This is a genomic window from Streptomyces sp. SAJ15 (genome assembly GCF_007595705.1).
In the GTDB taxonomy this organism is placed as follows: Bacteria; Actinomycetota; Actinomycetes; order Streptomycetales; family Streptomycetaceae; genus Streptomyces.
The window spans coordinates 57,672-114,960 of the sequence record NZ_NISY01000011.1; the positions used below are offsets into that span (position 1 = coordinate 57,672).

46 protein-coding genes and 1 pseudogene (2 of these 47 only partly in view) are annotated in these 57,289 nt (G+C 72.9%); 23 read left to right on the top strand and 24 right to left on the bottom strand.

The features are described from left to right. The 5 genes and pseudogenes from CD790_RS24510 to CD790_RS24530 form a co-directional block, all read right to left on the bottom strand. Nucleotides 1–842 carry the 5' portion of a LacI family DNA-binding transcriptional regulator gene (locus CD790_RS24510; protein WP_260867849.1) on the bottom strand. The gene continues 193 nt to the left of window position 1, outside the view, so only the first 842 of its 1,035 coding nucleotides appear in the window; its start codon is at nt 840–842; its stop codon lies off the left edge, out of view. Then, a pseudogene (locus CD790_RS24515) lies at nt 830–2,429 on the bottom strand (glycoside hydrolase family 13 protein). The gene CD790_RS24510 and the pseudogene CD790_RS24515 overlap by 13 nt, the downstream one beginning before the upstream one ends. A 147-nt stretch (nt 2,430–2,576) precedes the next feature. Continuing rightward, nucleotides 2,577–3,431, bottom strand: a complete 855-nt coding sequence (locus CD790_RS24520) for a sugar ABC transporter permease (RefSeq protein ID WP_144385503.1) — start codon at nt 3,429–3,431, stop codon at nt 2,577–2,579. Between the two features lie 2 nt (nt 3,432–3,433). Next, nucleotides 3,434–4,468, bottom strand: a complete 1,035-nt coding sequence (locus CD790_RS24525; RefSeq protein WP_144385504.1) for a carbohydrate ABC transporter permease — start codon at nt 4,466–4,468, stop codon at nt 3,434–3,436. 16 nt (nt 4,469–4,484) lie between these two features. Next, complete coding sequence (locus tag CD790_RS24530) at nt 4,485–5,762, bottom strand: extracellular solute-binding protein (RefSeq protein ID WP_144385505.1); 1,278 nt, start codon at nt 5,760–5,762, stop codon at nt 4,485–4,487. Between the two features lie 282 nt (nt 5,763–6,044). Here CD790_RS24530 and CD790_RS24535 point away from each other — a divergent pair, with 282 nt between their 5' ends. From CD790_RS24535 to CD790_RS24545, 3 genes are read left to right on the top strand one after another with little or no spacing between them, the layout of a single operon-like run. Continuing rightward, nucleotides 6,045–7,787 carry a glycoside hydrolase family 13 protein gene (locus tag CD790_RS24535; protein WP_144385506.1) on the top strand — a complete coding sequence of 581 codons (1,743 nt, stop codon included), beginning with the start codon at nt 6,045–6,047 and terminating at the stop codon, nt 7,785–7,787. 25 nt (nt 7,788–7,812) lie between these two features. Next, nucleotides 7,813–8,943: a LacI family DNA-binding transcriptional regulator gene (locus CD790_RS24540; protein ID WP_260867850.1), complete on the top strand. Its 1,131-nt coding sequence runs from the start codon at nt 7,813–7,815 to the stop codon at nt 8,941–8,943. A gap of 34 nt (nt 8,944–8,977) precedes the next feature. Beyond that, nucleotides 8,978–10,018: a phosphatase PAP2 family protein gene (locus CD790_RS24545; protein ID WP_144385508.1), complete on the top strand. Its 1,041-nt coding sequence runs from the start codon at nt 8,978–8,980 to the stop codon at nt 10,016–10,018. A gap of 49 nt (nt 10,019–10,067) precedes the next feature. On the opposite strand, the gene CD790_RS24550 is transcribed toward CD790_RS24545, so the two are convergent. Continuing rightward, on the bottom strand, nt 10,068–13,358 hold the full coding sequence (locus CD790_RS24550; protein WP_144385509.1) for a bifunctional [glutamine synthetase] adenylyltransferase/[glutamine synthetase]-adenylyl-L-tyrosine phosphorylase: 3,291 nt from the start codon (nt 13,356–13,358) through the stop codon (nt 10,068–10,070). A gap of 177 nt (nt 13,359–13,535) precedes the next feature. After that, on the bottom strand, nt 13,536–14,900 hold the full coding sequence (gene glnA / locus CD790_RS24555) for a type I glutamate--ammonia ligase (protein WP_144385510.1): 1,365 nt from the start codon (nt 14,898–14,900) through the stop codon (nt 13,536–13,538). A 236-nt stretch (nt 14,901–15,136) separates the two neighbouring features. Between glnA and CD790_RS24560 the strand changes: the two genes are divergently transcribed. The 3 genes from CD790_RS24560 to CD790_RS24570 all read left to right on the top strand — a co-directional run bounded on the left by CD790_RS24560 (nt 15,137) and on the right by CD790_RS24570 (nt 19,536). Beyond that, nucleotides 15,137–15,757 carry a hypothetical protein gene (locus CD790_RS24560; RefSeq protein ID WP_144385511.1) on the top strand — a complete coding sequence of 207 codons (621 nt, stop codon included), beginning with the start codon at nt 15,137–15,139 and terminating at the stop codon, nt 15,755–15,757. Nucleotides 15,758–15,809: 52 nt separating this feature from the next. Next, entirely contained in the window at nt 15,810–17,420 is a 1,611-nt protein-coding gene (locus CD790_RS24565) for a multicopper oxidase family protein (RefSeq protein ID WP_144385512.1), read from the top strand. Between the two features lie 364 nt (nt 17,421–17,784). Continuing rightward, nucleotides 17,785–19,536 carry an NAD+ synthase gene (locus CD790_RS24570; RefSeq protein ID WP_144385513.1) on the top strand — a complete coding sequence of 584 codons (1,752 nt, stop codon included), beginning with the start codon at nt 17,785–17,787 and terminating at the stop codon, nt 19,534–19,536. A gap of 107 nt (nt 19,537–19,643) precedes the next feature. Here the strand turns inward: CD790_RS24570 and CD790_RS24575 are convergent, their stop codons facing one another. From CD790_RS24575 to CD790_RS24590, 4 genes are all read right to left on the bottom strand, one after another. Continuing rightward, on the bottom strand, nt 19,644–20,915 hold the full coding sequence (locus CD790_RS24575) for an MFS transporter (protein ID WP_144385514.1): 1,272 nt from the start codon (nt 20,913–20,915) through the stop codon (nt 19,644–19,646). A gap of 302 nt (nt 20,916–21,217) precedes the next feature. After that, on the bottom strand, nt 21,218–22,252 hold the full coding sequence (locus CD790_RS24580) for an endonuclease/exonuclease/phosphatase family protein (protein WP_144385515.1): 1,035 nt from the start codon (nt 22,250–22,252) through the stop codon (nt 21,218–21,220). Between the two features lie 306 nt (nt 22,253–22,558). Further along, nucleotides 22,559–23,203 carry a TetR/AcrR family transcriptional regulator C-terminal ligand-binding domain-containing protein gene (locus CD790_RS24585; protein WP_260867852.1) on the bottom strand — a complete coding sequence of 215 codons (645 nt, stop codon included), beginning with the start codon at nt 23,201–23,203 and terminating at the stop codon, nt 22,559–22,561. After that, complete coding sequence (locus CD790_RS24590) at nt 23,200–25,032, bottom strand: MFS transporter (RefSeq protein WP_144385516.1); 1,833 nt, start codon at nt 25,030–25,032, stop codon at nt 23,200–23,202. Before CD790_RS24590 ends, CD790_RS24585 begins: the two co-directional genes overlap by 4 nt. A gap of 217 nt (nt 25,033–25,249) precedes the next feature. Between CD790_RS24590 and panB the strand changes: the two genes are divergently transcribed. The 3 genes from panB (at nt 25,250) to CD790_RS24605 (ending at nt 28,328) form a co-directional block, all read left to right on the top strand. Continuing rightward, nucleotides 25,250–26,131, top strand: coding sequence for a 3-methyl-2-oxobutanoate hydroxymethyltransferase (gene panB / locus CD790_RS24595; protein WP_144385517.1), 882 nt, complete (start codon nt 25,250–25,252; stop codon nt 26,129–26,131). A 284-nt stretch (nt 26,132–26,415) separates the two neighbouring features. Continuing rightward, nucleotides 26,416–27,432, top strand: coding sequence for an ATP-binding cassette domain-containing protein (locus CD790_RS24600; protein WP_186319212.1), 1,017 nt, complete (start codon nt 26,416–26,418; stop codon nt 27,430–27,432). Beyond that, nucleotides 27,429–28,328: an ABC transporter permease gene (locus tag CD790_RS24605; protein WP_144385518.1), complete on the top strand. Its 900-nt coding sequence runs from the start codon at nt 27,429–27,431 to the stop codon at nt 28,326–28,328. Before CD790_RS24600 ends, CD790_RS24605 begins: the two co-directional genes overlap by 4 nt. A 25-nt stretch (nt 28,329–28,353) precedes the next feature. Here CD790_RS24605 and CD790_RS36160 read toward each other — a convergent pair whose 3' ends face one another. Together CD790_RS36160 and CD790_RS24615 are read right to left on the bottom strand one after the other, a co-directional pair. After that, the gene (locus CD790_RS36160) at nt 28,354–32,223 is read right to left on the bottom strand and encodes a BTAD domain-containing putative transcriptional regulator (protein ID WP_260867853.1); all 3,870 of its coding nucleotides are present in this window, start codon (nt 32,221–32,223) and stop codon (nt 28,354–28,356) included. Nucleotides 32,224–32,266: 43 nt separating this feature from the next. After that, nucleotides 32,267–32,812, bottom strand: coding sequence for a Uma2 family endonuclease (locus CD790_RS24615; protein WP_144385519.1), 546 nt, complete (start codon nt 32,810–32,812; stop codon nt 32,267–32,269). 78 nt (nt 32,813–32,890) lie between these two features. Here CD790_RS24615 and CD790_RS24620 point away from each other — a divergent pair, with 78 nt between their 5' ends. Continuing rightward, the gene (locus CD790_RS24620) at nt 32,891–33,691 is read left to right on the top strand and encodes a site-2 protease family protein (protein WP_144385520.1); all 801 of its coding nucleotides are present in this window, start codon (nt 32,891–32,893) and stop codon (nt 33,689–33,691) included. A gap of 127 nt (nt 33,692–33,818) precedes the next feature. On the opposite strand, the gene CD790_RS24625 is transcribed toward CD790_RS24620, so the two are convergent. The 6 genes from CD790_RS24625 to CD790_RS24650 form a co-directional block, all read right to left on the bottom strand. Then, nucleotides 33,819–34,019, bottom strand: coding sequence for a hypothetical protein (locus CD790_RS24625; protein WP_144385521.1), 201 nt, complete (start codon nt 34,017–34,019; stop codon nt 33,819–33,821). A gap of 119 nt (nt 34,020–34,138) precedes the next feature. Beyond that, complete coding sequence (gene npdG, locus CD790_RS24630) at nt 34,139–34,855, bottom strand: NADPH-dependent F420 reductase (protein WP_144385522.1); 717 nt, start codon at nt 34,853–34,855, stop codon at nt 34,139–34,141. A 24-nt stretch (nt 34,856–34,879) separates the two neighbouring features. Then, a complete protein-coding gene (locus CD790_RS24635; RefSeq protein ID WP_144385523.1) occupies nt 34,880–35,812 on the bottom strand; it encodes a carbohydrate ABC transporter permease in 933 nt (310 codons plus the stop codon). Beyond that, nucleotides 35,809–36,789 carry a carbohydrate ABC transporter permease gene (locus CD790_RS24640; RefSeq protein ID WP_144385619.1) on the bottom strand — a complete coding sequence of 327 codons (981 nt, stop codon included), beginning with the start codon at nt 36,787–36,789 and terminating at the stop codon, nt 35,809–35,811. Before CD790_RS24640 ends, CD790_RS24635 begins: the two co-directional genes overlap by 4 nt. Before the next feature lie 62 nt (nt 36,790–36,851). Beyond that, on the bottom strand, nt 36,852–38,213 hold the full coding sequence (locus CD790_RS24645; protein ID WP_144385524.1) for an ABC transporter substrate-binding protein: 1,362 nt from the start codon (nt 38,211–38,213) through the stop codon (nt 36,852–36,854). Then, nucleotides 38,210–39,319 (bottom strand): exo-alpha-sialidase, encoded by a 1,110-nt coding sequence (locus CD790_RS24650; protein ID WP_144385525.1) that lies wholly within the window; start codon nt 39,317–39,319, stop codon nt 38,210–38,212. The genes CD790_RS24645 and CD790_RS24650 overlap by 4 nt, the downstream gene beginning before the upstream one ends. Before the next feature lie 356 nt (nt 39,320–39,675). Between CD790_RS24650 and CD790_RS24655 the strand changes: the two genes are divergently transcribed. The 3 genes from CD790_RS24655 (at nt 39,676) to CD790_RS24665 (ending at nt 42,072) form a co-directional block, all read left to right on the top strand. Then, nucleotides 39,676–39,876: a DUF5708 family protein gene (locus CD790_RS24655; RefSeq protein WP_144385526.1), complete on the top strand. Its 201-nt coding sequence runs from the start codon at nt 39,676–39,678 to the stop codon at nt 39,874–39,876. Nucleotides 39,877–39,954: 78 nt separating this feature from the next. After that, complete coding sequence (locus CD790_RS24660) at nt 39,955–40,575, top strand: hypothetical protein (protein WP_144385527.1); 621 nt, start codon at nt 39,955–39,957, stop codon at nt 40,573–40,575. Nucleotides 40,576–40,752: 177 nt separating this feature from the next. Then, on the top strand, nt 40,753–42,072 hold the full coding sequence (locus tag CD790_RS24665; protein ID WP_144385528.1) for an MFS transporter: 1,320 nt from the start codon (nt 40,753–40,755) through the stop codon (nt 42,070–42,072). A 76-nt stretch (nt 42,073–42,148) separates the two neighbouring features. On the opposite strand, the gene CD790_RS24670 is transcribed toward CD790_RS24665, so the two are convergent. Next, nucleotides 42,149–42,379, bottom strand: a complete 231-nt coding sequence (locus CD790_RS24670) for a hypothetical protein (protein WP_144385529.1) — start codon at nt 42,377–42,379, stop codon at nt 42,149–42,151. Between the two features lie 72 nt (nt 42,380–42,451). Here CD790_RS24670 and map point away from each other — a divergent pair, with 72 nt between their 5' ends. Together map and CD790_RS24680 are read left to right on the top strand one after the other, a co-directional pair. Beyond that, complete coding sequence (gene map / locus CD790_RS24675; RefSeq protein ID WP_144385530.1) at nt 42,452–43,309, top strand: type I methionyl aminopeptidase; 858 nt, start codon at nt 42,452–42,454, stop codon at nt 43,307–43,309. A 96-nt stretch (nt 43,310–43,405) separates the two neighbouring features. Further along, complete coding sequence (locus tag CD790_RS24680) at nt 43,406–44,071, top strand: heme oxygenase (biliverdin-producing) (protein ID WP_144385531.1); 666 nt, start codon at nt 43,406–43,408, stop codon at nt 44,069–44,071. Nucleotides 44,072–44,258: 187 nt separating this feature from the next. Here CD790_RS24680 and CD790_RS24685 read toward each other — a convergent pair whose 3' ends face one another. Further along, nucleotides 44,259–45,920, bottom strand: coding sequence for an HtaA domain-containing protein (locus CD790_RS24685; protein WP_144385532.1), 1,662 nt, complete (start codon nt 45,918–45,920; stop codon nt 44,259–44,261). Between the two features lie 92 nt (nt 45,921–46,012). After that, complete coding sequence (locus CD790_RS24690; protein ID WP_144385533.1) at nt 46,013–47,473, bottom strand: HtaA domain-containing protein; 1,461 nt, start codon at nt 47,471–47,473, stop codon at nt 46,013–46,015. Nucleotides 47,474–47,524: 51 nt separating this feature from the next. Between CD790_RS24690 and CD790_RS24695 the strand changes: the two genes are divergently transcribed. The 7 genes from CD790_RS24695 to CD790_RS24725 all read left to right on the top strand — a co-directional run bounded on the left by CD790_RS24695 (nt 47,525) and on the right by CD790_RS24725 (nt 55,134). Continuing rightward, the gene (locus CD790_RS24695) at nt 47,525–48,625 is read left to right on the top strand and encodes a hemin ABC transporter substrate-binding protein (RefSeq protein WP_144385534.1); all 1,101 of its coding nucleotides are present in this window, start codon (nt 47,525–47,527) and stop codon (nt 48,623–48,625) included. Further along, the gene (locus CD790_RS24700; RefSeq protein ID WP_399218168.1) at nt 48,622–49,722 is read left to right on the top strand and encodes a FecCD family ABC transporter permease; all 1,101 of its coding nucleotides are present in this window, start codon (nt 48,622–48,624) and stop codon (nt 49,720–49,722) included. Before CD790_RS24695 ends, CD790_RS24700 begins: the two co-directional genes overlap by 4 nt. After that, complete coding sequence (locus CD790_RS24705) at nt 49,719–50,615, top strand: heme ABC transporter ATP-binding protein (RefSeq protein WP_144385535.1); 897 nt, start codon at nt 49,719–49,721, stop codon at nt 50,613–50,615. Before CD790_RS24700 ends, CD790_RS24705 begins: the two co-directional genes overlap by 4 nt. A gap of 120 nt (nt 50,616–50,735) precedes the next feature. Next, a complete protein-coding gene (efeO, locus tag CD790_RS24710) occupies nt 50,736–51,878 on the top strand; it encodes an iron uptake system protein EfeO (protein WP_144385536.1) in 1,143 nt (380 codons plus the stop codon). Between the two features lie 91 nt (nt 51,879–51,969). Continuing rightward, on the top strand, nt 51,970–53,259 hold the full coding sequence (efeB, locus tag CD790_RS24715) for an iron uptake transporter deferrochelatase/peroxidase subunit (RefSeq protein ID WP_144385537.1): 1,290 nt from the start codon (nt 51,970–51,972) through the stop codon (nt 53,257–53,259). A 20-nt stretch (nt 53,260–53,279) separates the two neighbouring features. Continuing rightward, a complete protein-coding gene (gene efeU, locus CD790_RS24720) occupies nt 53,280–54,263 on the top strand; it encodes an iron uptake transporter permease EfeU (protein ID WP_144385538.1) in 984 nt (327 codons plus the stop codon). Next, complete coding sequence (locus tag CD790_RS24725) at nt 54,214–55,134, top strand: hypothetical protein (protein WP_186319220.1); 921 nt, start codon at nt 54,214–54,216, stop codon at nt 55,132–55,134. Before efeU ends, CD790_RS24725 begins: the two co-directional genes overlap by 50 nt. Nucleotides 55,135–55,337: 203 nt before the next feature. Here the strand turns inward: CD790_RS24725 and CD790_RS24730 are convergent, their stop codons facing one another. After that, complete coding sequence (locus CD790_RS24730; protein WP_144385539.1) at nt 55,338–56,078, bottom strand: bifunctional DNA primase/polymerase; 741 nt, start codon at nt 56,076–56,078, stop codon at nt 55,338–55,340. Nucleotides 56,079–56,257: 179 nt separating this feature from the next. Between CD790_RS24730 and CD790_RS24735 the strand changes: the two genes are divergently transcribed. Beyond that, nucleotides 56,258–57,175, top strand: coding sequence for a glycerophosphodiester phosphodiesterase (locus tag CD790_RS24735; RefSeq protein ID WP_144385540.1), 918 nt, complete (start codon nt 56,258–56,260; stop codon nt 57,173–57,175). Here CD790_RS24735 and CD790_RS24740 read toward each other — a convergent pair. Then, nucleotides 57,162–57,289 carry the 3' portion of a TetR/AcrR family transcriptional regulator gene (locus CD790_RS24740; protein ID WP_144385541.1) on the bottom strand. Its footprint extends 484 nt past the window's final position, so only the last 128 of its 612 coding nucleotides appear in the window; the start codon falls outside the window, past its right edge; it ends in the stop codon at nt 57,162–57,164. The genes CD790_RS24735 and CD790_RS24740 overlap by 14 nt on opposite strands.

Below are 57,289 nucleotides of genomic sequence, written 5' to 3' on the forward strand. Positions count from 1 at the left end.
TCGAAGCCCACGACCGAGACGTCCCAGGGGACCTGGAGCCCCCGGCGGCGCGCCTCGCGGATCGCGCCCAGCGCCATCAGGTCGCTGCCGCAGACGATGCCGGTGCACCCGCGGTCGAGCAGCGCGCCCGCCGCCACCTGCCCGCCCTCGACGGTGAACAGGGTGTGCCGCACCAGATCGCCGGCCTCCTCGGCGGAGCGGCCCAACTCGGCGCCGAGCGCGGCGACGAAGCCCTCCGCCTTGCGCCGGGCCGGGACGTAGCGCGCCGGGCCGACCGCGAGCCCGATCCGCTCATGGCCGAGCGCGACCAGGTGGCGCACCGCCATCCGGGCCGCGGCCCGGTCGTCGGGGGAGACGAAGGGCGCCCGGATGTGCTCGCTGTAGCCGTTGATGAGCACGAACGGGACGCCCCGGGCGGACAGTTCGGCGTAGCGGGTGGGGTCGGCGGTGGTGTCGGCGTGCTGCCCGGACAGGAAGACGATGCCGGTGACGCCGCGCTCCTCCAGCTGCTCCACCAGCTCGTCCTCGGTGGCCCCGCCCGGCATCTCGGTGCACAGCACCGGGGTGTACCCGTGGCCCGCCAGCGTCTGCTCGATGACCTGCGCGAACGCCGGGAAGATGGGGTTGGTGAGCTCCGGGATCACCAACCCCACCAGTCCGGCGCTGCGCCGCCGCAGCCGCACCGGGCGCTCGTAGCCCAGCACGTCGAGGGCGGCCAGCACCCGCTGCCGGGTGCTGCCCGCCACGCCCGCCTTGCCGTTGAGCACCCGGCTGACGGTGGCCTCGCTGACCGAGGCCTGGGCCGCGATGTCCGCGAGCCGCGGAGTGGTCACGCCGCCCACCAGACCGCGGTGTCCGCGGGCAGCTCGTAGGTGTCGCCGTCGGCCTCCGGCGCCGGCCCGCTGGTCAGCAGCGTCCGGCCGGGCGCCGGGATCCGCACCGGCCGGCCGGTGGTGTTGACGGTGCAGACGAAGTCCTCGCGACGGAAGGCGAGCACGCCCTCGGGGGCCTCCAGCCACTCCACCGACTCCCCCGCGCCCAGGGCCGGGTGCTCGCGCCGCAGCGCGATGGCGGAGCGGTAGAGCTCCAGGGTGGAGCTCGGGTCGCCGGTCTGGGCCTCGACGCTGAGCGCGGCCCAGCCGTCTCGTGCCCGACCACGGGATCGGCACCCGGCAGCCGTCGCGCAGCCCCTCCTGCCCGGACTCCCGGAAGAAGGACGGGTCCTGGCGGACCTCGTCGGGCAGGTCGACGACCTCGGGAAGGCCGAGCTCCTCGCCCTGGTAGATGTAGGTGGAGCCGGGCAGCGCCAGCATCAGCAGCGCCGCCGCCCGGGCCCGCCGCAGCCCCTGCTCCGGGCTCTCCTCCGCGTAGCGCGTGGTGTGCCGCACCACATCGTGGTTGGACAGCACCCACGTCGTCGGCGCCCCGACCGGAAGCATCGCCTCCAGGGACTCGTCGATGACCTCGCGCATCTTCTTCGCCTCCCAGGGGGTGCCCAGGAAGTGGAAGTTGAACGCCTGGTGCAGCTCGTCCGAGCGCAGGTAGAGCGCGGTGCGGTCGGCGCTGGGGGTCCATGCCTCGGCGACGCCGATCCGGTCCCCGGCGTACTCGTCGAGGACGGTGCGCCAGGAACGGTAGATCTCGTGCACCCCGTCCTGGTCGAAGAACGGCATGGGCTGGTTGCCCAGCAGCTTCAGCTGCTCGTTGTGCCCGAGGTCCGGCAGCCCGGCGGCCTTGACCAGGCCGTGCGCGACGTCGATCCGGAACCCGTCCACGCCCAGGTCCAGCCAGAACCGCAGGATCGAGCGGAACTCGTCGTGTACGGCGGGGTGCTCCCAGTTGAAGTCCGGCTGCTCCGGGGCGAACAGGTGCAGGTACCAGTCGCCGGGGGTGCCGTCCGGGTTGACGGTGCGGGTCCAGGCCGGGCCGCCGAAGAGCGACTCCCAGTCGTTCGGCGGCAGCTCCCCGTCCGCGCCCTTGCCGGGGCGGAAGTGGAAGCGCTCGCGCAGCGCGGAGCCGGGGCCCTCGCGCAGCGCCTGGACGAACCACGCGTGCTGGTCGGAGCAGTGGTTGGGCACCAGGTCCACGATGATCCGCATGCCCAGCCGGTGCGCCTCGCGGATCACGGCGTCGGCGTCGAGCAGGGTGCCGAACATCGGGTCGATGGCCCGGTAGTCGGCGACGTCATAGCCCGCGTCGGCCTGCGGGGAGGCGTAGAAGGGGCTGAGCCAGACGGCGTCGACGCCGAGGTCCTTCAGATAGGGCAGCCGGCTGCGCACGCCTTCGAGGTCGCCCATGCCGTCGCCGTTGCCGTCGGCGAAGCTGCGCGGATAGACCTGGTAGATCACCGCGTCGCGCCACCAGCCCGGTCTGCCGGCCGTGGCGACGGTGGCCGTGCCGGTGGTGGGGTCAGCGAGGTGCTGCGTCATGGCTTCCTTGGTGTCGTTGAGTGAGTTGCGGTCGGCTCGGGGGCGTCCGGCCGTCGGTCGAACGCCCGGGGCGCCGGACGGGCTGGGTGTGCCGGACGACGCCGGCGCGCCGGAGGTGACGTCGGCGCGTCGGCGTCGAGCCGGGTGTCAGGACTTGGTCGCGCCCGCCGTCAGTCCGGCCACCAGATGGCGCTGCGCCCAGGAGAAGACCAGTGCCGCGGGGATGGCGATCATGACGGCGGCGGCCGTCATCGCGCCCCAGTCGGAGCTGTACTGGTTGACGAAGGTCTGCAGGCCGGCGGCGAGGGTGAGGTTCTCCTCGCCGGTCATGAACGCGGAGGCGTAGGCGACCTCGGCCCAGGCGGTGATGAAGGTGTAGAAGGCGGTCACCGCCAGGCCCGGCCGGGCCAGCGGGACGATCAGCCGCCAGAAGGTGCCGAAGGGGTTGAGGCCGTCCACCCGGCCGGACTCGTCGATCTCCACCGGGATGGTGTCGAAGAAGCCCTTCATCATCCAGGCGCAGAACGGCACGGCGACCGTGAGGTAGGTGACGATCAGCGAGATCGGCTGGTTGAGCCAGCCGAGCGTCGACATGATGTTGTACAGCGGCACGATGAGGATGGCCACCGGGAACATCTGGGTGAGCAGCAGCAGCCACATCAGCGGGCGCATGCCGGGGAAGCGGAAGCGGCTGACGGCGTAGCCGGTGGTGGCGGCGACGAAGACGCCGAGGACCGTGGTGATGGCCACGACGAAGAGCGAGTTGCCGAACCAGGTCAGGAACTCGGTGTCGTTCAGGACGTGGTCGTAGTTCTCCAGGGTCGGGTTCTTGACCACGTCGGTGCTGAACGACTCGCTCTTGGGCTTGAGCGAGGTGACCAGCAGCCACAGCGGCGGGAAGACCGCGACGGCGGAGGCGATCAGCAGCGTGAGGTGGAGCCCGACGGAGGCGAGCGGGGAGCGCTGGTCGCGCTGGCGGGGGCGGGTCGTGCGTGCGGCCATGGCTACCACACCTCTCCCTGCTTGCGGAGCGAACGGCGGTAGACCACCGCGAAGAGCAGAAGGATGAGCAGGATGAGGACGCCCCAGGCGGAGGCGCCGGCGAAGTCGCGGGGGCTGTTGACGAAGGACAGCCGGTACGCGTACGTCACCAGGATCTCCGTGCTGTCCCCGGGCCCGCCGCGGGTGAGCAGGAAGATCACCGGGAACATGTTGAAGGTCCAGATGGTGGAGAGCAGGATGACGGTACTGCTCACCGAGCGCAGCCCGGGCATGGTGATGTGCCGGAACCGCTGCCAGGGACTCGCGCCGTCCATCTCGGCGGCCTCGTAGAGCTCGCCGGGGATGGACTGGAGCCCGCCCAGCAGGGCGACCAGCATGAACGGCACGCCGAGCCAGACGTTGACGGCGATCACCGAGACCTTGGCCATGGTCGGGTCGTTCAGCCACGGCACGGCGTCGATGCCGCCACCCTCGAGGATCTTGTTGAGGATGCCGTTCTTCTCGTTGTAGAGGAGTCGCCAGGCGAAGACCGAGACGAAGGCGGGGACCGCCCAGGGCAGGATCAGCAGCGAGCGGTAGAGGGTGCGGCCGGCGAACTTGCGGTTGAGCATGACCGCGAGTCCGAGGCCGAGGCCGAAGGAGAGCGCCACACAGCTGACGGTCCAGGTCACCGTCCAGCCGAGGCGGTCCCAGAAGAGGCCGTCCTTCAGGATGGCGGTGAAGTTGTCCAGGCCGACGAAGTCGTAGGTGGCCGGGATGTGGTTGACGCCGATGGTGCGCTCGACGTTGGCCTCGTTGGCGTCGGTCAGCGACAGGTAGACGCCGCGGACCAGCGGATAACCGATGATCACGCCGATCACGATCACCACGGGGGCGACCATGGCCCAGGCGTACCAGTGGGTGGTCAGGGCGCGGCGGATCCGGCCGGGCGCGCCGGCGGACCGGGAAGCGTGCTTGTCAGTCCCGCGGCCCCGGCCGGGGGCGTCCTTCTCGACGCCCCCGGCCGGTCCCGCCGACTGCCTGGTCTCGACAGTCATCGGTTACGTCCCGCCCCTACTTCCAGTCGTCCTTGAGGAGCTTGCGGTAGGCGTCGCCGACCGACTCGGCCGCGTCCTCAGGGGAGGTCTTGCCGGTCACCACGCCCGGGAACTCGACGAGGATCGCCTGGAAGAGGCTGTTGCCCTCGGGGATCCAGGGACGCTCGACGGCCTTGTCGACGGCGGCCTTGAAGAACTTGACGTTCGGGTTCTCGGCGACCGACTTCTGCTCGTAGACGGAGGTCCGGGTGGGCAGCAGGCTGAGCGCCTCGGTGGTCTTGGCCTGCACCTCGGCGGAGCTCATGTACTTCGCGAAGAGGTAGGAGGCGTCCAGGTTCTTGGAGCCGGCGTAGACGGTGAGGTTCTGGCCGCCCTGCGGGGCGCCCTGGCCGGCGCTGCCCGCCGGGACGGGGACGACGCCGAGGTTGTCGCGGTCCTTGAACGCCTTGCCGGACAGGGTGTCCTCGATCGCCCACGGTCCGTTGACCGTCATCGCGACGTCGCCGTTCTTGATGGCGTTCTGCATGTTGTTCCAGCCGTCGGTGGCGTCGGTGACCGCCGCGCCCGACTTGACCAGGTCGCGGGCGGCGGCGAACGCCTTGACGCCCGGCTCCTCGTCGACCGTGACCTTCTTGTTCTTCGTGTCGAGCAGGTCGCCGCCCTCGCCGTAGATGAAGGGCAGGTACCAGTAGGCGTCGTCGCCGCGCAGGTAGAGGCCGGTCTTGCCGGTCTTCTCCTTGATCTTCTTGGCGGCGTCCTTGAGCTCGGTGAGCGAGGTCGGCGGCTCGACCCCGGCGTCCTTCAGCAGCTTCTTGTTGTAGAAGAGGCCGAGGGTGTCGATCACCTGCGGCACGGCGTAGGTCTTGCCGTTGAACTTGGTGGAGGCGGCGGCCTTGGGGAGGTAGTCCTTCTCGTTGTCGAGGGCCGGGGTGCCGTCCAGCGGGGCCAGGTAGCCGATGTTGGCGAGGTCCTGGGTCCAGGCGACCTCGGCGCGCAGCACGTCGGGGGCGCCGGAGCCCCCGGAGCCGGCGGCGTTCTTGAACTTGTTCAGCGCCTCACCGAACGGCACGTTGACGTACTTGACCTTCACCTTCGGGTACTTCTCGGTGAAGGCCTCGGCGAGCTTCTTGTACGTGGCCTTCTCAGCGTCGTTCGAGGTGTCCCAGTACGTCACCGTGCCGGAGATGTCGCCGGGGGCCTTCTTGCCGCTGTCGTCACTGTCGCTTCCGCCGCAGGCGGTCGCGGCGAGTGCCATCGCCGCGACGAGCGCAGTGGCCGCTATGCCACGTCGCATGTGAACTCCTTCAAAGCCGGCCGCGCCATCGCGGCGCCGGGTTGTCGAGGAACGTAACAGGGATGCAAAGGACTCGAAAGAGCTTGCGGCAAATTTCTGCAAGGGCCGGGGATCGTTACATCCGCGTGTCCTGGCAGTTGCCGATGATGCCCTTGACACGGACGGGACGGTGGCACACTGAGGCGCCCCGGCAACTCTGCAAGCCTTTTGCAAGGCATTGCAGGGCTGTTACGTTCCATGACGTTCCAGGCAATGCTGCCGAGACCGACAGGGATCGCTCACATGACCCAGGAGCTCACGACCTCGGCGCGCGCCGCCGCGCGCGCCGCCGCCCCCGCCCGGGCCCCTCAGCCGTCGACCGGCCTCGACGACTCCCCTCGGCCGGCCCGCCCCCCGGAGCCCACCGATGCCGGCTGGTGGCGCGACGCCGTCATCTACCAGGTGTACGTCCGCTCCTTCGCCGACAGCGACGGCGACGGGGTGGGCGATCTGCGCGGCGTCCGCGAGCGACTGCCGCACCTGGCCCGGCTCGGGGTGGACGCCGTCTGGCTCACCCCCTTCTACGCCTCGCCCCAGGCCGACGGCGGCTACGACGTGGCGGACTACCGCGCCGTGGATCCGCTCTTCGGCGACCTGTCCGACGCCGACGCCCTGGTGCGCGCCGCGCACCGGCTCGGGCTGCGGGTCATCGTCGACATCGTCCCCAACCACACCTCGGACCGGCACCCCTGGTTCACGGCCGCGCTCGCCGCGGAGCCGGGCTCGGCGGCCCGGGCGCGCTACCACTTCCGCCCCGGCCGGGGCGGGGACGGCGCGCTGCCGCCGAACGACTGGGAGTCGGTCTTCGGCGGCCCCGCGTGGACCCGCACCGAGAACCCCGACGGGACCCCCGGCGACTGGTACCTCCATCTGTTCGCCCCCGAGCAACCGGACCTCAACTGGGACTGCCCGGAGGTCGTCGAGGAGTTCGACTCGGTGCTCCGGTTCTGGCTGGACCTGGGCGTGGACGGGTTCCGGATCGACGTCGCGCACGGCATGGTCAAGGCCGCCGGGCTGCCCGACATCGGCCACAAGGAGCAGGCCAAGCTGATCGGCGCCCAGGTGCTGCCCTTCTTCGACCAGGACGGGGTGCACGAGATCCATCGCTCCTGGCGACGGCTGCTGGACTCCTACGACGGGGACCGGATCGGCGTGGCCGAGGCCTGGGCGCCCAGCGCGGAGCGGCTCGCCCTGTACGTCCGGCCCGACGAGCTGCACCAGGCGTTCAACTTCCACTTCCTGCGCTGCCCGTGGGACGCGGCCGCCATGCGCTCCGTCATCGACGAGTCGCTGGGCGCGACCGCGTCCGTGGGGGCGCCGACGACATGGGTGCTGTCCAACCACGATGTGGTGCGGCACACCACGCGCTACGCGGAGGAGAGCCCGGAGCAGGGGCTGCGGCGGGCCCGGGCGGCGGCGCTGCTGATGCTGGCGCTGCCCGGCTCCACCTACATCTACCAGGGCGAGGAGCTCGGCCTTCCCGAGGTCGTCGACCTGCCCGACGAGGTCCGCCAGGACCCGGCGTTCTTCCGCTCCTTCACCGAGGACGGCCAGTCCGGGCAGGACGGCTTCCGCGACGGCTGCCGGGTGCCGATCCCCTGGTCGGGCAGCGAGGCCCCGTACGGCTTCGGCCCGGTCGCCGGCGGCCCGAGCTGGCTGCCGCAGCCCGACGGCTGGGCCGCGCTCAGCGTCGAGGCCCAGACCGGCGACCCGAGCTCCACCCTGGAGCTCTACCGCTCCGCCATCGCGCTGCGGCGCCGGCTGCCGGGGCTGGGCGACGGGACGATGGCGTGGCTGGACGGGCCGGCCGCGCCGGAGGGCGTGCTGGCACTCTCCCGGCCCGGCTTCGTCTGCACCCTGAACACCCTGGGCCACCCCGTCGAGATGCCCGCGCCGGGCCGCCCCGTACTGTCCTCGGCGCCGGCGGAGTTCGAAGGCCGTTCCGTCCGCATTCCCGCTGATTGCTGCGTGTGGTGGGCAATCTGACATGCGACCGGTACAGTCCAATCCCATGACCGCACGGCTTGCCGACATCGCAGCCCAGGCGGGGGTCAGCGAAGCCACAGTCAGCCGCGTGCTCAACGGCAAGCCGGGAGTGGCCGCGGCCACCCGCGAATCCGTGCTGGCCGCGCTCGACGTGCTGGGCTACGAACGGCCGGTGCGGCTGCGGCAGCGCAGCGCGGGACTGGTCGGGCTGATCACCCCGGAGCTGGAGAACCCCATCTTTCCGGCGCTGGCGCAGGTCATCGGGCAGGCGCTGACGCGCCAGGGGTACACCCCGGTGCTGGCCACCCAGACCCCCGGCGGCTCCACCGAGGACGAGCTGACCGAGATGCTGGTGGACCGGGGAGTGGCCGGGATCATCTTCGTCTCCGGGCTGCACGCCGACACCAGCGCCGATATGCAGCGCTATGACCAGCTGCGCGGGCAGGGCGTGCCGTTCGTGCTCGTGGACGGCTTCTCGCCCAAGGTGCGGGCCCCCTTCATCTCCCCCGACGACCGGGCGGCGATGCTGCTGGCGGTCACCCACCTCGTCTCGCTGGGCCACAGCCGGATCGGGCTGGCGCTGGGCCCCAAGCGGTTCGTGCCGGTGCTGCGGAAGATCGAGGGGTTCCAGCGCGGCATGCGGGAGCAGCTGGGGCTGACGGCCCGGCAGTCCGAGGAGCTCATCCAGCACTCCCTCTACACGCTGGAGGGCGGCCAGGCGGCGGCGACCGCGCTGATAGAGCGCGGCTGTACCGCGATCATCTGCGCCAGCGACATGATGGCACTGGGTGCCATCCGGGCCGCCCGGCAGCAGGGGCTCGCGGTCCCGCGGGACATCTCCGTCGTCGGCTTCGACGACTCTCCCCTCATAGCGTTCACCGATCCGCCGCTGACCACCATTCGGAAGCCGGTGCAGCCGATGGGACAGGCGGCGGTGCGGGCGCTGCTGGAGGAGATCGGGGGCACCCCCGCCCCGCACAGCGAATTCGTCTTCCTGCCCGAGCTGGTGGTGCGCGGCTCCACCGCCTCGGCCCAGCGGAGCGCCCCCGGCGGGGAACCGAACGCGTCTGGTGGGGCCCCCGAGGACGGCCCCACCAGACGGGCCGACACCCCGCCGAAGTCGGGCAGAAGCGACGAAGACCGTACCTCCGGATGATCCGGCAGAGCCAGGTCTGGCAGACTGTTGCCCTATGGGTGACGTGACTGTGAGGACCCTGGAAGGACGGACGGCCACCCCCTCACCCATCGAGGAGGCCGAAGACCGCCCGGCGGTGCGTCATACCCTGCTGGCCCGGCTGCGGACCCCACGCAGACCGCGACTGTGGTTCGAGATCCTGCTCATCGCCGTCAGCTACTGGACGTACTCCCTGATCCGCAACGCGGTGCCGGAGCAGCGCGCGGCCGCGATGCGGAACGCCGACTGGATCTGGGACTGGGAGCACCGGCTCGGTCTGGCCTTCGAGCGCTCCGTCAACCACGCCGCCGACTCGGTCGACTGGCTCATCGTCGGCATGAACTACTACTACGCGACGCTGCACTTCATCGTCACCATCGGCGTCCTGGTGTGGCTCTACCGCTGGCATCCAGGGCGGTATGCGGCGATTCGCCTGATCCTCTTCGCCACCACGGGCGTCGCTCTGCTCGGCTACTACCTCTTCCCGCTCGCCCCTCCGCGTCTGATGACCGGCGGGGATTTCATCGACACGGTCGTGGTGCACCACACCTGGGGCTCGATGGCCTCGGGCAACCTGGCCGACATGTCCAACCAGTACGCGGCGATGCCGTCGATGCACATCGGCTGGTCGCTGTGGTGCGGCGTCACCATCGCCGTGCTGGCCCGCCCGGTGTGGGTGAAGACGCTGGGGCTGCTCTACCCGGTGGCGACGCTCGTCGTCATCGTCGCCACCGCCAACCACTTCTGGCTGGACGCGGTCGGCGGCGCGCTCTGCCTGAGCTTCGGTTTCACGCTGTCGTACGCGTGGTACGGGGCGCTGGCGCACCGACTGCCGAAGCGGGTGGCGGTGGCCGGGCCGGAGCCGACGAGCGAGCCGGAGCCGACGAGGGAGCCGGAGCCGACGAGGGAGCCAGGGGCAGCCGCGGCGGGGCGGCCGACCGCGGTGCGGGAGCGCTCCCACACCGAGCCGGGACGGCCGGCGCCCCAGCCGGTCGACGCCGGGACCGTGCCGTCCCCGCCCGCGGCCCCCGCCCGGGCCGAACGGGTCCAGCCCTGACCCTCGGCGGGTCCTCCGAGCGCGGCTCGGGGTCGGCTCGGGTGCCCGCTCAGGCTCCGTAGAAGAGCCGCTCCACCACCCGGCGCGCGCGCCGGGTGGTGCGGCGGTAGTCGTCCACCATCTCGCCGATGTGCCCCGGTTCGTACCCCAGATAGCGCCCGACCGCGGCCAGCTCGCGCGCTTCGCCGGGGAAGGTGTCGCCGGGGCGGCCGCGCACCAGCATCACCGCGTTGCGCACGCGGGTGGCCAGCAGCCACGCCTCGTCCAGCGTCTGCGCGTCCTCGGTGGTGATCAGCTCGGCCGCCTGCGCGGCGGCCAGCGCCTCGCGGGTGCGGGTGGTGCGCAGGCCGGGCTCGGCCCAGCCGTGCCGCATCTGGAGCAGCTGCACGGTCCACTCGATGTCGCTGAGTCCGCCCCGGCCCAGCTTGGTGTGGGTGGTCGGGTCGGCGCCGCGGGGCAACCGCTCGGACTCCATCCGCGCCTTGAGCCGCCGGATCTCGCGCACCGCGTCCTCGCCGAGGCCCTCGGCCGGGTAGCGCAGCGGGGCGATGAGCTCGATGAAGCGGGCGCCCAGCTCCGGGTCGCCCGACACCGGCTCGGCACGCAGCAGCGCCTGGCTCTCCCAGACCAGCGACCAGCGCCGGTAGTACGCCGCGTACGAGGCCAGCGTCCGCACCAGCGGCCCGGACTTGCCCTCGGGCCGCAGATCGGCGTCGATGAGCAGCGGCGGATCCGCCGTGGGAAGCTGGAGGAGCCGTCGCATCTCGTTGGCGACGGCGAAGGCGGCGCGGGACGCCTCCTGCTCGTCGACGCCCTCGCGCGGCTCGTGGACGAAGAGCACATCGGCGTCCGAGCCGTAGCCCAGCTCGTGTCCGCCGAACCGACCCATTCCGATCACCGCGAAGCGGGTGGGCAGCTCATCGCCCCAGGTGTCCCGCACCGCCGCCCGCAGGGCGCCCGCCAGGGTGGCCGCGTTGATGTCGGTGAGGGCCTCGCCGATCCGGTCGACGGTCGCGCCGAGGTCGTCGTGGTCGGCGGGGGCGGGGGCCGCGCCGACGCCCGGGCCCGCGGGGAGCCCCTGTCCCCGCCCGTTGCGCGGGGCCGTGCCGGAGGCTCCGGATCCGTTGCGCCGCAGGGCCGCCCCGGCGGCCGCCCCCTTGCCGGCGCGGCTCGGGAAGCCGCCCGGGCCGCCGGCGTCGCCGTCGCGTCGCCCGCCGTCGCCCTGGAGGCCGGGGGCGCCCGCCGGAGCGCCACCGTTGCGATAGGCGCCGATGAGGTCGGCGGCGGCGGTGCGGAACAGCTCCCGGCGGCGTACGCCCCGGGCGGCGGCCACGGCCTGTTCGCCGCCGTCCGCACGGCCGACGGCGGCGAGGATCTCCTGCTCCAGTGCGGCGCGGCCGCGCGGCCGCAGCCCTTCCGGATCGCCCAGGATGGCGACCGCCTCGGGGGCGCGCAGCAGCAGGTCGGGGGCGAGCCGCCCGGCGGACAGCACCCGGGCGAGGTTCTCCGCCGCCGCGCCCTCGTCCCGGAGCAGTCGCAGGTACCAGGGCGTCTTGCCCAGCGCGTCGGAGACCTTGCGGAAGTTGAGCAGCCCGGCGTCCGGGTCGGCGGAGTCGGCGAACCAGCCCAGCAGCACCGGCAGCAGGGTGCGCTGGATGGCGGCCTTGCGGGTCACGCCGGAGGCGAGGGCCTCCAGGTGGCGCAGCGCGGCGGCCGGGTCGGCGTAGCCGAGCGCCTCGAGCCGCTGGCCGGCGGCCTTGGTGGAGAGCCGCGCGGCGCCCGGCTCCAGCTGGGCGAAGGCGTCCAGCAGCGGCCGGTAGAAGAGCTTCTCGTGCAGCCGGCGCACCTCGCGAGCGTGCTGCCGCCACTCCTTGCCCAGCTCGGTGACGGGTTCGGTGCGGAAGCCGAGCGAGCGGCCCAGCCGGCGCAGGTCGGCCTCGTACTCGGGGACCAGGTGGGTGCGCCGCAGCTTGTACAGCTGGATGCGGTGCTCCATGGAGCGCAGGAAGCGGTAGGCGTCGTTCAGCGCGGCCGCGTCGGCGCGCCCCACATAGCCACCCGCCGCCAGCGCGGCGAGCGCGCCGAGGGTGGAGCCGCCGCGCAGCGTCGGGTCGGTGCGGCCGTGCACCAGTTGCAGCAGCTGGACGGCGAACTCGACATCGCGCAGCCCGCCCGGGCCCAGCTTCAGCTCGCGGTCGACCTCGGCGACGGGGATGTTCGCCACCACGCGGCGGCGCATCTGCTGGACGTCGGGGACGAAGTTCTCCCGGTCGGCGGCCTGCCAGACCAGCGGTGCCACGGCGTCGACGTACGCCGCGCCCAGGTCGGGGTCGCCGGCCACCGGGCGGGCCTTCAGCAACGCCTGGAACTCCCAGGTCTTGGCCCAGCGTTGGTAGTAGGCGAGATGGCTGGACAGGGTCCGCACCAGCGGGCCGTTGCGGCCCTCCGGGCGGAGGTTGGCGTCCACCGGCCAGATGGTGCCCTCGACGGTGACGTCCGAGCACAGCCGCATCATCCGGGCGGCGAGCCGAGTGGCGGCGCGCAGTGCCGTGGCCTCGTCGACGGCTCCCTCCCCGCCGCCCGCGCCGTCGCCGGGGGCCGGCTCCGCCACGAAGATGACGTCCACGTCGGAGACGTAATTGAGCTCGTGGCCGCCGCACTTGCCCATCCCGATGACGGCCAGCCGACAGGCCGCCGCGTCGTCGGGCGCCTCCTCGGCCGCTATCCGCAGCGCGGCCCGCAGGGTGGCGGTGGCCAGGTCGGCGAGTTCGGCGGCGTTCTGGGCGATGTCGACGGTGCCGCACACATCGCGGGCGGCGATCCCGAGCAACGCCCGCCGGTAGGCGGCGCGCAGCGCGTCGGCCCGCGGTCGCTCCGCACCCGGCCCGCTCCACACCCCCTCCCGCAGCGCCCGCTCGAATTCGGCCGTACCGGGGTTGAGGTCGGCCGACTCGTACGTCGCCAGCGACTGCCAGTCGTGTGGATGCCGCGCGAGGTGGTCGCCGAGCGCCTCCGAGGCGCCCAACACCCCCAACAGCCGGTCCCGTAGCGGCTTGGCGGCGACCAGCGTGCTCAGCAGCGCCTGCCGCGAACCGTCCGCCGCCTCGCCGGTGGCGCCGCCGGCGCCGGCGCCTCCTTCGGGCAGCGCCTCCACCAGCCGCACCAGTCCGCGCAGCGCCAGATCGGGATCGGCCGTCGCGCCGAGCGCGTCGAGCACCACCGGATCGCCCTGTACGCAGGCCAGCGCGGGCAGGTCGAGCAGGCGCTCGGCGGCGGCGGGGTCGGTGAACCCGTACCGCAGGAGCCGCCCGAACCTGCTGTCCCGTCTCCCGTGCAGCACGGCATACCGCCTCTCGACCGCTGCCCTGATCACCGTGGACGTCGTGACCGCGATGGATCCCTCATGACCGTTTCCGCGAGGCGAGCCCAGCCCCCGCCCACCGCCGCGGAAACGCACACCTCCACGCTACGCCGGGGGTCCGCCGCCACCGGCACCGGACCCGCGGCCGCGGAGGAACTAGAGCGCCGGCAGGTTCTTCCGCAGCTCGTACGGGGTCACCTCGGAGCGGTACTCCTCCCACTCCTGCTTCTTGTTGCGCAGGAAGAAGTCGAAGACGTGCTCGCCGAGGGTCTCGGCGACCAGTTCGCTGCGCTCCATCAGGGCGATGGCCTCGCCGAGGTTCTGCGGGAGCGGCTCGATGCCCATGGAGCGGCGCTCGGCGTCGGAGAGCGCCCAGACGTCGTCATCGGCGCCGGCGGGGAGCTCGTAGCCCTCCTCGATGCCCTTGAGGCCCGCCGCGAGGAGCACGGCGTAGGCGAGGTAGGGGTTGGCGCCGGAGTCGAGGGAGCGGACCTCCACCCGGGTGGAGCCGGTCTTGCCGGGCTTGTAGAGCGGCACCCGGACCAGCGCGGAGCGGTTGTTGTGGCCCCAGCAGATGTACGAGGGGGCCTCGCCGCCGGCGCCCGCGGTACGGCCCTGGGCGATGCCCCAGATCCGCTTGTAGGAGTTGACCCACTGGTTGGTGACGGCCGAGACCTCGGAGGCGTGCCGCAGCAGGCCGGCGATGAAGGAGCGGCCGACCTTGGAGAGCTGGAACTCGGCGCCGGACTCGTAGAAGGCGTTGCGGTCCCCCTCGAACAGGGAGAGGTGGGTGTGCATGCCGGAGCCGGGGTACTCGGAGAACGGCTTGGGCATGAAGGTGGCCTGGACCCCCTGCTCCAGCGCGACCTGCTTCATCACCACCCGGAAGGTCATGATGTTGTCGGCCGTGGAGAGCGCGTCGGCGTAGCGAAGGTCGATCTCCTGCTGGCCCGGGGCGCCCTCGTGGTGCGAGAACTCCACCGAGATGCCCATGGATTCGAGCATGGTGATCGCCTGGCGGCGGAAGTCCATGCCGACGTTCTGCGGGGTGTGGTCGAAGTAGCCGGAGGAGTCGGCCGGGATCGGCCGGGTGCCGTCCACCGGCTTGTCCTTGAGCAGGAAGAACTCGATCTCGGGGTGGGTGTAGAAGGTGAACCCGAGGTCGGAGGTCTTGGCCAGGATCCGCTTGAGCACATAGCGCGGATCGGCGTACGAGGGGGAGCCGTCCGGCATCAGGATGTCGCAGAACATACGGGCGGTTCCGGGGGCTTCGGCGCGCCACGGCAGGATCTGGAAGGTGCTGGGATCCGGCTTGGCGATCATGTCGGATTCATACACCCGCGCGAATCCCTCGATCGCGGACCCGTCGAACCCGATGCCCTCGTCAAAGGCCTGCTCCAGCTCGGCGGGGGCCACCGCGACGGACTTCAGGAAGCCGAGGACGTCGGCGAACCACAGCCGCACGAACCGGATGTCGCGCTCTTCGAGCGTACGGAGCACGAACTCCTGCTGCTTATCCATGGTCCCCTATCCTTGCAGGTCAGACAGCTCTTTCGGTGGGCGCGAGGGCGCCGCCGGGCCCCCAGTATCACGCGACGCGGTTTCGGATGCGTTTCGTGCCAACTCTTTACCTGCCCCCGTGATGTAAGCATCGTACGTTCGCACGGAGCGGAGCGATCCGGCCAGCGCGGCGGCAATACCCCGTCGGGGTACTCTTTCGCGGAGGGAAGCCGGAAGGGCAGCCGGGAGGGAGACCGATGCCGCGCGCACCGCAGTCGCCGACCGCCGCCTGGGGCGGCCGTCTGGTGCTGCTCGCCGCGCTGCTCTTCGGCATCGTCACCATGCACACGCTCGGGCACCCGACGGGGCACGGCAGCGGCGGGCGGGACGGCTCCCACACGGCCGCCGCGCACCATGGAGACCGCGCCGTGAATGTGAGGACGGCCGGGGAGGACGTCGGTCGGACGGCTGGGGTGGCCGCCGCCGCGGACGACCCGCACGCCCAGCATCCCCCGCACCTCCGGGCCGCCGCGCATCCGCCGCATGCCCAGCACCCCGCGCACGCCGCGCATGGCTCGCACGCCGCGCAGGGCTCGGGTGGCTCGGATGGCTCGCTCGCCGTGGATTCCGCGGGCGCCTCATACGATCCCAGCGCCTCCGTCGACGGGCCCGGGCTCGGCGGTCTCCACCCCCTCTCGGTCTGTCTGGCGGTGCTCGTCACCTGGTCGGCGGCGCTGCTCGCGGTGCGTCTGCTGCGGCTCGCCCGGCGGCTCGCCGTCACCGCGCCCGGCGCCCTCCGGGCCTCCCTGCCCCACGCCCTGTGGCCCCCGCCGCCGCGCGGAACGAGACTCACCCAGCTGTCGGTGCTGCGCGTATAGGAGCGCGGACGCCTCCGCTCTGCCTGCTCAGACCACCGACAAGACCTGAGGTATGTCCGTGACGCACATCCACTCCCGCCGTGCCGTGCTCGGCGCGGGAATCAGCCTCGCCGGCGGCGGCCTGCTCGCCGCCTGCTCCTCCGGCCGTGACGACGAGTCCGCGGGCGGCCACCCGGCGGGCCACCGGTCCGGCTCCGACGACGGATCGGCCGGCGAGGGCCCGGCCGACCAGAAGATCGCTCTGACCGCCGCCGCCACCCGGCTCGACCTGGGCGCCGACCGTACCGTCCGGTCCTGGGCCTACGGCGACGACCTGCCCGGCAGGGAGATCCGCGCCACCGCCGGAGACACCCTGGCGGTCACCCTGGCCAACCACCTCCCCCAGGCCACCTCGCTGCACTGGCACGGGATCGCCCTGCGGAACGCCATGGACGGGGTTCCCGGGCTCACCCAGCGGGCCGTCAAGCCGGGCGCCTCCTTCACCTACCGCTTCGCGGTCCCGGACCCCGGCACCTACTGGTTCCACCCGCACTCGGGCACCCAGCAGGACCGGGGCCTGTACGCCCCGCTCATCGTCGAGGACCCGAAGGAGCCGCTCGCCTACGACAAGGAGTGGGTGGTCGTGCTGGACGACTGGGTCGACGGGGTGGACGGCAGCACCCCCGACGCGGTCCTGGCCGAACTGAGCAAGGGCATGGGCTCGGGCTCCGACGAGGGCATGGACCACGGCGGAGGCCACGGCGGGCACGGAGGAGGGCACGGCGGGCACGACATGAGCGGCATGGCCGCGCCGGCCGCAAAGGCCACCCCGCGCCGGAGCCCGGACCCCACCGGCCCGTCCCGGATGCTGATGGGCGCCACCAGCGAGCTCCTCGGCGGCGACGCGGGCGACGTGGCCTATCCGTACTACCTGGTCAACGGGCGCTCGGCGGAGGATCCGCAGACCTTCCGGGCCAAGCCGGGCGACCGGATCCGAATCCGGTTCATCAACGCCGGCGGGGACACCGCCTTCCGGGTCGCGCTCGGCGGCCACTCCATGACGGTCACCCACACCGACGGCTTCCCGGTCACCCACGCGCGCACCGACGCGCTGCTGCTGGGCATGGGCGAGCGGTACGACGTCCTGGTCACGGCCGGGGACGGGGTGTTCCCGCTGACCGCGGTCGCCGAGGGCAAGCGGCGGGCGGCGCGGGCGCTGCTGCGCACCGGCGGCGGCGCGGCGCCGGCGCCCTCCGCCCGCCCGAAGGAGCTGGACGGCACGGTGCTCACCGCCGGTCGACTCAAGGCCGCGGAGGGGGTGCGGCTGACGCGGCGCGAGCCGGACCGGACGCTCACGCTGCGGCTGAGCGGCTCCATGGCGGCGTACGACTGGGCGATCAACGGCAAGCGGTACGACCCGGCCGAGCGCCTCCCGGTCCGTTCGGGTGAACGGGTGCGGCTGTCGTTCGTCAACGGCACCGGGATGTGGCACCCGATGCACCTGCACGGGCACACCTTCGCGCTGCCGCGGGGCGGCCCCCGCAAGGACACCGCGATCGTGCGGCCCGGCGAGACGCTCGACGTGGACTTCGACGCGGACAACCCGGGGCTGTGGATGATCCACTGCCACAACGTCTACCACGCGGAGGCGGGGATGATGACGGTGCTCGGCTACCGCGACTGAGCGCTCCGCGGGAAGTGTCGCGACGGGCCGTCGTTCGCCTGCGGCCCGTCGCGGCTGGTCGCGCCCACGCGGCGGAGCCGCGCATGTCACAGCCCCGCGCCCCTTCAGGGCGCTCCCGAACCGCGGCCGAATGCACCAGATCCGCTGAGGCCCCGACCCGACGGGCGGTCCGGTCGACCGTCCGCAGGGCGACCGCCGGCTGTCCGACGGTCGGGCGCCCGACCGTCCGGCAGGGCGTCCGACGGGTGATCCGGCCGCTGTCCGGCGGGCGCGGGATGGCCTCGCGCGGGGTGTGGCGCGCCCCACGCGAGGCCATCGCGTCAGATAGACGATTAATCCCGGTCGGGCCGCTTACACTGGCACCGTGCCTCAACTTCGCCTCGCTCTGAACCAGATCGACTCGGCCGTCGGCGACCTGGCCGGCAACGCCGAGACGATCGTCCACTGGACCCGGCACTCCGCCGAGCAGGGCGCCCACCTGGTGGCCTTCCCCGAGATGGCGCTGACCGGCTACCCCGTCGAGGACCTGGCCCTGCGGCCGTCCTTCGTCGAGGCGTCCCGCGCCGGGCTGCGCGCGCTCGCCGCCCGGCTGGAGCGCGAGGGCCTGGGTGAGCTGCCGGTCGTCGTCGGCTATCTGGACCGCGGCGAGCAGGCCGCGCCGCGCTACGGCCAGCCGGCCGGCGCCCCGCAGAACGCGGCGGCGGTGCTGCACCGGGGCGAGATCGCCCTCACCTTCGCCAAGCACCACCTGCCCAACTACGGCGTCTTCGACGAGTTCCGCTACTTCGTGCCCGGCGACACGCTGCCCGTCGTCCGCGTCCACGGGGTCGACGTCGCGCTCGCCATCTGCGAGGACCTGTGGCAGGACGGCGGCCGGGTGCCGGCCACCCGCTCCGCCGGCGCCGGGCTGCTGCTCTCCATCAACGCATCCCCGTACGAGCGCGAGAAGGACGACACCCGGCTGGACCTGGTCCGCAAGCGGGCCCAGGAGGCCGGCTGCACCACCGCCTATCTGGCGATGATCGGCGGCCAGGACGAGCTGGTCTTCGACGGCGACTCGATCGTCGTGGACCGTGACGGCGAAGTGATCGCCCGCGCCCCGCAGTTCGCCGAGGGCTGCGTGCTGCTGGACCTGGACCTCCCGGCGGCGGGCCCGGTGCCCGAGGGCGTGGTCGACGACGGGCTGCGCATCGAGCACGTCACCCTCTCCGCCGATCCGCTCCCCTCCTACCAGCCCGAGCTCTCCGGCGGCCAGGCCCCCCGCCTCGGCGACGAGGAGGAGGTCTACACGGCGCTGGTGGTGGGCCTGCGCGCGTACGCCGCCAAGAACGGCTTCCGCAGCGTGCTCATCGGCCTGTCCGGCGGCATCGACTCCGCGCTGGTCGCCGCCATCGCCTGCGACGCGCTGGGCGCGCACAACGTGTACGGCGTCTCGATGCCCTCCCGCTACTCCTCCGAGCACTCCAAGGCGGACGCGGCCGAGCTGGCCCGCCGGACCGGGCTGAACTTCCGTACCGTCCCCATCGCCCCGATGTACGACGCGTACATGGGATCGCTGGGCCTCACCGGCCTCGCCGAGGAGAACCTCCAGGCGCGGCTGCGCGGCACCCTGCTGATGGCCGTCTCCAACCAGGAGGGGCACATCGTGCTCGCGCCGGGCAACAAGTCCGAGCTGGCGTGCGGCTATTCGACGCTCTACGGCGACTCGGTGGGCGCGTACGGCCCGATCAAGGACGTCTACAAGACCTGGATCTTCCGCCTCGCCCGCTGGCGCAACCGCGCCGCCGAGGAGCGCGGCCAGACCCCGCCCATCCCGGAGAACTCCATCACCAAGCCGCCCAGCGCCGAGCTGCGACCGGACCAGGTGGACACCGACTCGCTCCCCGACTACGAGGTCCTCGACCGGATCCTGGAGCTCTACGTCGACCAGGATCGGAGCCGCGCGGAGGTCGTGGCGGCGGGCTTCGACGACGAGCTGGTGGCACGGGTGCTGCGGCTGGTGGACACCGCCGAGTACAAGCGCCGCCAGTACCCGCCGGGCACCAAGATCTCCGCGAAGGGCTTCGGCAAGGACCGGCGACTGCCCATCACCAACCGCTGGCGCGAGCACACCTGAGGGCCCCCGGCGGCGTAGACGCCGACGGCCCGTCGACCGGAGCGGGCGACGGGCCGTCGCCGTGCGGGAGGTGTGCGCGGGGCGCGCCGCCCCGCGTCCGCCGCGCGCTACCGGGAGCCGTCGGCCCCGGCCCGCGCCGTCGACGCCCCCGCGGCCACGGCCCCGTGGTCGGGCCCGGCGTCGGACGTGTGGTCGACCCCCTGGCCGACCGCCACCACCCGGGAGCCGTCCCCGGGCGCGCCACGGTCCAGGAGGCCGGCGGTCACCGCGATGGCCAGGCCGGTCAGGGCGAGGGCGGCGCCGACCAGGGTGGGCGAGGTCCAGCCCCAGCCCGCGGCGATCGCGACGCCGCCGAGCCAGGCGCCGCCCGCGTTGGCCAGGTTGAAGGCGGAGTGGTTGGAGGCGGCGGCCAGGGTGGGGGCGTGCCGGGCCTTGTTCATGACCAGCATCTGGAGCGGGGTGGTGGTCATGAAGCCGACCGCGCCCAGTACCACCACGGTGGCCAGGGCCGCCCACTTCACCTGGACCGTGAAGTGGAACGCGACCAGCACCACGGCGAGCGCCGTCAGCGAGCCGTAGAGGGTGGGGCGCAGCGCGCGGTCGGTGAGCGGGCCGGCGACCAGGGCGCCGAGCGTCATGCCGGTGCCGAACAGCGCCAGCACCACCGTCACGGACGACTCCGCGAAGCCGGTGACCTCGGTCATCATCGAGGCGAGGTAGCTGTAGACGGCGAAGACGCCCGCGAAGCCGAAGACCGCGGTCAGCAGGCCCAGCAGCACCTGACGGTCGCGGAGCGCGCGCAGTTCCCGCCCCAGGCCCGCCTGGGCGTCCGGCGCCATCTGCGGGACCAGCGCGGCCAGCGCGGCCATGGCGAGCACGCCGATCGCGGTGACGACCAGGAAGGTGGCGCGCCAGCCGAGCTGTTGGCCGAGCAGGGTGCCGAACGGGACGCCGACGATGTTGGCGACGGTCAGCCCCAGGAACATGGTGGCCACCGCCCGCGCCTGCCGTCCCTCGGCCACCAGTCGGGCCGCGACCACCGAGCCGACGCCGAAGAAGGCGCCGTGCGGCAGCCCGGCCAGTACCCGTCCGGCCAGCAGCAGGCCGAAGTTCGGCGCCACCGCCGAGGCCAGGTTGCCGACCGTGAAGAGCGCCATGAGCCAGATCAGCATGGCCTTGCGCGGGACGCGGGAGCCGAGCGCGGTCAACAGGGGGGCGCCGACGACGACGCCGATGGCGTAGCCGGAGACGAGGTACCCGGCCGTGGGCACGGAGGTGCCCAGATCGTCCGCGACGTTGGGCAGCAGACCCATCATCACGAATTCGGTGGTGCCGATGCCGAATGCCGCCACGGCCAGGGCGAGCAGGGCGAGGGGCATGAGAGACCTTTCGCGGGAGAGGTGGCGAGGAATATGTTCAGTGACTGAACAAATGCTCTCATGCTTCCGGGGCTCAGAGAGAATCCCCAGGTGAACGCGGCGTTACGAGTGCCTGAGGCACGCCGCGGGGCGCTGCCGGGCGGCATGGCGGAGGCAGGGGCGGCGGCGGTCCGGACGGCGGCGGTCCGGACGGCAGCACCCCCGAGGGCGGCGGTCCGGACGACGGCTCCCCGGACGACGGCGGTCCCCGGACCGGTGGAGCGCCACCACGTCCGGGGACCGACCTCGGCGGCCCGCCGCCGTCAGAGCTTCACCGACGCCGCGACCGGCAGGTGGTCGCTGTTCGTCCGCGGCAGCGTCCACGCCGAGACCGGGTCCATGCCGCGCACCATGATCTGGTCGATCCGGGCCATCGGGAACGAGGCCGGCCAGCTGAAGCCGAAGCCGTCGCCCGCCGCGCCCTGCGCCGAGCGCAGCTGCGAGGTGACCGGGGCCAGCGCCCGGTCGTTCATGGTGCCGTTCAGGTCGCCGAGCAGGATCACCTTGTCCACCCGCTCCGCGGCGATGGCCTCGCCCAGCGCCTCCGCGCTGTCGTCCCGCTGCCCGGCGGTGAAGCCCGCGTTGAACTTCACCCGCACCGACGGCAGGTGCGCGACGTAGACGGCCACGTCCCCGCGCGGGGTGGCGACGGTGGAGCGCAGCGCACGGGTCCAGCCCATCTTGATGTCCACCGGCTCGCTGTCGCGCAGCGGGTACTTGCTCCACAGCCCCACCGTGCCCTTGACGGTGTGGTACTTGTACGTGTCCCGCAGCGCCTGCTCGTACGTCGGCACCGCCGAGCCGCGCAGCTCCTCCAGCGCCACCACGTCCGCCCCGGACGCCGCGACCTCGCGCGCGGTGGTGGCGGGGTCGGGGTTGTCCGCGTTGACGTTGTGGGTGACGACGGTGAGGTCGCCACCGGCCCGCGACTTGTCGGCGAACATCAGCCCGCCGAAGAGGTTGAGCCAGACGACGGCCGGCAGCAGCAGCGCGATCAGGGCGGTCGCGGAGCGCCGCACCAGGGCGATCACCAGCAGCAGCGGAACGAACAGCCCCAGCCACGGCAGGAAGGTCTCCAGCAGACTGCCCAGGTTCCCCACATCGTTGGGGATCTGCGCGTGGAAGATCATCACCAGCGCCAGCACGGCCGCGCAGCCGGCCGGCACCGTGCCCCGGCGCCAGGTGCCGGGGTCGCGCCGCCACCGGTCGAGATGGTCGAGCAGGCGCCGGACCCGGGAGCCGGTCTGCTCGGGGATGTCCCCGCGTCGTCCCGTCTCCTGCGTGTCTGCCTGCGCCATTCGCTGTGTCCTCACTGCCTCTCGTCTCCGCGCGCCCCACCCGGCCGGAACCCAGGCATGACCATAGGCGATGACCAGGGCGTTTTCGGCGTGCGGTGCCCCGTACGGGGGCCGCGTCCGATGCCGCCGACGACGGCGGGCGCCTCATGGGGGAGGACGTGCGACCGCGGGAGACGGGTTCCGAACAGCGCGACGGACGGGGCCCCTGTGACACAACCGGCACATATCCGTCGATCTGGATCTCGCCTCCGGAATTCCTCCGAACGGCCCAGCGTGCGCGGCTCGCGCCCGGTCCGCCGCCCCCGCTCAGCGACGTTCGTCGCGTGGCCGGACGCCCTCCAGCACCGTGTCGACGATCCGCTCGGCCAGCCCCTCCGGCAGCGCCTGCCACTCGTACAGCATCGAGCGGGACAGCATCGGGCCGGTGAACAGGTCGGCGAGCAGCTCCAGGTCCTCGTCGGCGCGCAGCTCCCCGCGGGCCACGCCCCGCCGCAACACCGCCAGCAGCGTCTCCCGGCGGACGGCTATCACCGTCTCGTGGTACTGCCGCCACAGCCCGGGATGGGCCCGCACCTGGCCCACGACGGCACGCAGCAGCGCGGAGTGACGCCTGGCCAGCCCCCGACGGCGGATGAACTCCAGCAGGGTGACCAGGTCGTCCCGGACCGAGTCCCCCATCGGCTTCGGGTACGGCTCGTCGAGGGAGCGCATGACGTCCAGCATCAGCGCCTCCTTGCCCCGCCAGCGGCGGTACACGGTGGCCTTGCCGACGCCCGCCTCGCGGGCTATCCGCTCCATCGACAGCTGATCGAGGGTGACGCCGTCCTCCAGCAGCCGCAGCACGGTCTCGATCACGGCGGTGTCGACCGCGGCGCTGCGCGGCCGGCCGGGCGGGCGCGGGACCGATGCCGGGACCGGCCCGCGCGCCTCGCTGGCTTCCGCCCCGTTCACCGGTCCACCCCCGTCGACGTCCGCTCGGGCTCGGGCCCGCCGTCGCGGCCCGGTCCGGCCGCCGACTCCCGCCCGGACACCGCCGTTTCGGACACCACCGGCCCGGTCTCCGCGGCCCGGCCGGCCGGCGCCACCCGCTCCCGCTCCCACACCTGCTCCTGCTCCTGCTCCTGCTCCTGCTCCTGGTCCCGGGACCGGTCCCGGTCGAGCTCCGGCCGCGGCGTGGTCTCCGCTCCCGGCGGAACCTCCTGCCGCCCCGGCAGGAAGAACCACACCACCAGCGCGCCGATCAGCGCGATGACCGTCGCGCTGAGCGCGGTGGTGTGCATGGCGTGCAGGAACGCCTCCTTGGCCGGGTCGGTCAGCGCCCGTCCCGCCGGCCCGAGGTCCTCGGCCACGGCCAGGGTGGCCTCGATGGACTCCCCGGCCGCGTGCCGTTCGGCGACGGTGAGGCCGGGGAAGGCGGCCAGCTCGCCCTCGATCCGCGTGCGGTAGACGGTCGACAGCAGCGAACCGAGCACCGCGACCCCGAGCGCGCCGCCGACCTGGCGGAACGTGTTGTTGATCGCCGAGCCGGAACCGGCCTTCTCGCGCGGGAGCGCCTGCATGATCGACACCGTGACGGGCGGCATGGTGTGCGCCATCCCGCAGCCCTGCGCGAAGAACAGCGCCTCCAGCACCCAGAGCGGGGTGTCCTGGTCCAGCAGCAGGAAGCCGGCGAGGGTCCCGGCCACCATGAGCATGCCGCCGGCGCACACCACCCGGGCTCCGTACCGCTCCACCATCAGGGGGGCGCGGGGCGCGAAGACCAACTGCGCCACCGCGATCGGCATCAGCAGCAGACCGGCCTGGAAGGCGGTGAAGCCGCGCACGCTCTGGGTGTAGAAGACCATGAAGAAGGTGACGCCCAGCAGCGCGAAGAAGACCAGCGCGATGGCGGTGACGGCGGCGGTGAAGGAGGGCTTGCGGAAGTAGCGGACGTCCATCGCCGGGTGGTCGCCGCGCCGCTCGTGCAGCACGAACAGGGCCAGCACGGCGAGCCCGCCGCCACCCGTGAGCAGTACCTCGGGGTGGGTGAAGTCCGCGAGCTGGCCGCCCTTGATGATCCCGTAGACCAGCAGCACCAACCCGACCACGGACAGCAGCACGCCCACCGGGTCCAGCCGGCCGGGGTCCGGGTCCCGGGTCTCGGGCACGATCAGCACCATGGCGACGAAGCCCGCCAGCACGATGGGCACGTTGACCAGGAAGACCGAGCCCCACCAGAAGTACTCCAGCAGCACCCCGCCGGTGACCGGGCCGATGGCGATGGCCACGCCGACGGCGGAGACCCAGATCCCCATGGCCCGGGGCTGCTCCTCGCGCTCGAAGACGTTGGCCAGCATGGCGAGGGTGGCGGGCAGGACGCCGGCCGCGCCCAGGCCCATCAGGGCGCGGAAGGCGATCAGCTCCCCCGGCGAGCCGGAGAACGCGGCGAGCAGCGAGCCCAGGCCGAACACCGCCATGCCCGCCAGCAGCACCTTCTTGCGGCCGTACCGGTCGCCGAGCACGCCCGCGGTGAACAGCAGGCCCGCGAAGACCAGCGTGTAGGCGTTGATCGCCCACTCCAGCTGGCTCTGGGTGGCGCCGAGCCCCTCGGGCGCCGGCGAGGCGATCGTCTTCATCGCGACGCTCAGTATCGAGTTGTCGATCACCACGACCACGACGCTGCACATCAGCACGGTCAGGATCGCCCAGCGCCGGCGGTGCACGGCCTCGGGAACGCCGGAGTCGGCGCCCGGATCGGGCTCGGGCCTGGGTTCGGGATCCAGGTCGGAGGGGGTCGCCATACGGTTTACGGTAACCCCATTCCGATACGGATCCGTCTCGTATCGACGGCCCGGCGCCGCGCAACCCGAAGACTTCGCCGGCCGGGGCCCTGCGAGCGACCTCACCGACCGGCCGCGCCTCGCTCACACTTTCGCGTCACGGGCGGCGCGTGCCAGCATGGGGGGTGGTCCGGAGACACCGTGAGGGTGCTTCGAGATGACACAAGGAGCCGTTGCAATGACGCACGTCAGCCCTGCCCTTTCGGCTGCGCGGAAACAGCCCGACAGCAGCAGCAAGGCGCTGTACGGGGGGACGAGTTCCCGGCGCATCACCGTCCGCGACATCGCCGCGGCCAAGCAGCGCGGCGAGAAGTGGCCCATGCTGACCGCCTACGACGCCATGACCGCCTCCGTCTTCGACGAGGCCGGCATCCCGGTGCTGCTGGTCGGCGACTCGATGGGCAACTGCCACCTCGGCTACGAGTCCACCGTGCCCGTCACGATGGACGAGATCACCATGCTGTCCGCCGCCGTGGTGCGCGGCACCAAGCGCGCCATGGTCGTCGGCGACCTGCCCTTCGGCTCGTACCAGGAGGGCCCCGTCCAGGCGCTGCGCAGCGCCACCCGGCTGGTGAAGGACGCCGGCGTGGGCGCGGTGAAGCTGGAGGGCGGCGAGCGCTCGGCGCACCAGATCGAGCTGCTCGTCCAGTCCGGCATCCCGGTCATGGCGCACGTCGGCCTCACCCCGCAGTCCGTCAACGCCTACGGCGGCTACCCGGTGCAGGGGCGCGGCGAGGAGGCCGCCCAGCAGCTGCTCCGGGACGCCAAGGCGGTGCAGGACGCGGGCGCCTTCGCGGTCGTGCTGGAGCTGGTGCCGGCCGAGCTGGCCGCCGAGGTGACCCGCTCGCTGCACATCCCGACCGTCGGCATCGGCGCCGGGTCGGAGTGCGACGCGCAGGTGCTGGTGTGGACGGACATGGCCGGCATGACGGGCGGCCGGGTGCCGCGCTTCGTCAAGCAGTACGCCGAGCTCCGGCAGACCCTGGGCGACGCCGCCCGGGCCTTCGGGGAGGACGTCGTCGGCGGCGCCTACCCGGCGGAGGAGCACTCCTTCCACTAGCCGAACCCGGCACCCGGCGCCACCACCGCCGCCCGCCGCCGGCGGCGGGCCGGGTGCCCACGGTCCCGGCGTCGCGCGCCCGATGAGGCCGCGCGACGCCGGGATCACGCGTCGGGCCGGAGTCCGCGGGGCGCCGCACCGGTGCGCGGCCCCTTGGCGCGGCCCGCCCGGACAGCGGTGCGCGGAGCCGGCCCGACGCCTCGACAGCCCGCCGACATCCCCCGTCGGCGGGCTGTCTGTCGCTTGTCGGTGATCTGTCGGTGACGGCTGGGACCGTGGTGGACATGAAGCGAACGGAAATGAACCTGGGCGGGCGCAACGCCGTCGAGGTACGGGGGCTGGTCAAGCACTTCGGTGCCACCAGGGCTGTGGACGGCGTGGACCTGGACGTGCGGGAAGGCACCGTCCTCGGCGTCCTCGGCCCGAACGGCGCCGGAAAGACCACGCTCGTCCGCTGCCTGTCGACGCTCCTGAAGCCCGACGCCGGTACCGCGATCGTGGCCGGCTTCGACGTCGTGCGCCAGCCGCGGGCGCTGCGCCGCACCATCGGCCTGACCGGGCAGTACGCCTCGGTCGACGAGAAGCTCTCCGGCTGGGAGAACCTCTACATGATCGGGCGGCTGCTCGACCTGTCCCGCAAGGAGGCGCGGCGCCGCTCCGACGCGCTGCTGGAGCGGTTCTCGCTCACCGAGGCCGCCAAGCGCGCCGCCCACACCTACTCCGGCGGCATGCGCCGCCGGCTCGACCTGGCCGCCTCCATGATCGGCCACCCCTCCGTGCTCTATCTGGACGAGCCGACCACCGGCCTGGACCCGCGCACCCGCAACGAGGTGTGGGACGAGATCAGGCATCTGGTCGCCGAGGGCTCCACGGTGCTGCTCACCACGCAGTACATGGAGGAGGCCGAGCAGTTGGCCAGCGAGCTGACCGTGATCGACCGCGGCAAGGTCATCGCCGAGGGCCGGATCCACGAGCTCAAGGCCAAGGTCGGCGGCCGCACCCTGCAGATCCGCCCCGCCGACCCGGGCGAGCTGAACCGGATGGTCGGCGCCCTGGCCCAGTCCGGGCTCGACGGCCTCGCCGGCGCCACCCCCGACCACGAGGAGGGGCTGGTCAACGTGCCCATCGTCAGCGACGAGCAGCTGACCGCCGTGGTCGGACTGCTCGGCGAGCGCGGCTTCACCATCGCCGGCATCGACACCCATCTGCCCAGCCTGGACGAGGTGTTCCTGGCCCTGACCGGCCAGAAGACCTCCACGCCGCAGGACGCGGCGACGGACACCGAGGAGGTCGCCGCATGAGCACCGTCACCACCACCAAGGGAGACGCCGCCGGGACGGCCCGGACCCCCGGGGCCACGGGGGCCCCGGGATCCGCCGCGGCCCGCGCGGGGCGCGCGGGGCGCGCGCCGACCGACGAGGGCCGGATCGGGCCGCGCGCCAATCTGCGACACATCAGCGCCCTGGTGCGGCGCAACGCGCTGAAGATCAAGCAGGATCCGGAGTCGATGTTCGACGCGGTCCTGATGCCGCTCATCTTCACGCTGTTGTTCGTCTACGTCTTCGGCGGCGCGGTCGCCGCGGGCGACCGGGCCGCGTACATCGACTACTTCATCCCCGGCATGATGGCCATGGGCGGTCTGCAGATCGCCATGGGCGTCGGCAGCGGCGTCCACGAGGACTTCAACACCGGTGTGATGGACCGTTTCCGGACCATGCCCATCGCCCGCTCCTCGGTGCTGATCGCCAAGCTCATCGTGGAGACCGGCCGGATGCTGGTGTCGACCCTCATCCTGCTCGCCCTCGGCTTCGCCATCGGGTTCGATCTCAAGACCGGCCCGCTGGAGCTGCTCGCCGCGGTCGCGCTGGCGCTGTTCTTCGGCTCCTCGCTGACCTGGATATTCATGCTGCTGGGCATGTCGCTGAAGAGCGCCCAGGCCGTGCAGGGAATGGGGTTCCTGGTGCTGATGCCGCTGCAGTTCGGCTCCTCCATCTTCGCCAACCCCGGGACCATGCCGGGCTGGCTGGAGAGCTTCACCAAGTACAACCCGCTGTCGCAGCTGGCCGACGGGGCGCGGGCGTTGACCCAGGGCGAGGGCGCGGTGGCGCACCCGGTGCTGATGACCCTGCTGTGGGCCGTCGGCATCACCGCCGTGACGGCACCGCTGGCGGTGCGGAAGTTCCGCGACAAGCAGTGACGAGGCACGGCGCGACGGGTCGAGGTCAGACCAGGGCGGCCGCGTCGTGCAGCGACAGCGCACCGCCCGCGGCGTGGGCGCGCTCGTAGGCGAGGTCGCCGAGCGCGCCCCGCGCCGCCCGCTCCGCCGCGGTCCGGTTGCCCCGCTCGATCGCGGGAAGCCACTTCACGGGGGGCCGCAGGGCGTCATAGGCGCCGATCAGCCGAGCCGCGCGGTCGGCCTCGGCGTCCGCGTCGAGGTCGACGAGGGCGCGGGCGGCGGTCAGCAGCAGGTTGATCGGGAGGTGGGGGGCGACCATCTCGGTGACGGGGTCCAGGGTTCGGGCGAGCGCGCCGCGCACCTTGGGCAGTGCCTCGTCGGGCCTGCCGTCGAGCACGTCCAGCCAGCCGAGCAGCCCCTCCACCAGGCCCTGGAAGAGGCCGACGGAGCGGTTGGCGAACTCGTCCAGCACGTGCAGCAGGGCGCGCGCCTCCTCGGTGCGGCCGGTGCCGGCGCAGCGCAGGGCGAGTTGCAGCCGGGCGTAGACGAGCGCCTCGGTGTCCGTGTGGTGATCGGCGGCGAGCACGGCGCGCAGCGCCCGCTCCCCCTCGGCGGCCGCGGCCTCGCCGCCGGCCTCGATCTGCGCCCCCGCCAGCCGGGCCCGCAACAGGTCGACTTGGGCCAGGGCGCCGAGCTCCTCGGCGTAACGGATCGCCGCCCGGTAGTCGTCCGCGGCGCGCTCGTACTCGCCGCGCTGTTCGAGCGCCTCGCCGCGTCCGGACAGTGCCTCGGCCGCGCCCCAGGCGTCGCCAGCCCGGATGAACAGCTCCAGGCTCTCGTCGGAGTCGTCGTCCGCCGACCGGCCGTGCCGCTGCCGCCACTGGACGATCTTGGCGCGCAGATGCAGGGTGAAGGCGAGCTCCCAGACGAGTCCCAGCTCCCGGCAGGTGCGCACCGCCCCGTCGATCGCCGCGTACAGCTTCGCCACATCGCCGGCGAGGATCAGCGCGTAGAACCACATCACGCCCGGTATTCGGCAGGTCTGCGGCAGGCCGGGGCGGTACGCCGTCACGATGCCGGCCAGCCGGCGCTGCGCCTCGGCTCCCGCCAGCAGGTGGACGTCACCGTCGAGGTTGGCCAGCTCGATCAGCCGCGCCCCGCGCCGCGCCTCCTCCAGCAGTTCGGGCGGCATGGGCGGGGGCGCGTCGGTGGGCCGCGTCAGCAGCGGCGGTGCGGGCGCGACGGGCGGGGCGTAGGGGTCGGGGCCGAGCCGGGCGGCGGCCGCGGACCAGTGCCGGGCGTCGCCGGAGTGGCCGCGCAACTGCCAGAACCAGCCCAGCGACAGCACCAGGCAGAGCGCCTCCTGTTCGTCGTCGGCGGCCACGGCGCGGCGCAGCGCGGTGCGCAGGTTGTCATGCTCCCGCTCCAGCCGGTCCAGCCAGCCGCGCTGGCCGTGGCCGCGCAGCAAGGGGTCGGCGGTGCGGGCGAGTTCGCGGTAGGTCACCAGGTGTCGGCGCTCCACGACGCCTCGCTCCCCCACCTCCGCCAACCGCTCCGCCGCGTACTCGGCGACCGTCTCCAACATCCGATACCGCATGGTGTCGCCGCCCGCGCCGGGCCCGCCGAGGTCGGGCGCGGCGACCACGAGCGACTTGTCGACCAGCGAGCCGAGCAGCGCGGCGACGTCGCGGGGGTCGACAAGCGGGGCGGCGAACGGCACGACGCCGGACGGACGAGTGCCGGTCGGACCGGCGCCCATGAGCCCGGCACCGGACGGCCCGGCGTCCATCGGCCCGGCACCGGACGGCGCAGCCCCCATCGGCGCGGCACCGGACGGACGAGTGCCGGTCGGACCGGCACCCACCGGCACGGCACCCATCGGCGCGGCGCCCACCGGACCAGCATCCGACGGCGAGGCACCCATCAGACCAGCACCCATCGGACCGGCATCGGACGCTCCCGTCGGGGCGTTCGTGTCACCCGTGCCGGGGGTGCCCGCGCCGGCGGTGCCCGCGTCGGGTACGTCCGCGGCGGGGCCGCCGGCGGACCCCGCGCCCGGGAAGTGGCCACCGTCCGGCAACGTCCCGGGCCCCGGTACCGCGCCGTTGGCGCCCTCCCGGAGCTCGGCGGGCCGGGCGGCCGCCCCGCCGACCGGCCACGTGGACTCCGCGCGGCGGGCCGGCGGCGCACCGCCCGGGGTCCCGGCCCCGGGGTCGGCGGCGGGCGGCGGGTCGGCGCAGACCGCTTCGGCCGCCGCCAGGTCGCAGCCGCCCGCGAAGACCGACAGCCGGCGCAGCACGGTGCGCTCGCGCTCGTCCAGCAGCTCCCAGGACCAGTCCACGACCGCGCGCAGCGTCTGCTGGCGCGGCAGCACCGTACGACTGCCGCTGGTCAGCAGCCGGAACCGGTCGTCCAGTCGGTCCGCGATCTGTCGCGGGGTCAAGAGCCGTAGTCGGGCAGCCGCCAACTCGATCGCCAGCGGCAGCCCGTCCAACCGCCGACAGATCTCGGCGCTGGCCTCGGGGTCCTCGTCGGTGCGGCAACCAGGCCGGGCGGAGGCCCCGCGGTCCTGGAGGAGCCGCAGCGCGGTCGCGTCCGACAGCGGCTCCACGGGCCGCACCGACTCCCCTGGCACCGCCAGCGGCTCCCGGCTGGTGGCCAGCACGGTGACGCCCGGGCAGCGGGTGAGCAGCGCCTCGGCGAGCCGGGCGGCGGCGTCGATGACGTGCTCGCAGTTGTCGAGCACCAGCAGCAGCCGGCGCTGGGCGCAGTGCTCGGCGAGCCGGGCGAGCGGATCGCGCGCGCCCGGGTCGGCCGCGGCGCGCAACTCCTCGACCGCCGTGCCGCGGATGACCGTCTCCCGACCGCCGAGTGTGGTCAGCACCGCCTCCGCGACGGTGTCGGGGTCCTCCACCGGCGCGAGTTCGGCCAGCCACACCCCGTCCGGCCAGTCTCCGGCGACCGCCTCCGCCGCCTCCTGGGCCAGCCGGGTCTTCCCCGAGCCGCCGGGGCCGGTGAGCGTGACCAACCGATCCGTCGTCAGATCGGCGCGGAGCGCGGCGAGATCGACCTCGCGCCCGACGAAGCTGGTGAGCCGGGCGCGCAGATTGCCGTGACCGCCGTGGCCGCCGCGCCCGCCGGGACCGGGGGCGGTACGGGCGGCGCCCGGGTCCACGGCGCCCGAGGTGCCTCCAGGGCCCGCCTCCAGCAGCTCCTCGTGCAGGGCGCGGAGTTCGGGTCCGGGGTCGGCGCCGAGGCGCTCGGCGAGCTCCCGGCGTACGTCCTCGTAGGCGGCCAGGGCCTCCGCCGGACGCCCCGCGGCGCGCAGGGCGCGGATGCGCAGCGCGTGCAGCGGCTCGTCGAGCGGGTGCGCGGCGCAGAGCCCGGTGAGGGCGAGCAGGGCGGCCTCGGCGCGGCCGAGGGCGAGGTCCGCCTCGGCGCGGGCGCGGCGGGCGCCCAGCCGCCGGGCCTCGGCGCGGGCGGCGGTGGCGGTGCCTCCGGGGAGGTCGACGAGGGCCGGGCCGCGCCACAGCGCCAGCGCCTCGTCGAGGAGGGCGCGGGCCCGCTCCGGGTCGCCGTCGGCCAGCGCCCGCGCTCCGTCCTCCGCGCCCCGCTCGAAGCGGTGCAGGTCCACGTCGACGGGGGCGGCGGCGAGTTGGTAGCCGCCGGGCACGGAGAGCACGGCCTCCCTGCCGAGCGCCCGGCGCAGCCGGCCGACCAGCGCCTGGAGCGCCGCGGGGGCGTCCTGCGGCGGCTCCTCGGGCCACACCTCGGCGATCAGCGCCCCGATGGGGCGCGCCCGCCCCGGCCGCAGCGCCAGCGCCGTCAGCAGGGCGCGCAGCCGAGCGCCGCCGAGGGCGACGGGGTCGCCGTCGGGACGGTGGACCTGGGTGGTGCCGAGGATGCCGTAACGCACCGGTCCATTGTCCGGGGCGCCTTCGGCGCACGTCGCAGCGGGTTCAGACCCGCATGAACGTCGAGGAGTCCAGTACCAGGGTCTGGTCGCCGACCGGGATGCGGATCTCCTCGCCGAACTTCCCGGATTCCGAGTGCTGGTAGCCGTCGTTCTCGGGGAGTGTCAGCAGGGTCCACCGCGCGGTGAGAACGTTGACGACCAGATACGCCGGGATGCCGCGCATCGCGTAGTGATCGGCCTTCGTGCTGTGGTCCCGGCCCTCGCTCTCCGGCGAGACGACCTCGACCACGAAGGGCAGCTGGTCTTCCATGATCTTGCTGTCACCGGGCTTGAAGCGGTCGCTCGGCACCGCCGACGCGTCCGGCTCGGGGCTGTGTCCCTCACGCGGCGGAGTGACCGCGAACCCGCCCACCGGCTGCCACCCCGGCAACCGCTCCTCGATCTGGTTCTCGATGCGACGCCGCGTGGTCCAGTGCGCGCCGGTGACCGGCACCAGCGTCAGCCCGTTCCCGGTCAGCCGGAGTCGCATGTTCCTTGGCAGCCGAAGCTGCTCCCGCAGACCGTCCGAGCCCTCGTCGGCGACCGTCATGATGGCTACCTCCCTGGCCGGGTCGCCCGCAGAATAGCCCCGGGCCACACGCCGAGGCCGCCGCTTGGAGGCACCCGCATGAACACCGCTACAATCCGCCGCCGCGATCGGCGGATCAGCCCCGTCTTCCTCGCCTTGGTCGCGGTCATGGCCGCGTCCGGGTGGGCGGTGTGGCACCGCGCCGCGGGGAGCACGGGGTTCGCGGTGTTCCTGTTCGTGGTGTCGGGCTGGGTGGTGTCGCTGTGTCTGCACGAGTACGCGCACGCGCGGACGGCCCTGCACAGCGGGGATCTGTCGATCGAGGCGAAGGGCTATCTGACCCTCGACCCGCTGAAGTACACCCATGTGGCGCTCAGCATCGTGCTGCCCGTGATCTTCGTGATCATGGGTGGGATCGGGCTGCCGGGCGGGGCGGTCTTCATCGAGCGGCACCGGATCCGGGGGCGCTGGCGGCACAGCCTGATCTCGGCGGCGGGCCCGCTGACCAACGTGCTGTTCGCGGCCGCGCTGACGGCGCCGTTCTGGCTGGACGCGCTGGCGGGGGTGCCGGACACCTTCCGCTACGCGCTGGCGTTCCTGGCGCTGCTCCAGGTCACCGCCGCGATCTTGAACTTCCTGCCGGTGCCCGGGCTGGACGGCTACGGGGTGATCGAACCGTGGCTGTCGCACCGGGTGCGGCGGCAGGTCGAGCCGTTCGCGCCCTTCGGGCTGCTCGCGGTCTTCGGCGTGCTGTGGATCCCGGAGGTCAACGTCGCCTTCTTCGACGCCGTGGACGCGCTGCTGCGGACGCTGGGCGTGCCGGAGGGGGACACCTTCTGGGGGTATGAGTACTTCCGCTTCTGGCGCGGCGAGCCGCAGCCGCCGACCTTCGGCGGCTAGGCGGGTCCTCCGCGGAAACGGGCGGCACGGGTCCGCGGACCAGCCCGCGGTCGGGGCTCAGCCCGCGGTCGGGGCTCAGTTCGCGGTCGGGACTCGGCCACGGTCGGGACTCGGCCGCGGTCGGGGCTCAGCTCGTGGCCTGGGCGCTCTCGGCCCGCGCCGCCTTGTCCAGCTTCGCCTTGCGGACGTAGAACCAGATCATGTTGAAGGCGATGCCGGCGAGCAGGACCCAGATCACGCCGAGGAAGCTGCCCTGCGCGAACGACACGACGGCCGCGGCGACGGCGAGGACGCAGACGATCAGGGCATAGAGGGCGAGGCGGGGCATGGGGGCGGCTCCTGTCCGGGACATTCGGTCCGAACCATTGTCCACCACCCCCCGGGGCGGACGGGGGTGCGCCCCGCCATCGGGCCCGCGCCCCGCCCGCCACGCCGCTCACCGGCGCCTCAGACGTCGGTGACCCGCAGCCCCGCGTGCGCCTTGTACCGCCGGTTCACCGAGATCAGGTTCGCCACCAGGGACTCGACCTGGTGGGCGTTGCGCAGCCGGCCGGCGAAGACGCCGCGCATGCCGGGGATGCGCGCCGCGAGGGCCTGCACCAGGTCGGTGTCGGCGCGGGACTCGCCCAGCACCATCACATCGGTGTCGATCTGCTCGATCTCCGGGTCCTGGAGCAGCACCGCGGAGAGGTGGTGGAAGGCGGCGGTGACCCGCGACTCCGGCAGCAGGGCGGCGGCCTGCTCGGCGGCGCTGCCCTCCTCCGGCTTCAGCGCGTAGGCGCCCTTCTTGTCGAAGCCCAGCGGGTTGACGCAGTCGACGACGAGCTTCCCGGCCAGTTCGCCGCGCAGCGCCTGGAGGGTCTTGGCGTGCCCCTCCCAGGGCACGGCGATGATCACGATGTCGCTGCGCCGGGCGCACTCGGCGTTGTCGGCGCCCTCGACGCCCAGGCCCAGCTCGGCGGCGGCGGTCTCGGCGCGCTCGGCGGCCCGCGAGCCGATGATCACCTTCTGGCCCGCCCGGGCGAGTCGGTAGGCGAGGCCGCGGCCCTGGTCGCCGGTGCCGCCGAGCACGCCGACCACCAGCCCGGACACATCCGGAAGGTCCCAAGGGTCCTTCGCCGGGGCCTTCTTCGCATTCTCCGCAGGAGCGTCAGCAGTAGTCATGACAGCGATACTGTCACGCTCGTCTCAGGCCTTGACGCTGCCCTCGGTCAGGCCGGTGCGCCAGTACCGCTGGAGCACTCCCATCAGCACCATCAGCGGGAGGACGGAGAGGAACGCCCCGCCGACCGTGTACTGGTACAGCACCGGCTGTCGGTCGGCGTACCCCTGCCACTGGGTGAGGCCCAGCTGGAGGGGGTAGAGCTCGGAGTCCGAGAGCATGACCAGCGGCAGGAAGAAGTTGTTCCAGATGTGCACGAACTGGAACAGGAAGACCGTGACCAGGGCCGGGGTCATCAGCCGCAGCCCGAGCGTGGTGAAGATCCGCACCTCTCCCGCGCCGTCGATCCGGGCCGCCTCCAGCAGCGAGTCGGGCACCGCCGCGGCGGCGTAGATGCGGCACAGATAGACCCCGAAGGGGCTGACCACGCTGGGGATGAGGACGGCCCAGTAGGTGTTGGCCAGCCCCACCTCGCTGAACAGCAGATACAGCGGAAGCGCGAGGGCGGTGCCGGGCAGCAGCACCCCCGCCAGCACCACGCTGAAGATCGCCTCTCGACCGGGGAAGGAGTACTTCGCCAGCGCGTAGCCCGCGGCCGCCGAGAGCAGGGTGGCGGCCACGGCGCCGATCCCCGCGTACCCCAGGCTGTTGAGGAACCAGCGCACGTAGATGCCGTCGTCGTGGGTGAGGACGTCGCCGAGGTACTCGACGGGGTGCGGGTCGGAGAACCAGAAGCCGAAGGTGCCGAACAGGTCCGCGCTGGACTTCGTCGCCGAGACGGTCAGCCAGTAGACGGGGATCAGGAAGTAGATCGCGGCGACGGTCAGCAGCGACGCGGTGATGATGCGGTAGCGCAGCGGCGGCTCCTGCGCGGAGCGCCGGGCCCGCCGCGGCGCGGACCGCGCGTGGTCCGGCTCCCGGGCCGGGCTCGGCCGGCTCGCCGTGGACACCCGGCTCATGGGCCGCTCTCCTCTCCGCCGCCGCGCGGCGCGCCGCCCCGCCGACCGGTGGCGCGCCCGGCCCCGCCCTCCGGTCCGCCGCGCTGGCCGACCAGCCGGAGGAAGCCGAAGGACAGCACGCACGCCACGAGCGCCAGCAGCACGGCCTCCGCCGCCGCGATGTGCTGGTTGTTGCTGGTGAACGCCTCGTTGTAGGCGGCCAGGTTGGGGGTGTAGCCGGAGTCGATGGAGTTGGTCAGCGGTCGCAGCACCATCGGCTCGGCGAAGAGCTGGAGGGTGCCGATGATGCTGAAGACGGTGGTGAGCACCAGCGCCGGGCGGATCAGCGGCAGCTTGATGTGCCGGGCCACCTGCCAGGCGTTCGCACCGTCGATCTTCGCGGCCTCGTAGAGGTCCTCCGGGACCGCCTTCAGCTGGGCGATCAGCACCAGCATGTTGTAGCCCGCGAACTGCCAGGTGACGATGTTGGCGATGGACCACAGCACGGTGGAGCGGTCCAGGAAGTCGACGTCCCAGCCGACCGAGTGCGCCATCTCCACCAGCGGGCTGATGCCCGGCACGTACAGGAAGCCCCACAGGATCGAGGCGATCACCCCGGGCACCCCGTACGGCAGGAAGAAGGAGGTCCGGAAGAAGCCGACCCACCGGGCCGAGGCGGAGTCCAGCAGCAGCGCCAGCGCGGTGGCCAGCGCGATCATCACCGGGATCTGCACCGCGCCGAAGATCAGCACGCGGACGAAGCCGGCGGTGAAGCGGTCGTCCTGGAGGGCGTGGGCGTAGTTGGACAGGCCCGCCCACACCTCCCTCGTCTCGCCGCCGAGGCCGAGCGGCCCGGTGCGCTCCACCCTGAGCAGGCTCTGGTAGACGGCGTAGACGATGGGCGCCAGGAAGCAGAGCCCGAAGAGGGCGAGGAAGGGCAGCAGAAAGCCGGCCGCCGCGCGGGCACCGCGGGCCTCGGTGGGGGTGAAGCGCCGCACGTGCGGGGCGCGGGGACGGCGCTCGGCGTCGGGGGTGCGGCCGGCCGTACGGCGGGCGCCCCTCACCCCGACTCCACCTTCAGCCCCTTGTCCTTCAGGTCCTGGACGGTGGCGCGCTGGACCGTCTTCAGCACCGAGCGGAAGGAGTCGCCCTCGGCGAGCGCCTCGGTGAAGGAGTCGCCGAGCCGCTGGTAGAGGGTGTCGACCGCCGGGCCCCACTTCCAGCTGGTGTCCACGCCCCGGCCCGCCTCGGCGAAGACGCTGCTGTACTCCTGTCCGCCGAAGAAGTCCTTGTGGACGTCGAGGTCGGCGGTGCGGTAGCCGCCCTTGGCGGCCGGGAAGCCGTAACCGCCCTCGATCAACAGCTTGATCGACTCCGGGTCGGTGTTCAGCCAGACCGCGAAGGCCAGGGCGTCCTTGGGGTAGCGGGAGTGGGCGAAGACGGCCGTCGTGGAGCCGCCCCAGTTGGCGTAGGCGGCCTCCCCCTTCCTCCACTGCGGCATGGGGACGACCCGCCACCGGCCGGCGGTCCCGGGGGCGTTGCCGACCAGCAACGCGTCGCCCCAGCTGGCGCCCAGCCAGGACGTCATGGCGCCGGTCTGGATGTCCTTGTACCAGGCGTTCTGCCGGTCCGGGATGGTCTTGACCAGCTTCTGTCGGACCAGCGCCTCCCAGTAGTCGGCGACCTTGCGGGTCGGCTCGTCGTCGACGCTGACCGTCCAGGCGTCGCCGGCCGTGCCGAACCAGCTCGCCCCGGCCTGCCAGGCCAGCCCCGCGAAGCGGTTGCCGTTGGTCGGCGAGAAGGTCTCGATCCAGGCGCCCCGCCTGCGGATCTCCTTGGCCGCCGCCGCGTAGTCGTCCCAGGTGGCGGGCGGCTCGACATCCCACCGGTCGAAGAGGTCCTGACGGACGAACAGTCCCATCGGACCGGACGCCTGGGGGACGGCGTAGACGCCCTCGCCGAAGACGGACTGCTGCCACTGCCAGCCGACGAACTTGCCTCGCTGCGCCCGCACCCCGTACTTCGTCAGGTCGGCCAGCCCGTTGTCCAGCAGGAAGCTGGGGACCACGGGGTATTCGATCTGGCCGAGGTCGGGCGGGTTGCCCGCCTTGATGGAGGCGTGCATCTTCGCGTACTGGGCGCCGTTGACCGCGGAGACCTTCTCCAGCTTGATCCGCACATCCGGGTTCCCGGAGTTCCACAGGTCCACGGACTTGTCGATGCCCGGCACCCAGGACCAGAAGGTGAGGGTGATCTTCTCCCCCTCCTTGCGCCCCTTGGGCTCGTCACCGCCGTCCCCGTCGGAGCCGCAGCCCGTCAGTCCGGTCATCCCGGTCAGCGCGAGACCGGCCGCGGCGGCGGCCGAGCCGCCCAGGACGGCCCGCCGGCCCGTTCGGTGGTCGTTCGGGGGGTTGGCGCTCATAGCAGCTCCTCCACCGGAATCCGCCGGAAGGTGATCGTCGAGTAGGCGCTGAAGTCACCGGTCTCGTAGAGCAGCCCGACCGTCTCGTCGTCGATCCGGACCAGGTCGGAGTAGGCGGCCGGCAGCCCGTCGACGGTGTACGCCGGGCGCCAGGTGACGCCGCCGTCGTCGCTGGCCCGCACCGTCATCAGGGCTCGGAAGCCGGGGTCGGCGGGGCCCGAGTAGAGCAGCAGGTCCGGCTCGCCCAGGTGCAGCACGCTGCCCTCGACCACCGGGCCGGTGAGCCCGGCCTGCGGCCGGAAGGGCTTGGCGAGGGTGGCGCCGCCGTCGAGGGAGTAGGCGTCGGCGCGGGTGCCGGGGGCGGGCGAGTCGTTGCGGGCGTTGAGGTAGATCCGGCCGTCGGGGAGCTCGGCCGCGGTGGTCTCGTTGACGTTGACGTAGTTGTCGGGGTTGTCGTCGGTGTATCCGATCCGCCAGGTCTCGCCGCCGTCGTCGCTCAGCAGCCCGTGACCGCCGTTGTAGGCGCCCTCGGTGCCGTTGTCCGCGCCGGTCGGGGGCAGCGAGTGGTTGGCCGGGACCAGGATCCGGCCGGCGTGCTCGCCGTGGCGCAGCTGGAGGGCGTGGCCCGGGGTGGTGGCGTACCACCGCCACTCGGCCCGCTTGGTCTCCTTGGTGATCTCGCGCGGGCGGCTCCAGCCGCGGCCGTGGTCGTCGCTGTGCTGGAGCCAGACCCGGCGCCCGTCCTCCTCCGGCACCTGGCCGCGTCTGATCCGGTCCTCGGTGGCGGTGGCGCCGCTGCGGACGTGCACCAGGACGATCCGCCCGCCCTCCAGCACCACGGGGGCGGGGTTGCCGGCGGTGCCGGTGCCGTTCTGGGTGACGACCTGTAACCGGCCCCAGGTGCGACCGCCGTCGGCGGAGCGCCGAAGCACCACGTCGATGTCGCCGTGGTCGGCGGCGGAGCCCACCCGTCCCTCGGCGAAGGCGAGCAGCTCGCCGCTGTCGGCCACCACCACCGCGGGAATGCGGTAGCTGGCGTACCCCCCGACCCCGGCCTGGAACGGCACGGACACCTCAGGGGTACGCGTCGCCACACCGTCTGTCATCAGACCCTCCCGATGCCGCGTCGCAATCGAGCGTGGTGCCGACCGTGCCGGTCCGGCCGAGGAGCGTCACCACCCGCCGGGCCGCGCCCCGCGGACCGGACGTAGGACGTCCTCTGTGTGCGGTGACCATAGGGATTGCCTGATAGGGCGTCAAGGTACGGCACATGAACACTTGGCGAGCCGGTCGGCCTGCACCGCCCACCCGCGGTCCGCGGCCACCGTCCCTCCCGTTCCTCCCGTCCTTCACGGACGCCCTCCGCCCGCCCGCGGGGTCCCTCGAAGGATGCAGTCCGGCTCCGCCGAAGTCGTACGCGCGGACGAAGATCCACAGGCGCCCGCCGCCCTACGGTGGGGCGATGAACACAGCAGTGAAGAACCTCGTTGAAGGCGCCGGCACCCTCGCCGTCGGAGCGGCGCTGTGGCTGGTCGGCGGCGATGTCCACGTCCCCGTCATCGACCTCGACAAGACCGGCGTCGTCGTCGCCTGCGTCGGCGCGGCGCAGCTGCTGTACGGCGGGTATCTGACGGCGGGGCGCGCCTCCCGCACCCGGGGGTAGCCCGCGTCGCCCGCTCGAAGGAGTGACCCGTTCCGGATACCGGCCACGAGCGCGGCGGCGCCCGGCAGGATGCGGCGCATGGACGCGGTACGGGTCGCGCTGCTGCGCGAGGTGCTGGCCGGGACCGAGTGGCTGCGCGACACCCGACGCTTCGCCGGGTCGCTGCGGGCCTCGGTGGGTCCGCACGGCGGCGGGCTGCTTCTGGTCGGGAGCGCGGAGTACGAGCCGTGGCACCTGGCCGCCCACCTGGACGACGAAGCCGCCTGGTCCGGGCTTCCCGAACTGTCCCCCACCCTGGTCCGGCACCGCGTCCCCGATGGCGTGCCGGCGCACCTGTCGGTCGGACTGGGGAGGCTGGAGGCCGCCGGGCGCGGCGAGACGCTGCTGGTGGTGACCCCCGAGGCGCCCGGCGCGGGGCTGTTGGAGCGGGTCCACGACGCCCGGCGCGGCGGGGCGCGGATCCTGGCCCTGGACGGCGGCGACCCGGACCTGAGCGGCCTGTCCCACGACGCCCTCGCCGTGCCGCCGGACGCCGACCTCGACCTCGACACCGTGCAGCACCTGGTCAGCGCGGCCGCCGGCGAGAACGGCGGGCCGGCCGCGCACTCCGGCCGCGCGAGCCGTGGCCGGCGCCGCTTCCGGGACCGGCTGACCCGGCTGGCCGACGGGCTGACGGCGCCGCCGCCCATGCGCTGGTGAACGGCGCCCCGGCGCCGCCGGCGGGCGAGCCCGGCCGGCCGGCGTCCCGAGGCACAGGCCCCGTCGCCGCCGCGAGCCGGGTCCCCTCGCCGTGAGCCGGACCCCCGTCGCCGCCGTGAGCCGGACCCCCAATATTCAGTTGCTCGTAGCACTTACCGGCGCGGATGATGACCGATTGTGACCGACGACGATCAGCCACCTCGGAAGGGGCGGCTCCGCGCCCTGTTGCCCGATATCTCGCCCTGGCGCTCCTCGCGGGACTTCCGACTGTTGTGGCTCGCCGGCCTGGTGACGTCGTTCGGCAGCTTCCTGAGCCTGGTGGCGCTGCCGCTCCAGATCAAGGAGCTGACCGGGTCGGCGTTCGCGGTCGGCGCCATCGGCGCGGTGGAGTTGGTGCCGCTGATCGTCTTCGGGCTGTACGGCGGGGCGCTGGCGGACGCCGTCGACCGCCGCAAGGTCATCCTGCTCACCGAGGCGGGGCTGGGCCTGATGGCGGTCGTGCTGCTGGTCAACAGCCTGCTGCCGGACCCCATGCTCTGGCCGTTGTACGTGGTCGCGGCGGTGGCCAGCGCGCTCACCGGACTCCAGCGCCCGGCGATCGACGCGGTGGTGGCCCGGATCGTGCCGCACGACCAGATCACCGCGGCCGCCGCGCTGAACGCGCTGCGCTGGCAGGTGTCGGCCGTGGCGGGGCCCTCGCTGGCCGGTGTCATCGTCGCGTACCTGGGGCTGCCGCTGGCGTACGGACTGAACATCCTGACCTTCGTGGTCTCCGTCCTGCTCAGCCTGCGGCTGACCGCCGCGCCGCCCGCGCACGACGCGGAGAAGCCCTCGCTGCGCGCGATAGCGGAGGGCGCCGTCTACGCCTGGCGCCGCAAGGAGCTGCTGGGCACGTACGTGGTCGACATGGCCGCGATGTTCTTCGCCTTCCCCACCGCGATCTATCCCTTCCTCGTCGACGACTTGGACGCGCCCTGGGCCCTGGGGCTGCTGTACGCCGCCATGCCGGCCGGCTCCATGGTGGTGAGCGCGACCAGCGGATGGACCTCACGGGTGCACCGACACGGGCGGATGGTGGCGCTGGGGGCGGCGGTGTGGGGCCTGGCGATGGCGGCGGCGGGCCAGATGAGCAACATCTGGCTGGTGCTGCTGTGCGTGGCCGTCGCGGGCGCCGGGGACATGGTCAGCGGACTGTTCCGGTCGACGATGTGGAACCAGACCATCCCCGACGAGTTGCGCGGCCGGCTCGCCGGCATCGAGCTCCTCTCCTACACCGTGGGCCCGCAGCTGGGTCAGGTCCGCGTCGGCACGATGGCCGGTCTGACCGGCGTGCGCACCGCCATCTGGTCCGGCGGACTGGCGTGTGTCGCGTCCGTCGGCCTGCTGGTGCTGACGCTGCCCAGGCTGATGGCGTACGACGCCCGGACCGACGACCACGCGCTGCGGATGCGGGCGGCGCGGGCCGAGCAGGCCGAGCGGGCCGAGGTCGCGTCGTAGAGCGGCCGCCGGGTCGGCGCGCCGCGACCCCCGGCCCCTCACTTCCAAGGAGGGGGACAGGGGTCGCCTCATGGACTTACTCCGTGTCGTCGCCCTTCGGTGAACCGTCATGCCAGCGCGGGTCCGTCTCCCACTCGACGTTGCGCTCCCGCGCGGTGGCCATCGCGTGGGACGCCTCCTGGCGGGTGGCGTACGGGCCGAAGCGGTCGGCGGCCCGGCACTGGGGGCCCTCCTCGACGGTTCCGTGCTTGAGGCAGTAGTACCACTCGCCGGGCTTGCCGGCCGTTCTCCGCTTGAACAGCGCCATCCGACTCTCCTCCCACCGGGCCGTCGTCCTTGCCGCCATGCTGCCCGATGACCCGCGGATACACTCGCTGACATGTCTGGCCAGTCGCTTCTCACCCCGGGGACGCTCTCCCCCACCCGCCCCGTCCCCGCCTCGATCCCGCGCCCCGAGTACGTGGGCAGGGAGGCCCCGACCCCGTACACGGGACCCGAGGTACAGGACGCCGAAACGATCGAGCGGATGCGGCACGCGGGCCGGATCGCCGCGCAGGCCATGGCGGAGGCCGCGAAGCACATCGCGCCGGGCGTCACCACCGACGAGCTGGACCGGGTCGCCCACGAGTTCCTGTGCGACCACGGCGCCTACCCGTCGACGCTGGGCTACCGGGGCTTCCCCAAGTCGCTGTGCGCCTCGGTGAACGAGGTCATCTGCCACGGCATCCCGGACTCCACGGTGCTGCGCGACGGCGACATCGTGAACCTGGACGTGACCGCCTACATCGGCGGTGTGCACGGCGACAACAACGCCACCTACCTGTGCGGCGAGGTGGACGAGGAGTCGCGGCTGCTGGTGGAGCGCACCCGGGAGTCGCTGAACCGCGCGATCAAGGCCGTGAAGCCGGGCCGCCAGATCAACATCATCGGCCGGGTCATCGAGTCGTACGCCAAGCGCTTCGGCTACGGGGTGGTCCGCGACTTCACCGGCCACGGCATCAACTCCTCGTTCCACTCCGGACTGATCGTTCCGCACTACGACTCCCCGCACCACACCACCGAGATCAGGCCGGGGATGACCTTCACCATCGAGCCGATGCTGACGCTGGGCACCTATGAGTACGACATGTGGGAGGACGGCTGGACCGTGGTGACCAAGGACCGGAAGCGGACCGCGCAGTTCGAGCACACGCTGGTGGTCACCGAAACGGGTGCGGAGATCTTGACTCTGCCGTAGCATTTTTACCGACAGTGCGTCGGAAAGCGATTGACTTAGGTAAGCCTAAGTAGGGACAATCGACTTCCCGTCACCTCTTGGTACCCGGAGGCCGCCTTGGACGCCGCAGCCAGCTCGACGCCGTTCTCCTCGCTGATCCGCACCGCCTCGCACGCGCAGCACACGGAGGCGGAGAACTCGACGTTCATGAGCGACATGCTCGGCGGCCGCCTGGGCATCGCCGCCTACCGCCGCTACACCGAGCAGCTGTGGTTCGTGTACCGCGCGCTGGAGTCGTTCTCCACCGCCCTCTCCGCCGACCCGGTGGCGGGCCCGTTCATACGGCCCGAGCTGGCCCGCGCCCCGGAGCTGGCCCGCGACCTGGCCCACCTCGGCGGGCCCGAGTGGCGGTCGAGCCTGACCCCGCTGCCCGCGACGGCCGCGTATGTGGCGCGGATCGAGGAGTGCGCCCGCGACTGGCCGGCCGGCTATGTGGCGCACCACTACACGCGCTATCTGGGCGATCTCTCCGGCGGCCAGGTCATCCGCGGCACCGCGGAGAAGACCTGGGGCTTCGCGCGCAAGGGCGACGGCGTGCGCTTCTACGTCTTCGAGGACATCGCCAACCCGGCCGCCTTCAAGCGGCACTACCGCGAGCTGCTGGACGCGCTGCCGGTGGACGACCTGGAGAAGCAGCGGGTCGTCGACGAGTGCAAGCGCGCGTTCCGGCTGAACACGGCCGTCTTCCAGGAGCTGGGCCGGGAGTTCTCGCTCAGCGCCTGAAGCCCGAGGATCCTCACGCCCCGCCCACCGAGCCGTTCGGCCCGGTGGGCGGGGCGTTGGCGTGACGGGGCCCGGCCGACGCCTCCACCGGCGGCGGAGACGGGGGCGGACACGCGGGCGCCCGCACCCGCCGGGGGACAGGATCCGGCGGGTGCGGGCGCGCTCAGGGGCGTCGGCCCGAAGGGCGTCAGCCCGTCACGGGTCGCACGCGGCGGCGGGTGGCGTACGCGGCGGCCGCGCCGCCCGTCACCAGCAGGGCCGCGGTGCCCAGCAGGACCTCGGCGGGAGCGCCGCTGCCGGTGCTGGCCAACGAGGCGGTGCCGGTGCCGCCCGTGATGCCGCCGGAGCCCCCGGTGCCGCTGTCCGAGCCGCTCGTGGCGGCGACATCCGAGCCGCCGGAGTCACCGGAACCGTCGGAGCCGCCAGAGCCGTCGGAGCCGCCGCCTGCGCCGGGCAGTGTGGCCTTGCCGCTGAGCGAGACGGACACCTGGACCGGGTCGAGCGCCTCACCGGCCTGGTAGAAGCCGCCGAACGCCTTGGCGCCTTCCTTGGTCAGCTTGGCCGGGACGTTCTTGAGGGTGATGACGGAGCCCTTGGGCTTGAGGGCGCCCGACGGCACCTTCAGGTCCGCGACGGTCTGGTCGTTGGACTTGGTGACCTTGCCCGAGGTGCGGTCCTTGGACGAGACGTCGGCGACCAGCGCGCCCCCGGTGCCGTTGACCCGGACCTTCAGATCGCTGAACTTCAGGTCGAGCTTGCCCTCGTGCCCGGTGAAGCGGACGCCGCCGGCGAAGCCCGCGTTGAGCGTCTTGGCCTTCAGGTCGTAGGAGCCCTTGCCGTCCGGGAAGCCGAAGCCGCCGTTCTTGGTCTTGGTGGCACCACCGGACACCGCGATCTTGCCGTTGGCGATGGGGCCGGTGACGTACGTGCGGAAGGACTCCTTGACGCCCCAGCCGAGGTCACCATCGGCGATCTTGCCCTTGGCGGGCGGGGCGGTGGGGCGGGGGCCGCTGGGCGTGGGCTTGGGGGTGCCCGCCGTGGGCTTGGCGGTCGCCGTCTGGGTGGGCCGCGGCTTGGTCGTGGGCTTGCCGGTGGGCTGGGTGGTGGGCCGCGTGGTCGGCTGGGTCGTGGGCCGCTCCGTCGGCTGGGTCGGCTGGGGCGTCGGCGTGGGCCGGGTGGGCGGGGCCCCGCCCGCCTTCACCGACAGGGTGGCCGGGTCGAGCGCGTCACCCTCCTTGTAGTAGCCGAGGAACGCCTTGGCGCCGTCGGCGGTCAGGGTGGCCGGGATGTCGGCGTAGGTGACCATCCCGCCCTGGCTGCCCGGCTTCAGACCGGTCAGGTCGAGGTTGGCGAAGACCACGTCGTCCGAGAGCTTGCCCGACGCGGTGACGTCGACGACGATCGACCCCTTGGTGCCCTGGGTGCGGACCTTGACGTCGCTGAACTTCAGGTCGAGCTGGCCCTCGTGCCCGGTGAAGCGGACGCCGCCCTTGAAGGTGGTGTCGACGGCGTGGGTCGACAGGTCGTAGGAGCCCTTGCCGCCGGTGAAGGTGAAGGGGCCGTTGCCGGGAGCCTGGCCGGCGCCCTCCGCGGTCTCGATCTTGCCGTGGGCGATCGGGCCGGTGACGTACTTACGGAAGCGCTCCTTCACTCCCCATGTCAGCGTGCCGTCCGTGATCTCCAGCTTCGGCGGGGCGCCGTTCGCCACTCTCTCCTGCGAGTCGCTCGCGGCGCTGGCCGGAAGGGCGAGCGCGGTGGCGCCGATGGCGGCGCCGGCCGTGGCGACCGCCGCCGCGAGGGCGAGCGTGCCGCGCCGGGCCCGACGAGCGGCGGGCGAGGTTTCGGTCATGGTCGGGGTCTCCTTCAAGGGGACTGGGATGGGGGTGGCGGGATCCGCCGCTTGGTCGGTTCGGCGGTTCCCGGCGGGCCGACGACGGTGCGTCAGCTCTGGTTGGTGGTCGAGTCGTCCGGGTCCGGCGCGGCGGAGCCGCCGGCCGCGGCGGCGCGGCGCCCGCGCAGCAGCAGGAGGCCGGCCGCGGCCGCGGCGAGCACCGCCGCGCCGACTGCCGCCAGCACCACGGGGGTGGAGGGGGAATCAGAGGAATCAGAAGAGGATGCAGCGGGCTTGGGGGTGGTGTCCGTGGCCTTCGGGCGCGGGCTGTCGGTCGGCGCCGCGCCGAGGTCCGGCAGCGGCGGGAGCTCGGCGCCCTCGGTCACCGCGACGGCCAGCGAGATCGGGTCCATAGCGGTGCCCGCCCGGTACATGCCGCCGAACGCCTTCGCGCCGTCCGCGGTGAGGGTGGCCGGCGCCTCTGCCACCGTGATCAGGCCGTCTTCGGGCTTCGGACGGCCGACGTCGAAGGTGGCCAACGGAACGTCCCGGCGGGTGAGGGCCGTGCCCGCGACGTCCGCCGCGAGCGTGCCCTTGCCGTCCTCCACCCGCACCGTCACCCCGCTGAGCGCGAGGTCCAGGTCCTCGCCCTGGAAGCGGAGCCGGCCCTGGAAGGTCGCGTCCAGACGCTGCCGCTCGGCGTCGTAGCTGCCCTTGCCGGCCGTGAAGCGGAACAGCGCGCCGCCGTCCCGGGCGCCCTCGGACAGCTCCCACCGCCCCTGGGCGATGGAGCCGGTGACGTACTCCCGGAAGGTGCGGCGCACGCCCCAGTCCACGGCGGCGTCGGTGAACTCGCCGCGCGGCTCGGCGGGTTCGTTCTTCTTCCCGTCCTTCGCGGAGTCCTTCGGCTTCGGTTCGGCGCTCGGCGAGGCCCGTCCGGCCAGCACGTCCGCCGACAGGGTCACCGGGTCCAGCCGGGTGCCCTCGGTGTAGTAGCCGGCGAACGACTTGGCGCCCTGGGCGGTGAGGGTGGCCGGGATGGTGGCGAGCTGGACCGTGGAGCCGCCGCCGCGCATGTCCACCCCGCTCAGGTCGAGCGTGGCCAACGGGACCTGGGCGGCCGAGGTGACCTTGCCGGTGCCCTTCTCCTTGCTGGTCATGTCGGCGTAGAGGGTGCCGTTCCCACCGTCGACGCGCACCGTGGGCCGGGCGATGGTCAGGTCCATCTCATGGCCGCCGTCGGCCTTCTCGTGGCCGAGGAAGCGCACGCCGCCGGAGAAGCCGGCCCGGAAGGCGCCGCTGTCCGGATCGTAGGAGCCGGTCGCGGAGTGGAATCGGAACTGGCTGTCGCCCACCGTGGCCGCCCCACCCTGGAGGCTCCAACTCCCGTTGGCGATCGGGCCGGTGACATAGCTCTGGAACGACGCCTTGATACCCCAGTCGAGCCGGCCGCCCGAGACCGTGTGGTCCGCGGCGTGCGCGCGGGCCGCCGGCAGTCCGCTCACGGCCAGCGCCGCGAGCAGCGCGGCACAGAGCGCGCGAACCGGTCTCGATCGTGACCAGGGCAGCATCGGAGAGACCCCTCCCTATCCGGAATGACCAAGGTAAGGCTAACCTAAGTCATGATCCGTCAGGGAATCCAGAGCGAGAACGGAGCGACCAGAGTGAAAGGCCGGACAGTGGACCAACGGCAGTCGGCGGGTGGGGCCTTGGGCCGCCCGCGCACCCTCGGCGCCCTCGCCGCCGTCCTCACCCTGGCCCTGACGGCGGGACTGACCGGCTGCGGAAGCGGCGATGGCGACGGAGCGTCAGAAACTCCCACGGCGCGCTCCCAGACAGCCGACCGCGTGGAGCCGCTCACCGGCGTCCCGCCGAGCCCCGCGCTCCCCGTCACCGTCGAATCCGCCGACGGCCACACCGTGACCGTCCGCAGCACCGATCGCATCGTCCCGCTCACCGGCGCGGTCTCCGAGATCGTCTTCAGCCTCGGGCTCGGCGACCGGGTGGTGGCCCGCGATGTCACCGCCACCTTCGCGCAGGCGAAGAAGCTCCCGGTGGTCACCCGCGCGCACGACGTCTCCGCCGAGAGCGTGCTGTCCCTCAAGCCCACCGTAGTGCTCGCCGAGTCCTCCACCGGCCCCGACGAGGCGATCGAGCAGATACGGGACGCGGGAGTGCCGCTCATCGTGCTCGACCCGGCCAAGAAGCTGTCCGACGTCGGCACCCGGATCGACCGGGTCGCCGCGGCGCTCGGCGTCACGAAGGCCGGCGACCGGCTGCGTCAGCGCACCGAGCAGCGGTTGCGGAAGGCGCGCGAGCGGATCCCCGCCCGCGAGGAGAAGCCGCGCGTCGCCTTCCTCTACCTCCGCGGCTCGGCCTCCGTCTATCTGCTCGGCGGGGCCGACTCCGGCGCCGGCTCGCTGCTGGAGGCCGCGGGCGCGGTCGACGCGGGCGAGGAGTCCGGGCTGGAGAAGGACTTCACGCCCATCACCAGCGAGGCCCTCGTCAAGGCCGCGCCGGACGCGATCCTGGTGATGACCAAGGGGCTCGCCTCGGTCGGCGGCATGGACGGGCTGCTGAAGGTGCCGGGCGTCGCCGAGACCCCGGCCGGGATGGACCGCCGCGTCGTGACCGTCGAGGACGGCGTGCTGCTCAACTACGGCCCGCGCACCGACGAGGTGCTGCGGAGCATCGTCGACCAGCTGTACGAGGACGGCTCGTGACCCTCCTGGACGAGGACGTCGCCGCGAAGCCGTCGGGTGTGAGCGACCCGAAGGCGGGGCGCCCACGGCGCCGCGGCCGGGCCGCGCTGCTCACCGCCGTCCTGACGGCCGCCCTGGTCGTGCTGGCGCTGGTCTCGGCCGGCCACGGCGCCTACGAGATCCCGCTCCGCGGCGTCCTGGACTCCCTGCTGCACCGCGTCGGGCTCGGCGGCGCCCCGCTGGACCGGGTCGCGGAAAGCGTGCTGTGGAACGTCCGGCTGCCGCGGGTGGTGCTGGCGCTGCTGGTCGGCGCCTCGCTCGGCTGCGCGGGGGCGCTGATGCAGGGCGTCTTCGGGAACCCGCTCGCCGAACCGGGGGTGATCGGCATCTCCGCCGGCGCCGCCGTGGGCGCGGTCTGCTCGATCGCCTTCGGGCTGCACTTCCTGGGCAACTGGACGGTGACCGCCTGCGCGTTCGTCGCCGGTCTGCTCACCGTGACCCTGGTCTACGTGCTGGCGCGGGCGGACGGCCGCTCCGAGGTCGTCACCCTGATCCTCACCGGCATCGCGGTGAACGCCTTCGCCGGCGCGCTCATCGGGCTCTTCGTCTTCTACGCCGACAACGCGCAGATCACCCAGATCACCTTCTGGCAGCTGGGCTCGCTGGCCCAGGCGACCTGGCCCAAGGTGCTGGCCGTGCTGCCGTGCGCCCTGGTCGGGCTGCTGGCCGCGCCGTGCTACGCGCGGCGGATCGACCTGCTGGCGCTGGGCGAGCGGCCGGCGCGTCATCTGGGCGTGGAGGTGGAGCGGCTGCGGCTGACGGTCATCCTGATCGTGGCGCTGCTGACCGCGGCCGCGGTGGCCGTGGCGGGGATCATCAGCTTCGTCGGGCTGCTGGTGCCGCACGTGCTGCGGATGGCGGCGGGCCCCGGGCACCGCTTCCTCATTCCGGGCAGCGCCCTGGGCGGCGCGCTGGTGCTGGTCGCCGCGGACCTGGCGGCGCGCACCGTGGCCGCCCCCGCCGAGCTGCCGCTGGGCGTGCTGACCGCGCTCTTCGGCAGTCCGTTCTTCTTCTGGCTGCTGCGCGGGACGCGGCGCAAGCAGGGAGGCTGGGCATGACCCGCACCCGGACCACCCGCACCCCGGCCCGCGACGGGGCCCGGGTCGCCGCCCGGCCCCCGGGGCGCGGACTGTTCGCGGCCCGCACCCCCGGTCTGCCGGAGCCGCCCTCCCCCGGCGACACGGTCGCCGAGGTGGACGGGGCGCGGGTACGGCTGGCGGAGCGCACCGTACTCGCCCAGGTCGATCTGCGGGTCACGGCGGGCGAGGTGCTGGCGCTGGTGGGGCCCAACGGGGCGGGCAAGTCGACGCTGTTGGCCGCGCTCGCCGCCGATCTGGCCGCGGAGAGCGGGACCGTGCGGATCGCGGGCCGGCCGGTGGACGACTGGTCGGCGCGCGAACTGGCGCTGCGGCGGGCGGTGCTGCCGCAGTCCGCGACCCTCTCCTTCCCGTTCACGGTGGAGGAGGTGGTGCGGATGGGGCGTGCGCCCTGGGCGGGCACGGCGGCCGAGGACGAGGACGACGAGGCGGTGCGTGCCGCGCTGGCCGCGGCCGAGGTGGCCGAGTTCGCCGGGCGGCCGTTCTCGGCCCTCTCCGGGGGTGAGCGGGCGCGGGTCGCACTCGCCCGGGTGCTGGCCCAACGCACCGGCCTGCTGCTGCTGGACGAGCCGACCGCCGCGCTCGACCTGCGCCATCAGGAGCTGGTGCTGCGGCTGTGTCGGGAGCGGGCGGCCGCCGGGGACGCGGTGGTGGTGGTGCTGCACGATCTGGGGCTGGCCGCCGCCTACGCGGACCGGGTGGCGGTGTTGCACGAGGGTCGGGTGGCGGCCGACGGGCCGCCGGCCGAGGTCTTCGACGCAGAGTTGCTCAGCCGGGTCTACCGGCAGCCGATCGAGGTGTTGCGACACCCACGAACGGGCGCCCTGCTGGTTCTGCCACGCCGAGATGGCTAAATCTTTGCTGTTTACGGACTTATTCATGAGACGAGAGGGGAACCAGGCAGGCAAGCCTCAGCTAAGTTAGGGCGGCCTTACCCGAGCCGTCCGCTTTTTTGAGCCAGCCTGGAGCCCCGTATGAGAGCCGTTCGCTCCTCCGCCGTCACCGCCCTCGCGGCGGCCGCCGCGCTCACCGCCGTCGCCGGATGTTCCGAGAAGTCCGACGCCAAGGGCTCGGACGCCATCCAGGTCAAGGCATCCGACGACGCCTGCGAGGTGTCGAGGACCAGCTTCCCGGCCGGCCAGGTCGCGCTCGCCGTGGAGAACAAGGGCTCCAAGGTCACCGAGGTCTACATCTACGCCCCCGGCGACCGGATCGTCACCGAGCGGGAGAACATCGGGCCGGGCACCAAGACCACCATCACCGCCGAGGTGAAGGCCGGCAGCTACGAGATCGCCTGCAAGCCCGGCATGAAGGGCGACGGCATCCGGCAGAAGGTCACGGTCACCGGCAAGGGCACCCCCGTCAAGCGGGACCCGCGGTTGGACGAGGCCGTGGCCGCGTACCGCGCCTACGTCCAGAAGCAGGCCGACGAGACCCTGCCGCTGGTCGAGAAGTTCGCCGCCGCGATCGAGGACGGCGACGTCGAGGCCGCCAAGAAGGCGTACGCCCCGTCCCGCGTCGGCTGGGAGCGCACCGAGCCGGTCGCCGAGTCCTTCGGCGACATCGACCCCAAGGTCGACCTGCGCGAGGACGGCGTGGACAAGGGCGCGAAGTGGACCGGCTGGCACCGGCTGGAGAAGTCCCTGTGGGTCGAGAAGAAGATCACCGCTGAGGACAAGAAGCTGGCCGAGCAGCTCGTCACCGACCTGAAGGACTGGCAGAAGCGGGTGGGCAAGGCCGAACTCACCCCCACCTCCATGGCCAACGGCGCCAAGGAACTGCTGGACGAGGTGCAGACCGGCAAGGTCACCGGCGAGGAGGAGCGCTACAGCCACACCGACCTGGTGGACATCCAGGCCAACGTGGAGGGCGCGGAGACCTCGTACTCCCTGCTGCGCAAGGTCGCCGGCGAGAGTGACCCGGAGCTGGTCGAGGAGCTCGACAAGCAGTTCGCCGCCGTCAAGAAGCACCTCGACGGCTACCGCGAGGGCGACGGGTTCGTGGCCTACGACGACAAGATCAGCAAGGCGAAGCGCAAGCAGCTCTCGGACACCGTCAACGCGCTGGCCGAGCCGCTGTCCAAGCTCGCCGCCGCGGTCGTCAAGCCGGCGAAGTAGCCCTCGGGCCCGCGCGGCGGTATGCCACTCCGCAGGGGTGGCACACCGCCCGGGCACCACATCCGTACCAACACCTCAAGGGGGGTCGGCCGTGTCCGAGTCTCAGGAACGCCAGGACAATCCGGAGCCGGAGCGCACGACGCCGTCGCGCCGGGCCCTGCTCGGCTGGGGCGGGGCCGGACTGGCGCTCGGCGCCGCCGCGGCGGGCGGCACGGCGGTCGCCCTGGCCGGCGACGGCGACCCGGCCACCCGGCCGGTGTCCGAGGCCGGGGCCGCGGTGCCCTTCCACGGCGCCCATCAGGCCGGCATCGCCACAGCCGTCCAGGACCGGCTGCACTTCGCCGCCTTCGACGTCACCACCGACGACCGCGACGCGCTGATCTCCCTGCTGAAGGAGTGGACACGGGCGGCGGAGCGGATGACGCGGGGTCACCCGGTCGGCGAGGGAGCCGTCGGCGGGCTGGCGGAGGCCCCGCCGGACGACACCGGCGAGGCGCTGGGCCTCAAGCCCTCCCGACTCACCCTCACCATCGGCTTCGGTCCCACCCTCTTCACCGACCGCAAGGGCAAGGACCGCTTCGGCCTCAAGAAGCGGCGCCCCGAGGCCCTGGTGGAGCTGCCCGCCTTCCCCGGCGACAACCTCGACCCGGCCCGCAGCGGCGGCGACCTCTGCGTCCAGGCGTGCGCCGACGACCCGCAGGTCGCGGTGCACGCGATCCGCAACCTGGCCCGCATCGGCATGGGCAAGGTGGCGATCCGCTGGTCGCAGCTGGGCTTCGGCAAGACCTCCTCGACCACCCCGGAGGCCCAGACCCCGCGCAACATGATGGGGTTCAAGGACGGCACCCGGAACATCGCGGGCACCGACGACGCCGCCCTCGCCCGGCACGTCTGGGTGTCGCCCAAGGACGGCCCGGACTGGATGGCCGGCGGCTCCTACCTGGTGGCGCGCCGCATCCGGATGCACATCGAGACCTGGGACCGCACCTCGCTCAAGGAGCAGGAGGACATCTTCGGGCGGGACAAGGCCGAGGGCGCCCCGGTGGGCCGGCGGCGCGAGCGCGACGAGCCCAACCTGAAGGCGATGCTGCCCGACGCGCACGTACGGCTGGCGCACCCGGACGTCAACGGCGGGGCGACGATCCTGCGCCGCGGCTACTCCTTCACCGACGGCACGGACGGGCTGGGCCGGCTGGACGCCGGGCTGTTCTTCCTCGCCTACCAGCGCGACGTGCGCGGCGGCTTCATCCCCGTGCAGACCAACCTGGCGCGCTCCGACGCGCTCAACGAGTACATCCAGCACGTGGGTTCGGCGCTGTTCGCCGTTCCGCCGGGCGTCCGGGACACGGACGACTGGTGGGGCCGCGCGCTCTTCTCCTGATCTCATCGAAGGGACCCGACGTGTTCGCCAACTACCTGACCGGCCTGCGCGAGGGCCTGGAGGCGTCCCTGGTGGTCTGCATCCTGGTCGCGTACCTGGTCAAGACCGGCAACAGGGACAAGCTACTCCCCATCTGGATCGGCGTGGCCATCGCGGTCACCGTCAGCCTCGGCTTCGGCGCGGGCCTGGAGTTCGGCACCCAGGAGCTGACCTTCGAGGCCCAGGAGCTGATCGGCGGGGGCCTGTCCATCGTCGCCGTGGGCCTGGTGACGTGGATGGTCTTCTGGATGCGGCGCACCGCCCGGCACCTCAAGGCGGAGCTGCACGGGAAGCTGGACGCGGCGCTGGCCGTGGGCACCGGCGCGCTGGTGGCCACCGCCTTCCTGGCGGTGGGCCGGGAGGGCATCGAGACCTCGCTGTTCGTGTGGCGCGCGGTGCACGCGGCGGGCGGCGGCACGGACCCGCTGGTCGGCGCCCTGCTGGGCATCGCCTCCGCGGTGGTCATGGGCTGGCTCTTCTACCGGGGCGCGCTGCGGATCAACCTGGCGAAGTTCTTCACCTGGACCGGTGGGGCGCTGGTGGTGGTGGCCGCCGGCGTGCTCGCCTACGGCTTCCACGATCTCCAGGAGGCGCGCTTCCTGCCGGGGCTGAACCACCGGGCGTTCGACATCAGCGACACCGTCCCGCCGGACAGCTGGTACGGAACGCTGCTGAAGGGGACGTTCAACTTCCAGCCGAACCCGACCTGGTTGCAGGTCACGGTGTGGACGCTCTATCTGATCCCCACCCTGGCGCTCTTCCTCGCCCCCGGTAGGGTGGCGCCGAATCGAGCAGCGGCCACAGCAGCGCAGAAGGAGCCGGAGTCCCATGAGACGCAGGTCGCCCCGTCGGCGGCGGATGACTCTGGCAGCCGCGGCGGCACTGCTGACGCTGGCGCCGGCGCTGACCGGATGCATGACGGTGCACGGGGAGCGGGAGAACATCCCCTCGGTGGACAGGGCTGAGGCGCCCAAGGCGCTCAAGAAGTTCACCGACACCTACAACAGGGCCTACCGCGAGCTCGACCCGGAGCTGATCCGCCGGGTCGAGACCGGCCCGCTGGCCCAGATCGGCGTCGCCGACCTGACCGCGCAGCGCGCCAACGACCGGGACGGCAAGGGCAATCCGGGCTTCGCGCCGCTGGAGCTGAGCGACGCCCGGTACCTCGTCCCCCGACAGGTCGGCTGGCCGAAGTTCTTCGTCGCCGACACCAGGAGCAACCGCGACCCGGCGGGCGTCAGCAACCGCTGGCTGCTGGTCTTCACCCGCGGTGGGGCGGACGAGCCGTGGCGGGTGGCGTATCTGTCGATCCTCGGCCAGGACGAGATGCCGCGGTTCGCGACCGACGAGGACGGCTGGGCGAAGCCGGTCCCGACCGGCGGCGGCTCGGGGCTCGCGGTCGCCCCGGGCGCGCTGAGCAAGGAGTACACCGACTATCTGATGACCGGTGAGGGCCGCGTCTTCGCGGACGGGCCCGCCACCTCGCGGATGCGGGCGGAGCGCAAGAAGCTGCTGCGTACGCCGAAGTTCTGGACCGAGTACATCGACACGCCGACGGAGGACTCCGGACTGGCGCCGGTGGCGCTGCGCACCAAGGACGGCGGGGCAGTGGTCTTCTTCGCCTCGCACCACCGCCAGAAGCAGACCATGGCCAAGGGCTTCCGGCCCAACCCCGACCCGCAGATCAAGGCGCTGATGACCGGCGAGGCGAAGAAGTCGGTGACGCTGACCCGGGTCTTCGAGTCCACGGTGCGGGTCCCGGCCAAGGCCGGGACCGACCCCCGCGTGGTCTTCCTCAACCGCCTGGAACAGGTCACGGCAGCCAAGGGCGAGTAGCCGACCTCATAACCCCCCACGGCACCTCCCGAGCCCTGCTCGGGGGCCCGCCCCGAAGGGGCGCGGGGAACTGCGCGACAAGCCACAACCAACCCGCAGCCGACCGACAACCCCCCACGGCACCCCCACATCGCGGCGCGTACCCCGAGGCACCAGGGCCCCACCGCAGAGCGCCAGGGCGCCAGGGCACCAGCCCGAAACGGCTAGCGCCCCATCGGCCACGCCGCCGTACCGTGCTGTTCCTGCCGGTCGCCCGCGTACTGCGCGCACGCGTCGGTGAGCGCCTCCAGCAGGGTCAGCGGGTCGGGAAGCGGCCGCTCGGGGCCGAGCAGCCAGGCCACGTGCCCCTCGCCCGGCAGTCGGGCGGGCGGCATCAGCACATAGCTGCCCCGGCAGTGCCAGCGCAGCAGCGGGTGCTCGTCCATCGTCTCGGGGTGGCAGTCCAGCTCGCAGGGCCACCACTCGTCCTCGTCCTCGGGGGTGCCGCGGGTGGCGGTGAAGAAGAGCATCCGGCTTTCGTGGAGATCCGCGCTGGTGGTGGCCACCGGGCCCACCTCGACGCCCGCCTCGCCGAGCCGCTCCAGGGCCTGCCGCCCGGCGTCCGCGGGGACGTCCAGCACGTCGTGGGTGATGCCGGTGGCGGTGATGAAGTTGGCCTCCGGCTGGTTGTTCAGCCACTGGCCGACCTTCTCGGCGTCCGTGGTGGCCTGTGTCTGCCAGGCGAAGGAGATGGGATGTCGGGCCGGGGTGGGACAGCCGATGCGGTCACACGAACAGCCGTAGCCGTCCGGATGGGCGGCCGGAGCGAGGGGGAAACCGGCTGCGGCAGCGGCCAGCAGCAGGTCCGCGCGGGCGCCCGCCGCGCCCGCGCCCGGGCCGGAATCGCCGCCGGCTCCGCCCCTCGGTCGGCGCAGCCACTGGGAGAACCTGCCCTTGCGTTCCATCTATCGCCTCGCTTAACGGCTCGCTCTACGGCGCATCGCCAACCACCCGGTTACCCGATCAATGCTGCCACCATCCTGCTCCCGAGGTGGCCGGTGTCCGCATCCGGGGTGGCCGAGACACTTCTCTTCCGGGCGCCATTACCGGGCATAACCGAATTCTCACGCCTAGCGTTTCTTTTATGGTCGCAAGATCTCTGCTCGCGGGCGCCGTCATGCTGGCACTCTCGCTGCCGATCATCGGGCCGGCCGCCCCGATCCAGCGAGAACGGCAGCGTGGACGGCAACTGGAGGTCGAGCGGGCGCACGACCACCGGGCCCGGCGCGCACCCGGCCACAGCTCCCGCTCGCTGCCCGCGCTCCCGCGCATCACCTACACCGCGCACCGGGGTGGCGCGCTGGAGGTGCCGGAGAACAGCATGGCCGGCCTGACCACCGCCTTCGTGCGCGGCGAGGCCCAGGTGCTGGACTTCGACAGCCGGGTGCTGCGGGACGGGACACCGGTGGTGATGCATGACGCGACCCTGGACCGCACCACCTTCCAGAGCGGCCCGGTGAACCGGTTGACCCTCCCCCAGTGGCGACGCGTGATACTGCGCCCGGACCCGTCCCTGCCGAGCGACTGGGCGCCCGAGGCGCCGCCGACGGTGGCCGAGGTGCTGGACCGGTTCGGCGGCCGTAGGCGGCTGATGATCGAGGCCAAGGACCCGGTCGGGCTGCCCCGCCTCGCGGAGCTGGTGAAGGAGCGCCGGCTGACCCGCTCGGTCTTCGTCAACACCAACTCGCCGGAGGTGGCGCGCGAGGCCGCCGGGCTGGGGCTGATGGCGCAGCTGTGGCGCTCGGCCGCGCAGCTGCGCGAGGACGACCCGGCGGCCTGGCGGGGCTTCGTCGAACTGCTGGACGTGGACCACCGGGCCCGGGAGCGGGACCTGCGCCGGGCGCTGCGCTCGGGCATCCCGCGGGTGTGGGCGCACACGGTGAACACCCCGGCGGCACGCGACCGGATGCTGGCGCTGGGCTGCGACGGCATCATCACGGACGCCCCGGGGCTGCTGACGCACACCCCGGTGGCCGCCCGCTACCGGACTACCGGGGGGTGATGCCGCGCAGCGCCAGCTCCACCACCGCGTCGGCGTACGCGTGGGTCATCGGGCGGGTGCGCAGCAGCCAGCGGTGGGCCAGCGGGCCGACCAGCAGCTCCAGGGCGATCCGGG

Coding starts and splice junctions, on each gene's coding strand:
- CD790_RS24705 (WP_144385535.1), top strand. CDS start 49,719: ATGACCCGCACCCGGACCACCCGCACCCCGGCCCGCGACGGGGCCCGG.
- glnA (WP_144385510.1), bottom strand. CDS start 14,900: ATGGATAAGCAGCAGGAGTTCGTGCTCCGTACGCTCGAAGAGCGCGAC.
- CD790_RS24575 (WP_144385514.1), bottom strand. CDS start 20,915: ATGCCCCTCGCCCTGCTCGCCCTGGCCGTGGCGGCATTCGGCATCGGC.
- CD790_RS24635 (WP_144385523.1), bottom strand. CDS start 35,812: ATGAGCCGGGTGTCCACGGCGAGCCGGCCGAGCCCGGCCCGGGAGCCG.
- CD790_RS24620 (WP_144385520.1), top strand. CDS start 32,891: ATGAACACCGCTACAATCCGCCGCCGCGATCGGCGGATCAGCCCCGTC.
- CD790_RS24625 (WP_144385521.1), bottom strand. CDS start 34,019: ATGCCCCGCCTCGCCCTCTATGCCCTGATCGTCTGCGTCCTCGCCGTC.
- CD790_RS24560 (WP_144385511.1), top strand. CDS start 15,137: ATGCCGCGCGCACCGCAGTCGCCGACCGCCGCCTGGGGCGGCCGTCTG.
- map (WP_144385530.1), top strand. CDS start 42,452: ATGTCTGGCCAGTCGCTTCTCACCCCGGGGACGCTCTCCCCCACCCGC.
- CD790_RS24590 (WP_144385516.1), bottom strand. CDS start 25,032: ATGGCGACCCCCTCCGACCTGGATCCCGAACCCAGGCCCGAGCCCGAT.
- CD790_RS24735 (WP_144385540.1), top strand. CDS start 56,258: ATGGTCGCAAGATCTCTGCTCGCGGGCGCCGTCATGCTGGCACTCTCG.
- CD790_RS24695 (WP_144385534.1), top strand. CDS start 47,525: ATGATCCGTCAGGGAATCCAGAGCGAGAACGGAGCGACCAGAGTGAAA.
- CD790_RS24650 (WP_144385525.1), bottom strand. CDS start 39,319: ATGACAGACGGTGTGGCGACGCGTACCCCTGAGGTGTCCGTGCCGTTC.
- CD790_RS24545 (WP_144385508.1), top strand. CDS start 8,978: ATGGGTGACGTGACTGTGAGGACCCTGGAAGGACGGACGGCCACCCCC.
- CD790_RS24670 (WP_144385529.1), bottom strand. CDS start 42,379: ATGGCGCTGTTCAAGCGGAGAACGGCCGGCAAGCCCGGCGAGTGGTAC.
- CD790_RS24530 (WP_144385505.1), bottom strand. CDS start 5,762: ATGCGACGTGGCATAGCGGCCACTGCGCTCGTCGCGGCGATGGCACTC.
- CD790_RS24520 (WP_144385503.1), bottom strand. CDS start 3,431: ATGGCCGCACGCACGACCCGCCCCCGCCAGCGCGACCAGCGCTCCCCG.
- CD790_RS24730 (WP_144385539.1), bottom strand. CDS start 56,078: ATGGAACGCAAGGGCAGGTTCTCCCAGTGGCTGCGCCGACCGAGGGGC.
- CD790_RS24525 (WP_144385504.1), bottom strand. CDS start 4,468: ATGACTGTCGAGACCAGGCAGTCGGCGGGACCGGCCGGGGGCGTCGAG.
- CD790_RS24605 (WP_144385518.1), top strand. CDS start 27,429: ATGAGCACCGTCACCACCACCAAGGGAGACGCCGCCGGGACGGCCCGG.
- npdG (WP_144385522.1), bottom strand. CDS start 34,855: ATGACTACTGCTGACGCTCCTGCGGAGAATGCGAAGAAGGCCCCGGCG.
- CD790_RS24685 (WP_144385532.1), bottom strand. CDS start 45,920: ATGACCGAAACCTCGCCCGCCGCTCGTCGGGCCCGGCGCGGCACGCTC.
- CD790_RS24565 (WP_144385512.1), top strand. CDS start 15,810: ATGTCCGTGACGCACATCCACTCCCGCCGTGCCGTGCTCGGCGCGGGA.
- CD790_RS24540 (WP_260867850.1), top strand. CDS start 7,813: ATGACCGCACGGCTTGCCGACATCGCAGCCCAGGCGGGGGTCAGCGAA.
- CD790_RS24660 (WP_144385527.1), top strand. CDS start 39,955: ATGGACGCGGTACGGGTCGCGCTGCTGCGCGAGGTGCTGGCCGGGACC.
- CD790_RS24645 (WP_144385524.1), bottom strand. CDS start 38,213: ATGAGCGCCAACCCCCCGAACGACCACCGAACGGGCCGGCGGGCCGTC.
- CD790_RS24600 (WP_186319212.1), top strand. CDS start 26,416: ATGAAGCGAACGGAAATGAACCTGGGCGGGCGCAACGCCGTCGAGGTA.
- CD790_RS24655 (WP_144385526.1), top strand. CDS start 39,676: ATGAACACAGCAGTGAAGAACCTCGTTGAAGGCGCCGGCACCCTCGCC.
- panB (WP_144385517.1), top strand. CDS start 25,250: ATGACGCACGTCAGCCCTGCCCTTTCGGCTGCGCGGAAACAGCCCGAC.
- CD790_RS24690 (WP_144385533.1), bottom strand. CDS start 47,473: ATGCTGCCCTGGTCACGATCGAGACCGGTTCGCGCGCTCTGTGCCGCG.
- efeO (WP_144385536.1), top strand. CDS start 50,736: ATGAGAGCCGTTCGCTCCTCCGCCGTCACCGCCCTCGCGGCGGCCGCC.
- CD790_RS24615 (WP_144385519.1), bottom strand. CDS start 32,812: ATGACGGTCGCCGACGAGGGCTCGGACGGTCTGCGGGAGCAGCTTCGG.
- CD790_RS24580 (WP_144385515.1), bottom strand. CDS start 22,252: ATGGCGCAGGCAGACACGCAGGAGACGGGACGACGCGGGGACATCCCC.
- CD790_RS24725 (WP_186319220.1), top strand. CDS start 54,214: ATGACGGTGCACGGGGAGCGGGAGAACATCCCCTCGGTGGACAGGGCT.
- CD790_RS24535 (WP_144385506.1), top strand. CDS start 6,045: ATGACCCAGGAGCTCACGACCTCGGCGCGCGCCGCCGCGCGCGCCGCC.